General features: G+C 70.6%; 44 protein-coding genes and 4 pseudogenes (2 of these 48 running past the window's edge). 19 read left to right on the plus strand and 29 right to left on the minus strand.

The window, feature by feature from the left end; translation table 11 throughout:
* Positions 1-427, plus strand: partial view of an alginate lyase family protein gene (locus AQI70_RS15880; protein WP_062149560.1) — the 3' portion only. 830 nt of this gene lie to the left of the window's left edge; only the last 427 of its 1,257 coding nucleotides appear in the window; the start codon falls outside the window, past its left edge; it ends in the stop codon at positions 425-427.
* Positions 428-539: 112 nt separating this feature from the next.
* On the plus strand, positions 540-2,120 hold the full coding sequence (locus AQI70_RS15885; protein WP_208607370.1) for a carboxylesterase/lipase family protein: 1,581 nt from the start codon (positions 540-542) through the stop codon (positions 2,118-2,120).
* Here AQI70_RS15885 and AQI70_RS39165 read toward each other — a convergent pair.
* From AQI70_RS39165 to AQI70_RS15895, 4 genes and pseudogenes are all read right to left on the minus strand, one after another.
* Positions 2,002-2,265 (minus strand): hypothetical protein, encoded by a 264-nt coding sequence (locus tag AQI70_RS39165; RefSeq protein WP_341845955.1) that lies wholly within the window; start codon positions 2,263-2,265, stop codon positions 2,002-2,004. The two genes, AQI70_RS15885 and AQI70_RS39165, sit on opposite strands and share 119 nt — an antisense overlap.
* Entirely contained in the window at positions 2,163-2,453 is a 291-nt protein-coding gene (locus AQI70_RS40780; RefSeq protein ID WP_062149563.1) for a beta-L-arabinofuranosidase domain-containing protein, read from the minus strand. The genes AQI70_RS39165 and AQI70_RS40780 overlap by 103 nt, the downstream gene beginning before the upstream one ends.
* Positions 2,414-2,671, minus strand: a pseudogene (locus tag AQI70_RS40915) (beta-L-arabinofuranosidase domain-containing protein); the annotation flags it as partial. The gene AQI70_RS40780 and the pseudogene AQI70_RS40915, both read right to left, overlap by 40 nt.
* A 28-nt stretch (positions 2,672-2,699) precedes the next feature.
* A complete protein-coding gene (locus AQI70_RS15895; RefSeq protein WP_079051331.1) occupies positions 2,700-3,758 on the minus strand; it encodes a LacI family DNA-binding transcriptional regulator in 1,059 nt (352 codons plus the stop codon).
* Positions 3,759-4,072: 314 nt separating this feature from the next.
* Here AQI70_RS15895 and AQI70_RS15900 point away from each other — a divergent pair, with 314 nt between their 5' ends.
* The gene (locus AQI70_RS15900; protein WP_062149566.1) at positions 4,073-5,128 is read left to right on the plus strand and encodes a glycoside hydrolase family 5 protein; all 1,056 of its coding nucleotides are present in this window, start codon (positions 4,073-4,075) and stop codon (positions 5,126-5,128) included.
* Positions 5,129-5,261: 133 nt separating this feature from the next.
* Here the strand turns inward: AQI70_RS15900 and AQI70_RS15905 are convergent, their stop codons facing one another.
* Together AQI70_RS15905 and mmuM are read right to left on the minus strand one after the other, a co-directional pair.
* The gene (locus AQI70_RS15905; RefSeq protein WP_062149569.1) at positions 5,262-6,317 is read right to left on the minus strand and encodes a LacI family DNA-binding transcriptional regulator; all 1,056 of its coding nucleotides are present in this window, start codon (positions 6,315-6,317) and stop codon (positions 5,262-5,264) included.
* A 174-nt stretch (positions 6,318-6,491) separates the two neighbouring features.
* Positions 6,492-7,415, minus strand: coding sequence for a homocysteine S-methyltransferase (mmuM, locus tag AQI70_RS15910; protein WP_062150094.1), 924 nt, complete (start codon positions 7,413-7,415; stop codon positions 6,492-6,494).
* Between the two features lie 447 nt (positions 7,416-7,862).
* Between mmuM and AQI70_RS15915 the strand changes: the two genes are divergently transcribed.
* Positions 7,863-8,372: a poly-gamma-glutamate hydrolase family protein gene (locus tag AQI70_RS15915; protein ID WP_244181649.1), complete on the plus strand. Its 510-nt coding sequence runs from the start codon at positions 7,863-7,865 to the stop codon at positions 8,370-8,372.
* On the opposite strand, the gene AQI70_RS15920 is transcribed toward AQI70_RS15915, so the two are convergent.
* Positions 8,369-10,507 carry an autotransporter-associated beta strand repeat-containing protein gene (locus AQI70_RS15920; RefSeq protein ID WP_062149572.1) on the minus strand — a complete coding sequence of 713 codons (2,139 nt, stop codon included), beginning with the start codon at positions 10,505-10,507 and terminating at the stop codon, positions 8,369-8,371. The genes AQI70_RS15915 and AQI70_RS15920 overlap by 4 nt on opposite strands.
* 189 nt (positions 10,508-10,696) lie before the next feature.
* Here AQI70_RS15920 and AQI70_RS15925 point away from each other — a divergent pair, with 189 nt between their 5' ends.
* Positions 10,697-11,809 carry a glycoside hydrolase family 43 protein gene (locus AQI70_RS15925; RefSeq protein ID WP_062149575.1) on the plus strand — a complete coding sequence of 371 codons (1,113 nt, stop codon included), beginning with the start codon at positions 10,697-10,699 and terminating at the stop codon, positions 11,807-11,809.
* A 1-nt stretch (position 11,810) separates the two neighbouring features.
* A complete protein-coding gene (locus AQI70_RS15930; protein WP_062149579.1) occupies positions 11,811-13,223 on the plus strand; it encodes an RICIN domain-containing protein in 1,413 nt (470 codons plus the stop codon).
* 6 nt (positions 13,224-13,229) lie between these two features.
* Here the strand turns inward: AQI70_RS15930 and AQI70_RS15935 are convergent, their stop codons facing one another.
* Positions 13,230-14,894, minus strand: coding sequence for a rhamnogalacturonan lyase B N-terminal domain-containing protein (locus AQI70_RS15935; protein WP_062149582.1), 1,665 nt, complete (start codon positions 14,892-14,894; stop codon positions 13,230-13,232).
* A gap of 188 nt (positions 14,895-15,082) precedes the next feature.
* Here AQI70_RS15935 and AQI70_RS15940 point away from each other — a divergent pair, with 188 nt between their 5' ends.
* The 5 genes from AQI70_RS15940 (at position 15,083) to AQI70_RS15960 (ending at position 20,435) form a co-directional block, all read left to right on the plus strand.
* A complete protein-coding gene (locus tag AQI70_RS15940; protein WP_062149585.1) occupies positions 15,083-16,135 on the plus strand; it encodes a rhamnogalacturonan acetylesterase in 1,053 nt (350 codons plus the stop codon).
* 80 nt (positions 16,136-16,215) lie between these two features.
* Positions 16,216-17,907: a DUF2264 domain-containing protein gene (locus AQI70_RS15945; RefSeq protein ID WP_062149588.1), complete on the plus strand. Its 1,692-nt coding sequence runs from the start codon at positions 16,216-16,218 to the stop codon at positions 17,905-17,907.
* A gap of 211 nt (positions 17,908-18,118) precedes the next feature.
* Positions 18,119-18,910 (plus strand): isocitrate lyase/PEP mutase family protein, encoded by a 792-nt coding sequence (locus AQI70_RS15950; RefSeq protein ID WP_062149591.1) that lies wholly within the window; start codon positions 18,119-18,121, stop codon positions 18,908-18,910.
* A 79-nt stretch (positions 18,911-18,989) separates the two neighbouring features.
* On the plus strand, positions 18,990-19,409 hold the full coding sequence (locus AQI70_RS15955; protein ID WP_208607371.1) for an NUDIX hydrolase: 420 nt from the start codon (positions 18,990-18,992) through the stop codon (positions 19,407-19,409).
* A gap of 153 nt (positions 19,410-19,562) precedes the next feature.
* Positions 19,563-20,435 carry a trypsin-like serine protease gene (locus AQI70_RS15960; RefSeq protein WP_208607372.1) on the plus strand — a complete coding sequence of 291 codons (873 nt, stop codon included), beginning with the start codon at positions 19,563-19,565 and terminating at the stop codon, positions 20,433-20,435.
* Positions 20,436-20,497: 62 nt separating this feature from the next.
* On the opposite strand, the gene AQI70_RS15965 is transcribed toward AQI70_RS15960, so the two are convergent.
* The 9 genes from AQI70_RS15965 to AQI70_RS16005 form a co-directional block, all read right to left on the minus strand.
* A complete protein-coding gene (locus tag AQI70_RS15965; RefSeq protein WP_062149599.1) occupies positions 20,498-21,220 on the minus strand; it encodes a hypothetical protein in 723 nt (240 codons plus the stop codon).
* 38 nt (positions 21,221-21,258) lie between these two features.
* Positions 21,259-22,671, minus strand: a complete 1,413-nt coding sequence (locus AQI70_RS15970) for a prenyltransferase/squalene oxidase repeat-containing protein (protein WP_244181650.1) — start codon at positions 22,669-22,671, stop codon at positions 21,259-21,261.
* Positions 22,672-22,729: 58 nt separating this feature from the next.
* Positions 22,730-23,332: a TetR-like C-terminal domain-containing protein gene (locus AQI70_RS15975; RefSeq protein ID WP_062149605.1), complete on the minus strand. Its 603-nt coding sequence runs from the start codon at positions 23,330-23,332 to the stop codon at positions 22,730-22,732.
* Positions 23,333-23,417: 85 nt separating this feature from the next.
* Complete coding sequence (locus AQI70_RS15980) at positions 23,418-24,737, minus strand: jacalin-like lectin (protein ID WP_062149608.1); 1,320 nt, start codon at positions 24,735-24,737, stop codon at positions 23,418-23,420.
* 135 nt (positions 24,738-24,872) lie between these two features.
* Positions 24,873-26,357: a glycoside hydrolase family 32 protein gene (locus AQI70_RS15985; RefSeq protein WP_062149611.1), complete on the minus strand. Its 1,485-nt coding sequence runs from the start codon at positions 26,355-26,357 to the stop codon at positions 24,873-24,875.
* 44 nt (positions 26,358-26,401) lie between these two features.
* On the minus strand, positions 26,402-27,274 hold the full coding sequence (locus AQI70_RS15990) for a carbohydrate ABC transporter permease (RefSeq protein WP_062149612.1): 873 nt from the start codon (positions 27,272-27,274) through the stop codon (positions 26,402-26,404).
* 1 nt (position 27,275) lies between these two features.
* Positions 27,276-28,202 (minus strand): carbohydrate ABC transporter permease, encoded by a 927-nt coding sequence (locus tag AQI70_RS15995; protein ID WP_244181676.1) that lies wholly within the window; start codon positions 28,200-28,202, stop codon positions 27,276-27,278.
* 88 nt (positions 28,203-28,290) lie between these two features.
* On the minus strand, positions 28,291-29,595 hold the full coding sequence (locus AQI70_RS16000; RefSeq protein WP_062149618.1) for an ABC transporter substrate-binding protein: 1,305 nt from the start codon (positions 29,593-29,595) through the stop codon (positions 28,291-28,293).
* Between the two features lie 143 nt (positions 29,596-29,738).
* Entirely contained in the window at positions 29,739-30,773 is a 1,035-nt protein-coding gene (locus tag AQI70_RS16005; RefSeq protein ID WP_062149621.1) for a LacI family DNA-binding transcriptional regulator, read from the minus strand.
* A gap of 268 nt (positions 30,774-31,041) precedes the next feature.
* On the opposite strand from AQI70_RS16005, the gene AQI70_RS16010 reads away from it, so the two are divergent.
* Positions 31,042-33,975, plus strand: coding sequence for a glycoside hydrolase family 32 protein (locus AQI70_RS16010; RefSeq protein WP_062149624.1), 2,934 nt, complete (start codon positions 31,042-31,044; stop codon positions 33,973-33,975).
* Positions 33,976-34,317: 342 nt separating this feature from the next.
* Here the strand turns inward: AQI70_RS16010 and AQI70_RS16015 are convergent, their stop codons facing one another.
* The 3 genes from AQI70_RS16015 to AQI70_RS16025 form a co-directional block, all read right to left on the minus strand.
* A complete protein-coding gene (locus AQI70_RS16015; protein WP_062149627.1) occupies positions 34,318-34,557 on the minus strand; it encodes a hypothetical protein in 240 nt (79 codons plus the stop codon).
* Between the two features lie 260 nt (positions 34,558-34,817).
* Positions 34,818-35,915, minus strand: coding sequence for a sensor histidine kinase (locus tag AQI70_RS16020; RefSeq protein WP_244181652.1), 1,098 nt, complete (start codon positions 35,913-35,915; stop codon positions 34,818-34,820).
* 37 nt (positions 35,916-35,952) lie between these two features.
* Positions 35,953-36,588, minus strand: coding sequence for a response regulator (locus AQI70_RS16025; protein WP_062149632.1), 636 nt, complete (start codon positions 36,586-36,588; stop codon positions 35,953-35,955).
* Positions 36,589-36,892: 304 nt separating this feature from the next.
* Here AQI70_RS16025 and lanKC point away from each other — a divergent pair, with 304 nt between their 5' ends.
* The 6 genes from lanKC (at position 36,893) to AQI70_RS16045 (ending at position 45,954) form a co-directional block, all read left to right on the plus strand.
* Positions 36,893-39,439, plus strand: coding sequence for a class III lanthionine synthetase LanKC (gene lanKC / locus AQI70_RS16030; protein WP_062149635.1), 2,547 nt, complete (start codon positions 36,893-36,895; stop codon positions 39,437-39,439).
* Positions 39,440-39,474: 35 nt separating this feature from the next.
* Positions 39,475-39,588, plus strand: coding sequence for a SapB/AmfS family lanthipeptide (locus AQI70_RS38545; protein WP_107116996.1), 114 nt, complete (start codon positions 39,475-39,477; stop codon positions 39,586-39,588).
* A gap of 88 nt (positions 39,589-39,676) precedes the next feature.
* Positions 39,677-39,787, plus strand: coding sequence for a SapB/AmfS family lanthipeptide (locus tag AQI70_RS38550; protein WP_107116997.1), 111 nt, complete (start codon positions 39,677-39,679; stop codon positions 39,785-39,787).
* A gap of 413 nt (positions 39,788-40,200) precedes the next feature.
* Positions 40,201-41,997, plus strand: a complete 1,797-nt coding sequence (locus tag AQI70_RS16035; RefSeq protein WP_062149638.1) for an ATP-binding cassette domain-containing protein — start codon at positions 40,201-40,203, stop codon at positions 41,995-41,997.
* A 115-nt stretch (positions 41,998-42,112) separates the two neighbouring features.
* Positions 42,113-43,741 carry an ABC transporter ATP-binding protein gene (locus tag AQI70_RS16040; RefSeq protein ID WP_159042666.1) on the plus strand — a complete coding sequence of 543 codons (1,629 nt, stop codon included), beginning with the start codon at positions 42,113-42,115 and terminating at the stop codon, positions 43,739-43,741.
* Between the two features lie 20 nt (positions 43,742-43,761).
* The gene (locus AQI70_RS16045; RefSeq protein WP_062149644.1) at positions 43,762-45,954 is read left to right on the plus strand and encodes a prolyl oligopeptidase family serine peptidase; all 2,193 of its coding nucleotides are present in this window, start codon (positions 43,762-43,764) and stop codon (positions 45,952-45,954) included.
* 159 nt (positions 45,955-46,113) lie between these two features.
* On the opposite strand, the pseudogene AQI70_RS40920 reads toward AQI70_RS16045, so the two are convergent.
* Positions 46,114-46,263: pseudogene (locus tag AQI70_RS40920) on the minus strand (ISAzo13 family transposase); the annotation flags it as partial.
* A gap of 83 nt (positions 46,264-46,346) precedes the next feature.
* Between AQI70_RS40920 and AQI70_RS16050 the strand changes: the two are divergent.
* Positions 46,347-46,814: pseudogene (locus AQI70_RS16050) on the plus strand (MFS transporter); the annotation flags it as partial.
* A 37-nt stretch (positions 46,815-46,851) separates the two neighbouring features.
* Here the strand turns inward: AQI70_RS16050 and AQI70_RS16055 are convergent.
* The 8 genes and pseudogenes from AQI70_RS16055 to AQI70_RS16090 all read right to left on the minus strand — a co-directional run.
* Positions 46,852-47,652 (minus strand): ABC transporter permease, encoded by an 801-nt coding sequence (locus AQI70_RS16055; protein ID WP_062149647.1) that lies wholly within the window; start codon positions 47,650-47,652, stop codon positions 46,852-46,854.
* 1 nt (position 47,653) lies between these two features.
* Entirely contained in the window at positions 47,654-48,457 is an 804-nt protein-coding gene (locus AQI70_RS16060) for an ABC-2 family transporter protein (protein ID WP_062149650.1), read from the minus strand.
* Between the two features lies 1 nt (position 48,458).
* A pseudogene (locus AQI70_RS16065) lies at positions 48,459-49,467 on the minus strand (ABC transporter ATP-binding protein).
* Between the two features lie 124 nt (positions 49,468-49,591).
* Entirely contained in the window at positions 49,592-52,468 is a 2,877-nt protein-coding gene (locus tag AQI70_RS16070) for a glycoside hydrolase family 2 TIM barrel-domain containing protein (RefSeq protein WP_062149653.1), read from the minus strand.
* A gap of 40 nt (positions 52,469-52,508) precedes the next feature.
* On the minus strand, positions 52,509-53,399 hold the full coding sequence (locus AQI70_RS16075; protein WP_062149656.1) for a carbohydrate ABC transporter permease: 891 nt from the start codon (positions 53,397-53,399) through the stop codon (positions 52,509-52,511).
* Positions 53,396-54,361 (minus strand): carbohydrate ABC transporter permease, encoded by a 966-nt coding sequence (locus tag AQI70_RS16080; protein ID WP_062149659.1) that lies wholly within the window; start codon positions 54,359-54,361, stop codon positions 53,396-53,398. The genes AQI70_RS16075 and AQI70_RS16080 overlap by 4 nt, the downstream gene beginning before the upstream one ends.
* Positions 54,362-54,381: 20 nt before the next feature.
* Positions 54,382-55,641, minus strand: a complete 1,260-nt coding sequence (locus tag AQI70_RS16085) for an ABC transporter substrate-binding protein (protein WP_062149662.1) — start codon at positions 55,639-55,641, stop codon at positions 54,382-54,384.
* Between the two features lie 232 nt (positions 55,642-55,873).
* Positions 55,874-57,671, minus strand: the 3' portion of a protein-coding gene (locus AQI70_RS16090; protein WP_062149665.1) for a glycoside hydrolase. It continues 50 nt past the right edge of the window; only the last 1,798 of its 1,848 coding nucleotides appear in the window; its start codon lies off the right edge, out of view — the gene reads right to left on this strand; the stop codon is at positions 55,874-55,876.

Below are 57,671 nucleotides of genomic sequence, written 5' to 3' on the forward strand. Positions count from 1 at the left end.
GCAGGAGTCAGGCCGCGACCAGGCCCACACCATCATGGGCATGGGCCAGATGGGCGCCCTGTGCGAGATGGCCTGGAATCAGGGCGAGGACCTGTACTCCTACGACGGCCGCCGCTTCATGAAGGCCGCCCAGTACGCCGCCAAGTACAACCTGGGCATGAACGTGCCCTTCACCACCTACACCTGGGGCAGCGGCCAGAACTGCGCCCAGCAGTCACAGACGGTGATCTCCTCCGCCTCCCGCGGCCAGATCCGCCCCGTCTGGGCCATGCTCCACTACCACTACAACCGGCGCCTGTACCTCGACGACAGGTACATCTCCCAGATCTGCTTCTCGGTCGCCCCCGAGGGCGGCGGCGGTGACTACGGCTCCACCAGCGGCGGCTTCGACCAGCTGGGCTTCGGCACGCTGATGTACGCCAAGTAGCCGCCGGTCAGCCGAATGGCCGCCACACCCGCTCGTGCACCGGAATATCGGGCCACAATGAGGTGCTCTGATCTTCACGGTGCACGAGCGCGGTGAGGAGGCTGGTGGACGTATGACGGCAGTCCAGGCAGACCCCGTGGTGAGCACCCCGTACGGGTCCGTACGGGGCCGGTACGAGCACGGCGTCGCGGTGTTCCGGGGCATCCCCTACGCGGCGCCCCCCTTCGGCCCCCACCGGTTCCGGCCGCCCGTGCCGCCGGAACCCTGGGACGGCGTGCGCGACGCCGTGGCCTTCGGGCCGACCGCGCCCAAACCGCCGTACTCCGAGGCCTTCGCGCAGTACCTGTCCGACCCCGTCGTGCCCGGCGACGACTGTCTCAACCTCAACGTCTGGACCCCCGAGCCCGGCCCCGGCGCCCGGCTCCCGGTCATGGTGTTCCTGCACGGCGGCGCCCTGACCCGCGGCTCCTCGGGCGTGCCCGTGTACGACGGCCGCCCCTTCGCCCGCGACGGGGTCGTCCTCGTCTCCGTCAACTACCGGCTCGGCGTCGAGGGCTACGGCCTCTTCCCGGACGCCCCCGCCAACGCGGGCCTGCGCGACCAGCTGGCCGCCCTTGAGTGGGTCCACGAGTCCATCGCGGCCTTCGGCGGCGACCCCGGCCGCATCACCCTGTTCGGCCAGTCCGCCGGCGCGATCAGCGTCGGCGCGCTGCTCGCCGCCCCGCAGGCGCGGGGCCTGGTCCGGCGGGCCATCCTGCAGAGCGGGCCGCCCGAGGCCGCCGAGTGGGACAAGGTGCGGCGCATGGTGCGCCGGATGGCCACCCGGCTGAGGATCCCCGCCACCGCCGCCGCCTTCGCCGATGTCGACCGTGAGCTGCTGCTGCGCACCCAGGCCGACGTGGGCCGGCTCAGCAGCCCCGTGGTGGGCGGGCCCGCCTTCGGGATCGTCGTCGACGGCGACATCGTCCCCCGCGACCCCCTGGAGGCCCTGACCGAGGGCGACGCCTCGTCCGGCGTCGACCTGATGATGGGCTGGACCCGCGACGAGTACCGGCTGTGGCTGGTCCCCGGCGGCCTCCTGGAGCGCGTCGACCGGCTCGGCGCGGTCGCCCTGGCCGGCGCCATGGCCCGCTGCCACGTCGGCGCCGACGTGCCCCGCGGCTACCGCGCCCTGCACCCGGAGGCGGGCACCGCCGAGCTCGTCGGCCAGATGGTCACCGACCACCTGCTGCGCGTCCCCCTGCACCGCCTGGCCGACGCCCGGCCCGGGGCGTCGTACGTGTACGAGTTCGCCTGGCCCTCCAACCTGCCCTACCTCGGCGCCTGCCACGCCCTGGAGCTCGGCTTCGTCTTCGACACCGGGGAGGTGCCGGAGTCCCGCAAGCTGGCCGGCGAGGGCGCCCCGCAGGAGCTGGCGGACGAGATGCACCGGGCCTGGTTGCGGTTCGCGGTGGAGGGCGACCCGGGGTGGCAGGCGTGGGACGACACGCATCCGGTGCGGGTCTTCGGCGACGGCGCGACCCACACGGCGTACGGCCCGCGGGACGCCGAGCTGGCCCTGTGGGCCGCGGCCGTCAGAGTTGCGGAATCCACACCCGCATCGGTCCTTGCCGACGGTTCGCCCACGCGTGGTACGGAACCGCGGTCAGCCGTGCGGCGGCTGCGTCTCCCCGGCGCAGTCCGTCGGCACTGACGACGGTCACCCCGCCCAGCAGGTCCGGTTCGCGCCGGACGGTCAGACGGGCGCCGTCGGGAAGGGTGAGCTCGCCGAAGGGGACGCCGGGTGGTCCACGCCCTCCAGGCAGTGCACCAGCGGCCCGCGCTCGATCGCCACGCAGCCTCGTACGGCGTCCACCCGCGGGTCGGGGCGGGTCAGCCGGGCGGCCAGGTCGAGGGCGACGGTGAGGGTGTCGCCGGGGGCCCAGCGGCGGCGCAGCCGTAGCCAGCCCGGGTCCGTCGTGGCGGGGGCGGTACCGTCCGGGGCGGTGGGCGGTCGGCGAGCTGCCAGGACGCCGCCTCCAGCCACTTGTGCACATCGGAGTCCTGGAAGGGGAAGTCCCCGGCGAAGGGCCCCGAACCGGCCGCGGCGGCCCGCAGGTTGGCGAGGTTCCCGGCCTCCTCCAGCTTCGCCGGGCCCTGCGGGATGCTGACCTCGGCGTTGGTTGCGCGGCGGGCGGCCCAGAATCCGCCGGTGATGCGGGCACCGGCCGCAAAACGGGCGGGCTCCGGACAAGATCCGGACACCCCGCGAGGACCGGGAGGCCCGCTGCCGTCAGCTCCGCGGCGCCGCGGTGCTGCCTCTGACCACCAGGCGGGTGGGGACGAGATCCGTCCCGGGCCGGGCGCCGCCCCGGGTGCGGACCTGCCGCAGGACGTTCTGGACGCAGCGGCGGCCCACCTCGGCGAAGTCCTGGTGGACGGTGGTCAGAGGCGGGACGAAGAAGGCGGCCTCCGGGAGGTCGTCGAAGCCGACGACACTGATGTCCCCGGGGACCGAGCGACCACGTTCGTGCAGGGCGCGCAGCAGGCCGAGGGCCATCTGGTCGTTGGCGACGAACACGGCCGTGCAGTCGGGCTCCCCGGCGAGCGAGAGACCGGCCGCATAGCCGGACTCGGCCGACCAGTCACCCCGCAGCGGCGGCGGCACCGGGCGCCCCGCCTCCTCCAGGACGGCCCGCCACGCCTGGGTCCGGCGCTGGCCGGCGTACGACGTCCCGGGGCCCGTCACATGCCATACGGTGCGATGGCCCAGGTCGAGCAGATGCCGCACGGCCTTGCGCGCCCCGTCGGCCTGGTCGGTGTCGACCACGCTGTAGCGGTCCCCGGCGTCGGAGTCCACGACCACGACATGCACACCGGGGGGCAGCTGGACCGTCCCGGCGTCGAGCAGATGGATCTCCATGATCACGATCACGGCGTCGACGGCCAGCTCTCCCATCCGCGTGAAGGCCCCGAGGACGTTGTCCTGGGTCGGGACGTCGATCGGGATCAGGGTGATCGCGTACCCCTGCGCCGCGGCGTGCGTGGCGATGGCCTCCACGGTGCGGCTGTTGCCCGTCGACGACAGGCTGAACAGGATCACGCCGATGGTGTTGAACTGGCCGTAGCGCAGGGCGCGCGCGGCACTGTTGGGCCGGTAGCCCAGCTCCCGCATCGCGGCGAGCACCTGCTCCCGGGTCGCCTCGATCACGCCGGGATGGCCGTTGGCGACCCGCGAGACCGTCTGGGACGACACGCCCGCGAGCCGGGCGACATCGGCCATCGAGACCCGCTGCTTGCGCCGCTCGCCCGGTACGCCCGAGCCGCCCCGCCGGGCCCCGCCCGCGGGCATGGAGACCGACTGCTCGTGGTCGCTCAGGTCCACCGCTCCACCACCCGCCCCGCCCTCTCGTCCCGGCGCACGTTCCGTGCGGGGCCCGCCTTCGAGCCGCCGTGCACCGCCGTGTACCGCCCGTGTCCCGTCACGGATGGTACGCGGGGGAAGCCTTGACGGTCGTGGGGGCGGATGCCACGATTCCGACGCCCTGAAGTTTACGTAAACATCCCCCGGCGAGCCCGCCCGGCACAAGGCGCGTGCGCGGCCTCGTGTCCACCATGTTCACGTAAACATCACGCCGGGTGCCGTCATCTCCGAAAGGCCAGCTGATGCGCAGGACCCCCGCACGAAACCGCTTCACCCCCCGGCTGCGTACCGCCCTGGCGGCGGTCGCGATCGCCGCGATCGGCGGCACCACCCTCGCAGGCAGTCCCGCCTCCGCCGCGCCGAGCGGCGACACCACCCAGTTCAAGGGCGTGAACTGGGCCGACCCCCGGGACAACTTCGCCGACGACACCCTGCGGCTGTCCGGCCTGTCGACCTCCGACACCTACGCCCAGACCTACGCCAAGTCGAGCCGGATCATCTCGGCCTTCCGCGCCAACCTCGGCGCCAACACCGTCCGGCTGCCCATCAACCCGTACACCGTGAACGGCTCCTACTGGAAGTCGTACCGGGGCGTGATCGACGCGGCGACGGCCAAGGGCTTCAAGGTCATCGTCTCCTACTGGGAGGGCACCGGTGAGCGCCGGGACGGCTTCATCGACGACACCGCCACCTACTGGCCCATGTGGGACACCGTGGTCAAGGCCTACCAGGGCAACTCCCGGGTCTACTTCGAGCCGATGAACGAGCCGCACGGCTACACCGACACCGAGTGGGCCGACATGGCCGCGAAGTGGCTGGACACCTACCCGTCCGTCCCCCGTAACCGGGTCTTCGTCAGCGGCGCCGGCTACAACGACCACGTCACCTCCGTCTGCGCCGACCCGCGCCTGAAGGGCACCTACCTGTCGCTGCACCACTACGGGTTCTGGAAGGAGTACGCCACCTACGACCAGTGGGTGGCCGACCTCAAGGAGCGCATCGGCGACTGCGCGAGCCGCACCGTCGCCGACGAGTTCGGCGCCCCGATGACGACCGGCCTCGACTACAACCACCCGGCGCCGTCCAACAACTACATCAACTTCATCCAGGCCGTCACCGACACCTTCCGCGAGCTGAAGATGGGCTCCGTCTACTGGCCCGGCCTGCGCACCGACGACACCTACTCGTTGCAGACCCTGACCGGCGACCCCGCCCGGCCGTGGCTGGCCACCATCAACCAGTCCGGCGCCGACCGGCTCGCCTGGGCCTGGGGACGCGGCAAGCCCGTCCAGCCCTGACGGCGACGCCCCCTGAGGCGATCGGACCCAGGCGGTCCGGTCCGGCGGCCGGTCGCGGTGCCACGAGCTCCGCGACCGGCCGCGCCGTTCACGCGCCGGGTGGGCGGCCCCGCGGCAGCTCTGCGGCGGCCCCTCAGCTCTTCGCCGGCCCGACCGAGTTGCGCACGACCACATGCGTGCCCAGCAGCAGATGCTCGTCCGGGTTCTCCGGGGTGCGGCCGAGCGCGGTGCGTACGGCGAGGCGGCCGAGCTCCTCGTAGGGGACGTGCACCGTCGTCAGAGCCGGGTGCAGGTCGCGGGCGAAGGGGATGTCGTCGTATCCGGCCAGCGAGACATCGCCGGGCACGTCCAGGCCGGCCTCGTGCAGGGCGGTGAGCGCACCCGCCGCGACCATGTCGGTGGCGGCGACCACGGCCGTGAACTCCAGTCGCTGCTTGAGGGCATCGCGGATCAGCCGGTGCCCGGAGTCGCGGGTGAAGTCGCCGTGCAGCACGAGCGCCGGGTCGGGCTCCACGCCGCGGGCACGGTGGGCGGCGAGGTAGCCGCGCTCGCGGCCCTGCGCCGTGGTGTGGTCCGGCTTGCCGCCGAGGAACAGCACCCGCCGGTGGCCCTGGGCGAGGACATGGGCCACGAGGGCGTAGGCGCCGCCTTCGTTGTCGTACTCGATGACCGTCACCGGCGCCCCGGGGCCGAGCGGCGGCCGGCCGCACAGCACCAGCCGGGAGCCCGCCGACGCCAGCGAGTCGGCCATACGGCGGGTGCGCTCGCGGTACTCGAGGGTGTCGGCGGAGCCGCCGACCAGGATCACGGCGGCGGCCCGCTGGGCGCGCATCATCTCGACGAAGTCGACCTCGTGCTGGACGTCGCCCTCGGTCGTGCACACCAGGCACAGATGACCGAGCCGCCGGGCCTCGCGCTCCACGCCGTGCGCCATGTGCGCGAACGACGGCCCGGTGATGTCCTCCAGGACGAACGCCAGCGTGGGCGTGCCGACCCCCGCGACCGCCTTGGCGCGCGCGTCGGCGACGTAGTCCAGGTCGCGGACCGCCCGCAGCACGCGCGTACGGGTCGACGCGCTCACCGGATACACCCCGCCGAGCACTCGCGACACGGTGGACGCGGACACCCCCGCACGGGCCGCCACATCGCGGATGGTGCTGCGGCCCGCGTCCTCGCTCTTCCTGGTCATCCCTGCTTCGTCCCTCTCCGGGCGTCCTCGCCCACCCCCTGGGGAACCTGCGGCAACGCCATGGCAACCGGTTCCCAAGGGGGAGGCTAGCAGCGGGTGAAGGGACGGGACGAGTACTTGGCGCAGGCCGCGGTCACCGGCCTGCCGTGCCGTGCGGCGGGACCGGCACCGGAGTCACCCGGCCCCGGCCAGCGTGCGCGCGATGGAGCCGATCGCCTCCGGCCCCACCCGGCAGCACCCCCCGATGAGCCGGGCCCCCGACGCCCGCCATCCGCGCACCTGCTCGGCGGCGAAGGTGGAGCGGCCGTCCCAGGCGCGGGCCTCGGCGTCCCAGGCCTCGCCGCTGTTGGGATAGACGACGACGGGCTTGCCCGTGACCCGGGCGGCGGTCTCGACGGCGGCGTCGACGTCCTGCGGCGCGCAGCAGTTCACCCCGACCGCGATGACCTCGTCGGCGTCGGCGGCCAGGGCGAAGGCCTCCTCCAGGGGCTGCCCGGCACGGGTGCGGTCACCGGCGACGGAGTACGACAGCCAGGCCGGCACGCCGAGTCCGCGCACCGCCCGCAGCAGCGCCTCGGCCTCGTCGGCGTCGGGGACCGTCTCCAGCGCCAGCACGTCGGGCCGGGCCCCGGCCAGCACCTCCAGGCGGGGCCGGTGGAAGCGCTCCAGCTCGTCGACGCTCAGCCCGTACCGTCCCCGGTACTCGGAGCCGTCCGCGAGCATCGCCCCGTACGGGCCGACCGACGCGGCGACCCACAGCGGCCGTGTGACGCCCTTGCCCCGCGCCCGCGCGACCGCATCCCGCGCCAACCCCACGCTCAGGGCGAGGAGTTCGGCGGCCCGCTCCCGCCCGATCCCGCGCCCCGCGAACCCCTCGAAGGTGGCCTGGTAACTGGAGGTGATCGCCACGTCCGCGCCCGCCTCGAAGTAGGCGAGATGCGCCTCGGTGATCGCCTCGGGCCGCTCGGCGAGCAGCCGCGCCGACCACAGCTCGTCGCTCAGGTCGTGCCCGGCGGACTCCAGCTGGTTGGACATGCCGCCGTCGAGCACGACAGTCCCGGCGGTGAGGGCTTCGGCGAGGGTGAGGGTGCTGGTCATGGTGACGACGGTAGTCGAGGCAGGAAGGGGGACCAGCATGTGAGACATACCGGTGCCGCACCGGCCGATCCGGCCTCGCGCCTGACACCGATCTCTCGGAAGCGGAGGTCCGTGCGGTCCTGGGAACCGGTCGCGCCACCCTGGACCCCCTGACGCACAACCCTTCAACGGCGTCACCGCGGGCGTCCGGCGCGTGAGCGCCGGTAAGCGCTCGGCCGTTCTGAAGGTGCTGACCCGCACCAAGGAGACCCACGCCCAGTGGGCCGCCTCGAACGATCCCCGGCACTCGAACTACTGGCGCCGCGAGGCGCGGGCCCATGAGTCCGGGCTCGTGCGGGTCTGGCAGCCGTACGGCATCCGCGCGCCCCGGCTGCTCGCCTGTGTCGAGCGCCCCGACGGCGACGTGGCTCTCTCGCTGGAGGACGTGCCGGGCGAGCTGGGCACGTCGTGGCCGCTGGACCGCCATGCGGAACACGCCCGCAGCCTGGGCGCCGTTCGCGTCGAGGACCGGCCCTCGCCGTCTGCGCCGGCAACCTGTACGCCGTCGCCCTGCACGGCTTCGACGACCCGGCCACGAAGAAGATCATCATCGGCGGCCGGGACGCGCGGCTGAGGCGCAACCTGCTGGCGGCCTTCACGAAGTACGGTCTGACCTCGTCCACGACCGACGCCGACCGGGCCGTGACCGTGGTCCTCGCGGGCCCTACCGACCCCCTCAACGGCGACGACCCGGCCAACATCGTCAACCGCACCCGCACGGGCGCCGGTGCCCAGCTGGAGCTGTCCACGGCGCTGCGCAGGGCGATGTTCGGCGACTTCTCCGGCGCGGCCAAGCGCAGGACGACGGCCGGTGTGCCGAGCGCCGACAGCCCCTACGCCGACCACTTCTGGAACGGTTTCGTGAGCGCCGTCCGCGAGGCGGTCAGGAACCACGAGCTGGGCCTCGACTCCCTCTAGGACACGCCCTGGCCCGGTGCCGCGTGCCGTCCTCCCCGGCGCCGTCCGCGCCCGCCGCGCCCGAGCCGCGTCGCCGGTACCACGAGCCCGACCAGCAGGCCCGCGGCCAGGACGTACGGCCACCAGCCGAGGCCGCTGCCCGCGGCGCTCGCGGTGCGGGTGCCGGGTGAGGCGAGCGTGTCGGCTGCCGCGCGGGGGCCGGGGGAGCCGGGGGAGGGGCTCGTGGCGGCCACGGCGGTCAGGACGACGTCGTTGCCGTCGCCGCCCCGGTAGCTGAGCCGGTAGGCGGTGTCGCCCAGTTGGAGCTTCTCGCCCTCCTTCAGGCCGGTGAAGGCGCCGGTGTTCCTGGCCCGCCCCCGGTGGTCGAGGACGGTGATCGTCCGGGCGGGGTCGGACGCGGTGGCGGCGGCAGCGAGGTCCAGGTCCCCGGCCAGGCGGACCGCGCCCGTCACCTTCAACGGCCCGTCGCGCAGGACGAGCTCGCCCTTCGCCGACTGCGTGTAGTCGCCGACGACGGTCACTCCGGTGGCGACCACGCCGTCGTTCGTCACCGCGCCCTTGACGGTGCCCTGGCCGGTCAGCGTCCTGCCCGCGCCCACGCGCAGTCCCGAAGTGCCCGCGTCCAGCCGGGACTTCGCCGAGGTGAGCCTGATGCCCTTGCTGCGGGCCAGCGTCGCGCCGCCGCGCAACGCCAGCGTGCCCTTCCTGACCGTGGTCGTGCCGGTGTACGTCACCGCGCCGCCCGTCAGGGTCGTCGTCGCGGCGCCCGCCTGGGTGAGCGACCCGCCGCCGCTGATCCGGGACAGCGACAGGGCCCTGCGCGTGTTGTTCAGCACGAGCGAGCCGTCGTTGACGACCTTGTAGAGGTCGCCCCGGGTGTAGAGCCCGCCGTCGCCGCCGGGCCTGCCGCTGCCGAGCCGCAGCACGGCGCCCTTCTCGACGGTCGTCGAGCCGTTGTAGTACTGGACCGCGGCGAAGGTGACGTCGTTGCCCTTCGTCCCCTTGATGACGACGTCCCCGGCGCCGGGCGCGGCCAGCGTGTCGTGGAACCTGCCGCCGCCGATGGGCGCGCCCAGCGTCACCGGGCCGTTGTAGGCGAAGGTGAGCAGCGAACGGGACCGGGCGGCCAGCAGGTTGATGTAGACCGTCTCGGCGGTGCCCGGCATGAAGATCTTGTTCGTCGTCCCGTCGCCCCACTGGACGTTCGCGCCCTTGATGTTGGTGCCGCGCTTGTTGACGTTCTTCCGCGCGGGCGTCCAGTTCAGGGCGGGGTCGCTGAGCGAGGGGTCGGTGTCGCCGCCCCGGTCCGACCAGCTGTACTGGCCGGTGAGGACGACCTTGCTGCCGGGCCGGGACTGGACGTTGATGTCGCTGCCGTACTCGCGCTGGTAGAAGTCCATGCCCATGGTGACGGTCTGACCGAGCGGCGTGTCCACGGTGAAGGTGCCCTGGTTGAGGATCTTGCGCACGTTCGGCAGCGACGTCGCGAACTCCGGCCGTCCGGCGTTGACCTGCGTGCCGTTGTCGATCACCCCGGAGAAGGAGTGGGCGCCGGACAGGTCCCAGGTCCCCCAGAGGAAGCGCGGCTGGGTGATGAGCCCGGAGCCGCTGATCGTGCCCAGGTTGTAGGCGCTCTTCAGCGACAGCCGCAGGGTGCCGTCGACCCGGATGTTGTCCTGGTTGAGCCGGAACGCCGGGGTGTTGTAGGGGAAGTGGCCGATCAGCCCGGTCGTCCCGCCGTTGCCGTACTGCAGGGTCGCCCCGCGCTCGACCGTGACCGCGGGCGGGTCCGGGTCGGCCGTGGTGACGTACGGGTGGTTGCCGCCCTGGATCCGCACGCGCTGCCGCTGCCTGGACTCGGGCAGCGTGAAGTCGCTGTCCCGGATCAGGACCAGGGTCCCGGTGCCGCGCACGGTGAGCGTGCCCTCGCCGCGGAAGACGCCGTCGTACGTCGTCGTCCCGGCCGGCATGGTGACGACCGTGTCGCCGCTGAGCGTCACGTCCCGGTCCGCGAGGACGTCGGCGGTGACGTCCCGGGGGCCGGCGGCCGCCGCCGGGGGCACCGCGACCGTGAGGGCGGCGACCGCCGCGAGGGCGCCGGCTGCCGCTGCTGTCTTGTGGGTATGGCTGCGCACGTCATCGGAGACGGATGGGGAGGGCGCCGATAACAGAAAACGGCGGCCCGTTGGTAAGCGCTCTCTCCGTCACGTCGAACCCGTTGACCTCCTGGTTCCACACCCTTACCTTTTCGGCGTTCGGAATGACAGATCATGTCCGTTATTTCGAACACTTCCCCCCTCTGAACATCCCGAGAGGCAGCCCGCATGAGCCGCGATCACGATCTGCCCGAAGTCCCCAGCCGCAGACTGCTGCTGAAGGGCGCCGCAGCCGCCGGCGCCCTGACCGCCGCCTCGGCCATCCCCGGCGTCGCCCACGCCGCTGCCGCCGCAGCCCCCGCCGCACCCCGCAAGGCAGCCCCCTACGTGAACCCCCTGGTCCAGCAGCGAGCCGACCCGCACATCCACCGCCACATCGACGGCCACTACTACTTCACGGCCACCGCCCCCGAGTACGACCGCATCATCCTGCGCCGCTCCCGCACCCTGAACGGCCTGTCCACGGCCGCCGAGTCGGTCATCTGGCGGGCCCACCCCACCGGCGACATGGGCGCGCACATCTGGGCACCGGAGCTGCACCGCATCGGCGGCAAGTGGTACATCTACTTCGCCGCCGCGCCCGCCGAGGACGTGTGGAGAATCCGCATCTGGGTCCTGGAGAACTCCCACCCCGACCCCTTCAAGGGCACCTGGGTGGAGAAGGGTCAGATCAAGACCGCCTGGGAGACCTTCTCCCTGGACGCCACCACCTTCACCCACCGCGGCACCCGCTACCTGTGCTGGGCGCAGCACGAACCCGGCATGGACAACAACACCGGGCTGTTCCTGTCCGAGATGGCCAACCCGTGGACGCTGAAGGGGCCTCAGGTGCGGCTGTCCACCCCGGAGTACGACTGGGAGTGCATCGGCTTCAAGGTCAATGAGGGCCCGTACGCCCTCAAGCGCAACGGCCGGATCTTCCTCACCTACTCGGCCTCCGCCACCGACCACCACTACTGCGTCGGCATGCTGACCGTCGACGCCGACGCCGACCTCATGGACCCGGCCAACTGGTCCAAGTCCCCGACCCCGGTGTTCACCAGCAACGACACCACCAAGCAGTACGGCCCCGGCCACAACTGCTTCACCGTCGCCGAGGACGGCCGCAGCGACGTCCTCGTCTATCACGCCCGCCAGTACAAGGAGATCGTCGGCGACCCGCTGAACGACCCGAACCGGCACACCCGCGTCCAGCGGCTCGGCTGGAAGCCGGACGGCACCCCGGACTTCGGCATACCCGTGGCGGACACGGCCGCCGAGACGGTGAAGGAGAGTGCGTGAGATGAGACGTGCGCACGCGGTGCTGCTCGCCCTCTGTCTGGCCCTGGCCGGCGCCCTGGCCACCGCCGGCCCCGCCCAGGCGGCACCCCAGACGATCACCAACGGCACGCAGTTCACCGACACCTCGGGCAACCCCGTGCACGCCCACGGCGGCGGTGTCATCAAGGTCGGCTCGTACTACTACTGGTTCGGCGAGCACCGCAACGCCGACAACACCTTCCGGTACGTCGACGCCTACCGCTCCACCGACCTGAAGAACTGGGAGTTCAGGAACCACGTCCTGACCGAGGCCGGCTCCCCCGAACTGGCCACCGCCAACATCGAGCGGCCCAAGGTCATGTACAACGCCTCCACCGGCAAGTTCGTCATGTGGATGCACAAGGAGAACGGCGTCGACTACAGCGAGGCCCGCGCGGCCGTCGCCGTGTCGGACACCGTGGACGGCGACTACACCTGGCAGGGCAGCTTCCGCCCGCTCGGCCGGCACATGTCCCGCGACATCACGGTCTTCGTGGACAGCGACGGCACCGGCTACATGGTCTCCGCCGCCCGCGAGAACTACGACCTGCACATCTACCGCCTGACCAGCGACTACACGGGCATCGCCGCCCTGGTCGCGGACCCCTGGCACGGCGGCCACCGCGAGGCCCCGGCGCTGTTCAAACGGGGCGGCGTCTACTTCATGCTGACGTCCGGCGCCACCGGCTGGAGCCCCAACCAGCAGCAGTACGCCACGGCCACCAGCATCGCGGGCCCCTGGACGGCCATGAAGAACGTCGGCGACTCCACGACCTACGGTTCCCAGACCGCGTACGTCCTTCCCGTGCAGGGCACTTCGACCACCTCGTACATCTACCTGGGCGACCGCTGGGGCAACTCCTTCGGCGGCACCGTCAACGACTCCCGCTACGTCTGGCTGCCGCTGACCTTCCCCTCCTCGACCTCGATGTCCATGTCCTGGTCCCCGGAGGTCACCATCGACACGGCGACCGGATCGGTCAGCGGCACGAGCGCCACGTACAACACGCTGATCGCACGCCACAGCGGCAGGTGCGCCGACGTCACCAGCCAGTCCCAGTGGGCGGGCGCCCAGATCAAGCAGTACGACTGCAACGGCGGCAGCAACCAGAAGTACTGGTTCAAGTCCGTGGGCAGCGGCTACTACCAGCTGATGACCCGGCACAGCTCCCTGTGCGTCCAGGAGAACGCGAACACGGTCACCCAGGAGAACTGCAACGCCTCCGCGACCGGCCAGCAGTGGTCGCTCACCACCACCGGCTCCTACGTGAACATCAAGTCCCGCGCCACCGGCGAGTGCCTGGACGTGAACGGCGCGTCCACCGCCAACTCCGCCGCGATCATCACCTACACCTGCAACGGAGGAACCAACCAGCAGTGGACCCGCGGGACATGAGAACACCTAGGCCAGCAGGTCGATCGCGTCGATCGCCGTGCCCGCGCTGAGATAGCCCGTCGCCCCCGAACCGCTCACCACGTCGATCCTCAGCACGTTGTACTGGCTGGTGTCCGTCCGCCAGGCGGACGCCGGCACGCTGTACGTGAACGTGTGGTTGTTGCCCCGGTACGAACCGTTGGTCAGCGACCGGGTGTTCGGCTGGGCGGGCGGGGAGGGGATGGCGGAGGTCCAGGCGTCGTTGACGGTGACCTGGGGGCGGCCGTTGGCGTACGCCGTCGTCACCCCGATCCGCAGGGTGTGCGCGGCCGCCGCCTGGGCCGCCGTCAGCCGGAAGTACACGAGGATGCCGCTGTTGACGTCCTTCCAGAGGTAGCAGGGGAAGGACGCCGTCTCGTTGTTGCCGATGACGACGTTGCCGGTCCAGGAGGCGGCCCGGACGTCGGACGGGTGCGCGTAGGTCATCAGGTCGGCGTTCTTGAAGCCGCTCGGCGTGCCGTTCCAGTCGCCGATCCGCCAGATCGCGGTGGCGTTGCCCGGGTCGTTCGAGGACGGGACGGCGATCGTGTTGAGGGTGGTCGTGCCACCGGCCGTGACCGTCACCGAGGTGGTGTGGACGGCGAGTTCGCCCTTGTGGACGGTCAGGGTGTACGTCCCCGGCAGCACACCCCCGATCGAGAACCAGCCGTCCGACGAGCGCGCCGAACCCCAGTACTGCGCCGCCGAGTTGGCGAGCCCGACGGTGTACGGGTACGCCGTGTTCCGCCCGGAGATCCCGACCCCGGCCACCCGCCCGCGCCCGCTCGCGCCGACGTACCCGGCGATGCCGAGCGAGTCCGCCCACGAGGTGGTCAGCGTGCCCGGGAACAACGCCGAGGAGGGCGCGCCGCCGTCCGTGAGGGCGATGACGTACGGGCCCTGGAGGCCGAAGCGCTGGGCCTCGGTCTGGTTCTGGCCGTAGTACAGGATCTCGTACAGGCCGCCGCCGTCCGCGCTCTGGTGGCGCAGGAGGGAGCGGTAGAAGGGGCCGCCGGAGGCCTTCTCGTGGTTGCTGCGCACCATCCACAGGCCGACGCTGCCGGTCGTCCAGCCGATGTAGTCGTAGTCCATCACCCGGAGCCTGGAGTAGTGCTTCGAGCGCGTCTGGCCGTCGGACTTGGCGAAGACGTCCGAGGCCTCGATGGTGGTGGGCGCGTAGGTGTAGGAGTCGGGCTCGTCGTTGAGGAACAGGCCCTTCTTCACGCGCAGGATGTAGCGGGTCGCCGAGACGGACGCGTCGGCCTTGTCGGTCCACAGGTAGATGTTGTTCTCGCCGCTGCGGGCGGCGTAGTAGTGCCGCAGGGTGCCGTACACGACCGAGATCAGGATCGTCGAACCCGACTGCCGGATCGACACGGTGGAGGTGCCGAGGCCGGACTCGATGTGCGAGTTCATGCCGCCGTAGCCCTGGTACTCCGTGCCGCGGTAGACCAGCGAGGTCAGGTCGCCGTTGGTCTTGCTGACCTTGAAGACCAGGTTGGCGCCGGTGTCGACGACGTAGTTCGAACCGTCGTCGCTCCAGCCGAAGGCCGCTGCCGAGGCGGTGCCGCTCAGGGCCGCCGTGCCCACCGCGGCCGCGGTACCGAGGACGAAGGCGCGGCGTCGGACCGGTCTGTTCGCGGATCCGGACATGGGGGTGCCTCCTTCGAGACATGTGGGGTGCGGGTGTGAGTGAGGGTGACAGTGGAATCGATTTCGCGAAAGGGCTTTCACTGCAGGGGAGTTGGCAATGTTGTGAAATCAACCAGAGGTCTAGAAAGCGCTTGCCAATAGCGGTACGGTCCAGCGCCAGGCCTTGTCATCCTCGGAGGAGCCGACGAATGAGACGTTTCAACCTCGCCGTCCTGGCGGCGGTGACGCTGAGCACCGGCCTGTCCGCCGTACCGGCCCAGGCGTACGGGTCGCACGGCGGTCAGCGCCCCCTCGGCATCCAGAACTGCACGGCCACCGCCTGCCACTTCGACGTCCCGCCCGGCACGTACGACGTGCAGGTCCTCCTCGGCGGCGAAGCCGCGTCCAGCACGAGCGTCACCGGCGAGACCCGGCGCGCCCTGCTCCCCGAGACGGCCGCCCCGGCCGGCGAGCGTGTCGCCCGCAGCTTCACCGTGAACGTCCGCACCCCCGAGGGCGAGCCCACCGGCCCCGACGGAACCCCCGGCCTGGACCTGCGGCTCGGCGGCTCGGCCCCCGCCCTCGCCGACATCAAGGTCACCCCGGCCCGGCACGCCCGCCAGATCTTCCTCGTCGGCGACTCCACGGTCTGCGACCAGCCCGGCGACCCGTACTCCGGCTGGGGCCAGCAACTGCCCCAGTACCTGCGCAAGGGCCTGTCCGTCGCCAACCACGCCGACTCCGGCGAGAGCACGGTCACCTATCTCGCCGACTCCCGCCTGTGGGCCACCGTCCAGCCGCGGATCCGCCCCGGCGACCTGGTCCTGATCCAGCTCGCCCACAACGACAAGACGACCGACGCGGCGACCTACCGCGCCAACCTCGAAACCCTGGTGGCAGGCGTGCGGGACAAGGGCGGCGAGCCGGTCCTCGTCACCCCGATCGTGCGCCGCTGGTTCAACTCCGACGGCACGCTCGACAACAACACGGCCCTGCTGGTGAACGGCCTCGGCGTGGACCACCCGGCGGTGATCCGCTCGGTCGCCGCCGCCCAGGACGTTCCCCTCATCGACCTGACGGCGAAGACCAAGGCGCTGGTGGAGTCCCTGGGCGTCGAGGCCTCCAAGGCGCTGTACCTCTACAACGAGAAGCGGGACAACACCCACACCTCCGTGCACGGCGCCACGGTGTACGCGGGCCTGGTCCGCGAGGAACTCGTCGCCCGGCATCTGGTGCCGGAGGGCCGGGTGCGGGTGGGATGAGTCCCGGATGAACCCCTGGGGCGTCCCGACCGGAACCGGGGCGCCCCAGGTCTGAACCGAGCCGGCAAGAGAGAGAACCGATGCACCTGCCCCCCGCCGACCGCACCCTCAGCCCGCACACCGGCTACAGCCGCGCCCACTGGGAGGCCGCCGCCGACGCCCTGCTCGCGGCGGCCGAGCCGTACGCCACCGAGGACCGCGCCCTCTACCACTTCCCCGGCGACCGCCAGAGCTGGTCGGGCCGTCTCTCCGACGGCCTGGAGGGCTACGCCCGTACGCTGCTCCTGGCGGCCTTCCGCCGGGACGAGACGGCGCTGGAGCGGTACGCCGACGGACTGGCGGCCGGGGTCGCGGGCGTCTGGCCCCGGATCGAGGACCGCAGCCAGCCCCTGGTCGAGGCGGCGTCGATCGCGCTCGCGCTGCGGCTGACGCGGCCCCTGCTGTGGGACCGGCTGGACGACCCGGTGCGGCAGCGGGCGGCGGCCTGGCTCGGGGACGCGCTGACCGCCGAGGCCTGGCCCTGCAACTGGGAGCTGTTCCCGGTGACGGTGGGCGGCTTCCTCCAGGAGATCGGACACGCGCCCGCGGAGTCCCGCAAGGCGATCGACCGGGGCCTGGAGCGCATCGAGGAGTGGTACGTCGGCGGCGGCTGGTACACCGACGGCGACGGCCGGAAGTTCGACTACTACAACGGCTGGGCGATGCACCTGTACCCGGTGCTGCACGCCTGGCTGGCGCGGGACGACAGACTGCTGGAGCTGTACGGGGGTCGGCTCTCGCGGCATCTGGAGGACTACGCCCGTCTGTTCGGCGGAGACGGCGCGCCCATGCACCAGGGCCGCTCCCTGACCTACCGCTTCGCCACCACGGCCCCCCTGTGGCTCGGCGCCCTCACCGGCCGTACGCCGCTCTCCTCGGGGGAGACGAGGCGGCTGGCCTCCGGCGCGCTGAGGTACTTCCTGGAGCGGGGCGCCGTGGACGCAGACGGCCTGCTGACCCTCGGCTGGCACGGCCCCGACGAGGCGGTGCTGCAGGGCTATTCGGGCCCGGCGTCCCCGTACTGGGCGAGCAAGGGCTTCCTCGGTCTGCTCCTGCCGGCGGAGCACGAGGTGTGGACGGCGGTGGAGGAACCCGCCCCCGTCGAACGCGGGGACGCCGTCACCCCGATCGCCGCCCCCAACTGGCTCCTTCAGTCGACGAGTTCGGACGGCCTGGTCCGCCTCCACAACCACGGCAGCGAGGACGTCCGCTACGACCCTTACTACACGCGCCTCGCCTACTCGACCGTGACGGAGCCTTCGACGTCGTACGACAACAGTGTGATCGTCGGCGACGATCCGAGCCGTACGGACATCGTGCCGCTGGGCGTGGGCGACGGCTGGGTGGCGTCGCGGCACACGGCGGGCGGGGGAGCGCGGGTGACCAGCGTGGTGCTGGCGCGCGGGGCCGTGGAAGTGCGCGCCCATCTGGTCACGGGAGCCGAGCCCGGGACCGAGGTGCGCCTGACCGGGTGGGCGACGCGTGCCGGTGTCCGGACCGAACTGCTGCCCGCTGTCGGCCTCGACGCCGCCCTGACCGGCGTCACCGGCGAAGGAGGGGCGCTCTTCGCCGCGGTGGCCCGTCTCACCAGTGAGGCGGATCCCGTACCTCTGGGAGAGACGGTGACTGTGCGGGCGGACGGGCCGGGGGAGTTGACGGTCCTCTGGAACGAGGGACCGCGGGTGCGGGTTCGGCCGGACGGCTCCGGGGTGGACATCGTGGTGGAGGGCTGAGCCGGCCGTGCGCGTCGCGCCGGACCGGCCCGCCCTCGTCGCCCAGGTCAACGCCCGGTGGCACCCGCTGTGCCTGTGCGGACGTCGTGCGTCTTGCGGAAGTCATGCCCCCCGGTCGGCGCCCGGGCCGGGAAAGTTGCTGAAGTCTCACCGAATGTGGGCCGGATCACTTCGGCCGGTACCGAAACGAGATGCGCCTAGCGTTCGGGGCATGACCGAACCCGTCAGGACCGCGTTCGCCGAACTCCACTACGGCGACGAGCCCCTGCTGCTCCCCAACGCCTGGGACCACGCCTCCGCGAGGGCGCTCGCCGGCCAGGGCTTCCGTGCGATCGGCACGACGAGCCTCGGTGTCGCCGCGGCGGCCGGACTGCCCGACGGGACACCGGCCGGCCGGGACGAGACGCTACGGCTCGCACTCGCTCTCGGCTCGGAGCCGTACCTTCTCTCGGTCGACGCGGAGGACGGGTACAGCGAAGACCCCGACGAAGTGGGCGAGTTCGCCCGGCAACTCGCGGCCGTCGGAGCCGTCGGCGTCAATCTGGAGGACCGCCTCGGCGCTCCGGCGCTGCACGCCGCGAAGATCGCCGCGGTCAAGTCGGCGGCACCTGGCCTCTTCGTCAATGCCCGGACGGACACCTACTGGCTGGGCGACGGCGAGGGCACCATGGCCCGCCTCGACGCCTATCGACAGGCGGGCGCCGACGGTGTGTTCGTCCCCGGACTCACCGACCGCGGCGCCATCGCCGCCCTGGTGAGACACCTCGATGTCCCCCTCAACATCCTCTACACCCCGGCCGGCCCCACCGTCCCCGACCTCGCCGGCCTCGGCGTCCGCCGCGTCAGCCTCGGCTCGCTGCTCTACCGGCGGGCGCTCGGGGCGGCGCTGGAAGCGGTCGTGGAGATCAGGCAGGGGCGGACACCACGGGGGGCCGTCCCGTCGTACGGCGCCGTGGACGCGCTCAGCCGCCGGGGCGACCTGACTCACGGCGAGGGGCCGTAGGACCTTGTTAGGCTTGACTCTTTGACGGGTATCAGACCCTTTGGACTCATCACCGGCGAGGGACCGAGGAACCATGGTCATGGACATCCCCGGCGACAGGCGACTGGCGGCCGCCGTCGTGATGGACGATCAGCAGCGGGTGCTACTGGTGCGCCGCAGCGAGAAGGAACGGTTCCTGCCCCGGGTGTGGGGCGTTCCCTGCGGAAAGCTGGAGCCGGACGAGAGTCCCGAGGACGGCGCCCTGCGCGAGCTGAAGGAAGAGACCGGGCTGCTCGGCGAGGTCGTCCGCAAGGTCGGCGAGTCGTCCTTCGTCAGTGTGTACCGGGGGCACGAGATCAAGAACTGGCAGGAGAACTTCCTGGTCAGGCCGTTGTCCGAGAGCGTCGTCCTGCCCGAGCCGGATCAGGACGCGCGCTGGCTCGGCCGGTCCGAGCTGACCCGCGTGGAGATCGACGCGTACAACCTCGACATCGTGCGCCAGGCCTTCACCGAGTCCTGACCCCCTGCGGGCCGTTTCCGCACGGCGGGCCGGTCGCACAGGGAAAACCCTGCGGGAACCGGCACGCTCTTGTCGCGGCCGTCACCAGGCGCTTCACTTGGCGCACCCCCCACAGGAGAACGCCCCAGCTCATCTGCAGAAGGGTCAGTTCTTTTGTCAGCGATACGCGCCACCGCCGTCACCGCGGCGGCCTGTGCGGCCGTGCTCGCCACGGCGCTGCCGTCCTCGGCCATCAACTCCTACAACGCCACGCCCGCCCCCGAACGCACCGAGGTCGGCGCGCTCGTGGCCACCTGGGACAACGACGGCGATCCCGCGACCCCGGACCGGGTCGACTGGGTCTGCTCCGGCACCATGATCGACGCGGACACCTTCCTGACCGCCGCGCACTGCACCACCGGCTGGCCCGACAACGTGAAGTTCTACGTGTCCCTGGACCAGGACGTGCAGGCCGGCCTGGACGCCGCCGCCAGGAAGTACCCCGGCGACCCGGCCGCCCAGGCGAGGGCCGTGGCCGTCCAGGGCACCGCCCACAGCCACCCCGGCTTCCCGGGCCCGGCGTCCGACACCCACGACATCTCCGTGGTCGAACTGCCCGCCGCCAAGGTCAAGGCCCGCTGGACCTTCACCCCGGCCACCCTGCCCACCGCGAACCAGCTCGGCGAACTCGGCCCCCAGGGGCTGAACGCCACCGACTGGTTCGTCGCCGGATACGGCACCCAGGAGGCGGTCAACGGCCCCGGCGGACAGACCCACCCCGGCGGCGGGGTCCGGATGAAGGCGCCCGTCACCTTCGACGCCCTCAACGACTCCTGGGCACGCCTGGCGATGACCGCGCCGCAGGGCAACGGCGGCGCCTGCTACGGCGACTCGGGCGGCCCCAACTTCGCGGTGATCGGCGGCAGGAACGTCCTGGCCGCCACCACGATCACCGGCGACACCCCGTGCTACGCGACGAACGTGACGTACCGTCTGGACACCCCGGGCGCCCGCGCCTTCCTGTCGCCGTTCGTGAAACTCCCGTAGTCCCCGCCGGCTTCCGCCGCCCGGTGCGCGAAGCTGCCGGGCGGCGGGGCACCGCGGGCCCATCACGCGGCCCTGATCCGCTCCGCCAGACCGCTCAACGCCTCCAGATAGTCCCGCACCTTGAGCGGCACCTTCGACACCGCGCCCGGATGCGGGCCCGCCGCGGTGAACACATCCGTGTGACGCCGCCGTCCGTCACCCGTCTCCAGGAACAGCGTCACCGTCGGTACGTCCGTGTCGCACCAGGCCCGGTGCAGGGTGTGCGCGGGCAGGGCGTACGAACTGCCCGCCGCGTACTGGCCCATATGCGTCAGCCGCAGCCGCGCCGCACCGGCCGGCTCCAGCACCCAGTCCGCCGAGCGCTCGGACAGGGACTCCTCATAGCGGGCCGCCTCGATGCCGTCGTCATGGACCTCGTACAACTCCATCGCGAGCCGGCCCCGTACGACATAAGAGGCCAGCGGCGAACGGTGGTTGTGGATGTCCTCCTCGCCGATCGCGCCCACGCCCGGATGCCACACGTGCGCGCGCAGCATGTGCCGCGGGCCCCCGTCGATCAGCAGCAGCTTGTCGAAACCGAGGACATGACGGTACGACAGCCGCGCGCAGCCCTCCGGATCACCCGCGCCGGAGGCGAGTTCGGCGATCAGCGCCGACAGCCGCTCCGGGGAACCGAGTTCGACGACGACGGAGCGGGCCGCGGCCACCAGCTCGTGCTCGGGCAGTGCGCCGTCCAGCGCCCCGGCCAGCAGTCGTCGCGCCGCCAGGACCTGCCGACCGCCCATGCACTCATCCTTTCGACGACCGCTCACCGAGCCAGGGTTCAGCCGACCGGCTGGTACATCCATACGGCATGCGCGCGCAGCGCCGAAAGACCTTGATAGGTCATCCACATCGGCCGCCGCAGCTCGGCGCTGTCGCCCCGCCCCCAGAGCCAGATGCCGTCCGTCTGCCCCGCCCACACCGCGGCGACGGCCCCGTCCAGCCGTACGCGCCACTCCTCCTCCAGCCCGTCGGCCCGGGCGACCGCCAGGGCGCCCGGAGCGAGCAGGGCGCGTGCCACCCAGGAGGCGGTGAAGTGCCGTACGTTCAGCACCTCGTGGCGCAACGGGTCGTCCGTGCGCGGCCGGCGCACCTCCTCCTGGAGGTTGCGCAGATCCGCGCAGGTGTCGTGGGACGTCTCCGGGCAGGTCAGCAGCCAGCGGACGCCGTCCTCGCGGGCGGCGCGCGCACCGGCGTTCTCACCGAGGACGCGGGCGGCCCGGTCGAGGGCGACGACCGCCTGGGCGGTGTGCAGCGCGGACGGCGGGCCGTAGGGCGCGTGGAGGCGGTAGCCCCAGCAGCGCCGATGGTCGCGGTGCGGGTCGCTGATCGCGCCGTCCGCGAGGGCCTCGCGCAGCACGGGCAGCACCTCGGAGCGGGGCGCGGCGCGCAGCAGTCCGCGCAGCACCGTCGTCACGACATGGGTCGACTCCCGCCCGGCGCGGTCCTGCCCCCGGGTGAACCCGCTGGTGCACCGCTCCACCTCCGCGGTCAGCCGCTCCGCGGACGTGCCCGCCCGGGCCAGCGCGCCCAGCACCAGCGCGGTGACCTCCGGACGCGCCTCGGAGCCCTGCGACCGCGCCGACCAGCCGCCGTCCGGGAGCCGCAGCCGCCACAGCGTGTCCACCAGGTCGCCGGTGCTCAGCCGGCCGTCGGGGACGCCCAGGTCGAGCATGATGTGCAGGCCGTACGCGGTGCCGACGGGGGTGGGCGGCGAGGGCATGTTCTCGCCGAGGGAGTGCGGCCAGCCGGTGAGCCGCCCGCGCTCCGGGTCGTCCACGACGGACACCTGGTCGACGAGGGTGTCGTAGGCGGAGGCGAAGACCTGGGGGAGCGGGCCGGGCGCTCCCGGTGCCAGGGCGGCGGGCCCCACGGGGGCGGTCCGCGCGGGATCGCCGGCCGCCGCCCGGGCGCGCAGCAGCGCCGCCGCCAGCCAGGCCGCGACCGAGGTGCCCAGGCCGCTGACCCCGGCGATCAGATACCGGGCGGCCGAACCGTCGAGGGAGCCGGGCAGGACACTGAACAGGAACTGGAACACGCCGTACCCGGCGGCCACACATCCGAGGCCGCCGAGCCAGCCGACGAAACGCGCCGGGGGCGAGCCGTCCGGGGGCTCCGCGTCGGGAACGGGGGGCGTGGGGCGGGGCTGACGAGCCCTCAAGGGGCCGCGTCCGAGCTGCTGTTGGGACAACACGCGCTCCCTCCCCCGTGGCGGCGGCGTGTGACCTCCGCGAAGCCTCCAGTCTAAGTGGTCAGGGTGACAACTGGGGCGGGCGCCGGGCCTGCTCGCTCCGCGGCCAGTTCACGAGCGCCACGTGCAGCGCCTCGACGGCGCGCTCCCACGACTGCCGTACGTCGCGGGCGGCGCCGAAGGCGCCGGTGGACTCCAGGGCGCAGTAGCCGTGGAAGGTGCTGCGCAGCAGGCGCACGGCGTCGGTGAGGTCGGGTTCCTCCAGGTCGTAGGCGCGGAGCACGCCGTAGGTGATCTCCGCGGTGCGGCGCATGGCGGGGGAGTCGGCGACGAGGGCCTGGTCGACCCGGATCTGGGTCGCCGCGTACCGGCCCGGGTGTTGCAGGGCGTACTCCCGGTAGGCGTCCGCGAAGGCGGCGAGCGCGTCCTTGCCGGCGCGTCCGGCCACGGCGGCGGCGATCCGGTCGATCATCTCGCCGCCGGCCAGCAGGGCGACCCGGGTCCGCAGGTCCCGCAGATTCCTGACGTGCGAGTACAGGCTCGCGTCCTTCACGCCGAAGTGCCGGGCCAGCGCGGACAGGCTGACGTTGTCGAACCCGACCTCGTCGGCGAGATCCGCCGCGGCCGCGGCGAGCCGGTCGGCACTGAGTCCTGCGCGGGCCATGGGGTGGGTGACCTCCGGATACGAAACCTGGCCTAGGGCCCCTAGGGGACATCCTAGTGACTGCCGAAGGCTCCCCCGCCGACCGTCAGCCGATCGGCGCGTACAGCACCCCCAGCTTGTCGACCTCGCCCCCCGCTCGCCCCGTGAACCCGACGATCTGCCGGCCCGACGGTGCCGTGAAGGTCTTCGCGTCCGATGTCGCCGTACCGGCGGACAGCGTGCGGCCCTTGTCGGTCGTGAAGGCCGCCGAGAAGAGCCGCGTACGCCCGTCCTTCTGGCCCTGCGTCAGCTTCACGGCGGTGAGGTGCTCACCGGAGGCCAGGGTCAGGGACGTCGCGGTGCCGCCCGTACCGCCGTGGGTGAGGGCGGTGCCGCCGTCGTGGGCCAGGGACACCGCGTCCAGGCGGGAACCGCCGCGCAGGGTCAGGGTGCGGGGCGAGGGCGTGGCGGGCAGGTCGTCGGCGTCGTTGAAGGCGGTGCCGTGCGGGCCGCCGAAGAAGTCGCTGGCCGTCAGCGAGGAGTTGAGGGTGTAGGAGAAGTCGACCGTGTGCGGGAAGTGGTCGGAGAGGTGCTTGCCGTCGTCGCGGAGGAACTTCGCCCAGTCGTTGTGGTAGCGGGTGGCGTTCAGGGTCAGCAGATCACTGCCGCGGTACAGGACCTTGTCCACGACCTCGCACTCGTCGGTCGGCGCGGTCGCGTCGCAGACCAGTGCCTCGCTGCCCGCCGCCGGGGGCGTGCCGCCCCTGACCAGCCGCACCCAGGCGTCCGTCAGGCCGTTCTCGGCGACCAGCGTGCGGATGTTGTCGCCCGTGCGCGTGTAGCGGGTGTTCGTGTCGCCCATGACGATCACCGCGTTGCCGGACGAATGGGTCTGGATGAAGTCCGACAGCTGCTCGATGTTGGCGCGGCGGGCGGCGAGCGCGGCGTCGTCGGAGTCGGCGTTGGTGTGGACGTTGTAGAGGTCCACGAACACGCCCTCGGCGAGGCGCACCCTGGCCAGGGTGAAGCCCTTCGGGGTCAGGCAGTTCGTGCCGGTGCAGTCCTTCCACTTCACCCGCTCGAAGTCCTCGAAGGCGTGGTCGGAGAGGGTGTTCAGGCCGTCGCCGAAGCCGGCTCCGCCGCTGGTCGCCGTCCGGTACGGGTGGGTGTCGTTGGCGTACAGCGAGGCGTGGTAGTTGAAGTCCTCCTGCACGTTGACGATGTCGTACGGGGCCAGGCGCTGCCCGATGAGCGGGGTGTTCGTCTCGGGATCGCTGTCGCCGAGGCCGAGCGGGAGCCCGGCGATGTTGTACGTCAGGACGTTGAAGCTGCCGGAGGCGGCGGCCGTCGCGGGCGTCGCCGCGGTGGTGGTGAGGCCGGTGAGGGCCAGCGCGGCCGCCGCGAGCGTGCCGATGAGTCGTCTCATGGTGGGGGCGTCTCCGATGGATGGCAAGGAAGATGAGCAGTGCTCAGGTTCGCTGTCAACCAGCGTGACGTACAAGGGCCGTTGGGGAAACAGTGAGGGACGCCTACCGTTCCCGTAGCGGCCCACTGTCCGCCGTCAGGGGCGGACGAGACCGACGTCCGTGAGCCGCGCGTCCGTACCGGAGTCCGCCGCGTACCGCATGGTGTACGGCCGCAGGTTCCAGGCCCCGACCGTGAAGCCGAGGCGGCCCTCGCCCCCGGCACGGGCCTCGATCCGCCAGGGGGCGCCGCCGGTGGGGTAGAACCGCAGGGTCAGCGTCCGGCCCGACGGCAGAAAGAGCTCCGCGACGGACCGGTCCACCACCAGACGCAGTTCGACCGGGCCGCCCGTCCTCGCTTCGGGGCAAGGGATGCGGTAGGTGCCGCCATGTGCGCGCGGATCGCGGGAGCCGTGGTCGCGGTCCACGACGAGCTCACCGGCGGCGGAGTCGATCCTGATGTCGAGGTGCTCGGTGCCGTCGGCGGACGTCACCAGCCGCAGCCCGCCTGCCGTCGCGGGGGTGCGTGGTGCCAGCCGGGCCGTCAGGTCGAAGCTCTGGCCCACCGTTCCCAGGACGGCCGTTCCGGCGGTGTCGCCGGCCGCGGTCAGGGCGCGTCCGTCGCGCAGTGCGAGGAGTTCCGCCGCCGGGCGCTGCCGTACGGAGCCGTCCTCGGCGAGTGTCACCTCGCGCGGCAGTGTCAGCAGCCCGGCCCAGCCGGCCTCACGGACCCACCCCGGGTCGCGGGCCTCCCAGGACCAGCCCCACAGCAGCCACCGGCCGTCGGGGGCGGGCAGCAGTGCCGGGGCGTAGAAGTCGGGGCCGTGGTCGAGCAGGGCGGGGGCGCCGGCGAGGAAGCGGCCGTCCCGCTCGCGTCCGGGGTAGACCACGGTCCGGCGCGGTCCCCGGTCCGGGTCCCAGGCGCTGAGGATCAGCGCACCGCGTCCGTCCGAGTGCAGGTACTGGGGGCACTCCCAGCCCAGCCCCGTGTCGGCGCCCGGCGCCACCGGCTGCGGGGCCCGCTCCAGGAACGGCCCCCGGTACTCCCACCGCTCCAGGTCCGCGGACTCGTACAGCAGCGCCGCCGCCCGGCCGTCCGCCCAGGCGGAGCCGACCAGCATCCGCCAGCGTCCGGCCTCGCGCCACACATACGGGTCGCGGTACATGGTCGCGCCCTCGGGCAGGCCGGGGATCAGCAGGCTGCCGCGCGGCGTCCAGGTGACACCGTGGTCCCGGGACTCGGCGGTGGTGACCGGCTGTGCCCAGCGGTCGGCGCGGAAGGCGGAGTAGAAGGCGACCATGCGGTCGCCGTCGGAGACGGCGTTGCCGGAGAAGCAGCCGTCGGCGTCCTCGCCGCCCGGCGTGGGCGCCAGCGCGAGGGGAAGTTCCTCCCAGGTCAGCAGGTCGGGGCTGCGGAAGTGGCCCCAGTGCATGTGCGCGTGCTCGGGCCCGTACGGGTTGTACTGGAAGCACACGTGGTAGTGGCCGTCGTGGAAGGCCAGCCCGTTGGGGTCGTTGATCCAGTTGCGGGGCGGGCGCAGATGCGCGACGGGCAGGTGGGGGTCTGCGGGCATGACGGACACGCAGGGGTCCTTTCCGGTGTGGGGGTCTGGTCGAAGGCGCGCGGTCAGCCCTTGACGCCGGTGGAGGCGATGCTGTTGACGAACGAGCGCTGGAAGGCCACGAACAGGGCGAGGATCGGGACGGTGATCAGGGAGGAGTACGCCATGATCTGGCCCCAGCCGACGTTGAGTTGGAAGAAGTAGGAGATGCCGACCATCACCGGCCGCAGCTCCTCGCTCTGCACGACCATCAGCGGCCACAGGTAGGAGTTCCAGGCGGGCAGGAAGGTGAGGATGGCGACGGTGGCCACGGCCGGTCCGGACAGCGGCATGACGATGCGGCGGTAGATGGTGAACCAGCCGGCGCCGTCCACGATCGCCGCCTCGTCGATCTCCTTGGGGATGCTCTGGAAGTACTGGTGGAAGAAGAAGACCGAGAAGGCGTTGGCGACGAACGGCAGGATCTGCACCTGGTAGGTGTCCATCCAGCCGGTCGTCCACTCCAGGTGGAAGCCGTTGACGCGCAGCAGCGGCAGCTGGTTGACCCACCACACCAGCGGCAGCGCGAAGGTCTCGAACGGCACGATCAGGGTGGCGATCACGGCGGTCAGCACGAGCTTCCTGCCGGGCCAGCGCATCCGTGACAGGGCGAAGGCCGCCATGCTGTTGACGAGGATGCCGAGCACCACGGTGATCGACGAGATCAGTACGGAGTTCAGCAGGAACCGCGCCGCCGGGACCCGCTCGAACACGCCCGTGTAGTTGTCCAGGGACAGGGCGCCGACCGGCAGGAAGGCCCGCCAGGAGCCCAGGTCGCCGAAGATCTGGTCGTCCGGCTTGAACGACGAGACCAGCATGAAGACGAGCGGCAGCGCGAAGACCAGGGCGAGGACGACACGGCCGGCGTGCCCGCCGAGGTGCTTGAGGAAGGAGGTCATGTCAGTCCTTCTCCCGGGTCAGGAAACGCTGGACGAGGGACACGGTCAGCACGAGCACGAAGAACACCAGGGAGATGGCTGCCGCGTACGCGGTCTGCTGCTGCTCGTAGCCGGTGCGCATCGCCTGGTGGACGACGGTGGTGGTGGAGTCGAGCGGACCGCCCTGGGTCATCACGTTGATCTGGGTGAAGAGACCGAACGCCTGGATGGTGATGGTGATCAGCACGAAGGTGCGGGTGGCGCGCAGTCCGGGCCAGGTGACATGGCGGAAGCGGTGCCGGCGGGTGGCGCCGTCGAGGTCGGCGGCCTCGTACAGCTCGGCGGGAATGGTCTGCAGACCGGCCAGCCAGATGATCATGTGGAAGCCGACGCCCTGCCACACCGACATCAGGATGACGGCCGGCATCGCGGTGGCCGGGTCGCCCAGCCAGTCCCGGCCCTCGACGTGTCCGAAGGTGAGTGCCGAGAGCACGTGGTTGATCAGGCCGTCCTGCCGGTAGAGGAAGGTCCACAGCAGGGACACGACCACCATCGAGGTGACGACCGGCAGGAAGTAGACGGTGCGGAAGAAGTTGACGCCGCGCACCTTCGCGTCGACCAGCAGCGCCAGCACCAGGGCGAGCCCGGCCTGGAGTGGGACGACGACGGCGGCGAAGTACGCCGTGTTGCGCAGGGACTTGAAGAAGACCGGGTCCTGGAAGAGCTGGGTGAAGTTCCGCAGGCCCACGAAGCGGGCCGGGGTGGGTGAGACGAGTCGTGCGTCGGTGAAGGACAGGGCGAAGGTCAAGGCGAGCGGTACGACGACGAAGACGATCAGCAGCACCACGGCCGGGGTGGCCATGCCGAGGGCGGTGAGGCTCTCACGGCGACGGGCGTTGGTCGTTCGGGTTCGCCGGACCGTGCGCAGCCGGCCGAGGGCTGCGGTCATGGTGGTCACGGGTAGCTCCAGGGGGAGCCGGTCCGGTTCAGGCGGTGCGGGGAGGCGCGGTCGGGGGCCCGAACCGGACCGGGGCGGGTCAGCCGGCGTAGTGGTTGTTCGTCTTCAGGTTGTTGTCGATGTCCTTGGCGGCCTGGCCGAGAGCGTCCTTGGGGTCGGCGCCGGCCAGGATGTCCTGCACGGCCTTCTGGAACTCGGTGGAGATGTACGGGTAGGCCGGGGTGACCGGGCGCACCACCGCGTACTCGCGCGCGAACCGGGTGAACACGCTGAACTCCCCGCCCGGCTGGTAGCCGTCGACCTGCTCGGCGGCGGCGTCGGTGGCCGGGATCGTGCCGGTGGCCCTGGCGTAGTCCACGAAGTACTTCGTCTGCCGGGAGAACTTCAACCACGCCTGCGCGCCGGCCTTGTTGGAGCAGGTCGAGCTCATCGCCCACTGCCAGGAGGCGCCGCCGATCCTGGGCCCGTGCAAGAAGTCGACCGGCGGGATGATCGCCAGGTCGTCACCGAGCTTCGCGGCGTTCTTGGCCGCGTTCCAGCTGCCGTCCCAGTGGATGGCGCTCTTGCCGGCCAGGAAGTCCTTGTTGGGGTCGACTCCCGACTTCTTCGCCAGATAGCCCTTGGTGACCAGCGAGCGCAGCCAGGTGGCCCACTCCACGGCGTCCTTGCCGTCGAGCGTGCCCGAGGCGCTCTTGTAGCCGTCGCGGTCGATCAGGTCCCCGCCGAAGCTCTGCAGCTGCGGTGAGTAGGCGTACGGGTACCACTCGCCGAGGCTGCCGGTGCCCATCTCCAGCGGGTACTCGAACTTCCCGCTCTTCTTCAGCTCGGCCAGCGCGGAGTCGAACTCGTCCTTCGTCCAGGGCTTGGCCATGGTCGGGATGCGGATGCCGTACTTCTTCAACACCGAGGTGCGGGCGAAGAAGGTGAGGGAGACGTCGGTGAAGCCGAACGCGTAGACCTTGTCCCGGTAGCGGCCGACGGTGCTGGGCAGCTGGTCGGACAGCGGAACCTCGCTGCCGGAGACGTCCATCGGGGAGAGATAGCCGCCCCATGCCCAGTTCGGCACGTTGGGGCCGTCCACGTCGAGCAGACAGGGCAGCTTGCGGGCGGAGGCGGCGGCCACGACGGAGTCGTTGTAGTTGCTCTGCGGGAACGCCTGGAGCTCGACCTTGTACTTGCTCTGCGAGGCGTTGAAGTCCTTGATGATCTTCTTGACGACGTCGAGTTCGGCCGAGTTGCCGGCGTTGTGCGTCCACAGCGTCAGCGTGTCGCCGCTGGCTCCGGACGTGCTGCCGCCGCTCCCGGTCGCGCATCCGGCGACCAGCGCGGTCGCCGCCGCGACGGCTACACTCGCGACTGCGAGGCGCCTGGTTCTGAACACCACGAGGTTCCTCCATCTCACTGAGACGGGTCTTGCCGGACCCGCCTTGGCGACCGGTTGCGACGGTCGCTGTTTCTTGGTGGTCGTCCCGCCGCCCGGGGGTCAGAGCTCCGGGCGGCGGGACAACCGTTTTCGGGTGCCCGGTTTCAGCCCTCGGCGGGGGCGCCGATGGAGGCACGTTCCCGCAGCGGCATGGGCACACGGTGGACGACTGCTTCGAGCGGCCCCTTGCGGAGGATCAACTCCACGGCGCGGCGGCCCAGTTGGTAGTGCGGCAGCTTCAGGGTGGTGAGCGCCGGGCGCAGTACGGCCGCGATGTCCTGGTCGTCGAAGGAGACCACCGACACATCGCCGGGCACCGACAGACCCGCCTCGCCGAGCGCCTGGTAGGCGCCCATGGACACCCGATCGGTCAGGCACACCAGCGCCCGTGGGCGGTGGCCCGCCGCGAGCAGCGCGGAGACCTCCCGGTGGCCGTCCGGCGTGTTCCAGTCGCACTCGACGACACCGTCCAGGCGCGCGCCGCCTGCCCGCAGGACCTCCTCCAGGCCGCGCATGCGTTCGTTGCCGGCGATGATCCCCTCGGGGGTGGCCGGCACGGCCTGGTGGCCGCCGATCGCCCAGATGCCCTCGCGGTGACCGGCCGCGAGCAGGGCACGGGCCGCGTCCCGCCCGGCCTCCAGCTCGTCGGGGACGACGGACGGGGCGTCGAAGCCGGGGGCGAGGCAGTTCAGCAGCACCACCCGGCGCCCGAACAGCTCCTTGGGCGGGGTGACGTACCGGGTGAACATGGACGCGTAGATCACCGCGTCCACCTGGCGGTCCAGCAGCGCGTGCACCAGCGAGGACTCGGCGGCGCGATCGCCGCCCGCCTCCGTGATGAACAGCAGGTGGTCCCGCTCCCGGGCGGCCTCCAGCGCGCCGCGGATCACCTCGCCCGCGAACGGCGTCGTGGTGATCCGGTCCGACACGAACCCGATGGTCTGCGTGGACTTCGTCCGCAGGCTGCGCGCGGTGACGTTCGGGCGGTAGCCCAGCTCCCGGGCGGCCTCCAGCACCCGCCGGCGGGAGGCGTCGGAGATACGCATGTCGGTGCGGCCGGACAGCGCGAACGACGCGGTCGTGGGCGAGACGCCCGCCTTGCGGGCGACATCGGCCATGGTCACACGACGCTCGGGCATCAGCCGCTCAGCTCCCCTTTGTTAAATCGGATTAGCAAGTTGCGACGAGAGTGATGCGCCCGTCGCCCGATGTCAACCCTGCGGATATGCCCCAGGGCGAACAGTGCTGATATGTGCGGGTTCATTGAGGTCTTGAGGTCACGCCGGGGTAACTCGACATGCATTAGCTCTTGCGTTAGCAGGAGCGGCGCGCCAACGATGCCGAGCCATCGACTAAACCGATTTGGCACGGCGTCAGGCCTGCCCGTGAGCCACCCAGGAGCCAGCCATGAGGAGAAGAACAGCCCTCACTGTCGTCTCCGCCGCCATCGGCGGCGCCGTCGTACCGCTCTCGTTCGCCTCCGCTCCCGCCGCAGCCCAGGGCGGGCGTGGGCCCCAGAGCCCCACCGCCCGCTGGGACTTCGACGAGCGCACCGGCACGGTCACCCGCGAGGCGGTCTCCGGCTCCGCCGACCCCATCGGCTACGTCTTCGACGACGCCCGCTACAAACCCGACAGCGACCCCGTGAGGCGCCGCGGAGTGAGCGGCCGGGCGCTGTACTTCGACGGCTACTCCACCGTCGTCACCGCCCAGAGCCCCGGCGCGCTCGACCCCGCCGACGGCATGACCATCGACGTGTGGATCGCCCCGTACGCCTGCGAGCACGGCATCGACGGCAAGCCTCAGGCCCTCGTCAACCAGCACGACCCGGACGCCAGGACCGGCTTCCTGCTCGGCCTGCGCCGCTTCGGGCAGATCGTGTTCCAACTCGGCTTCGGGACCGAACTGGTCGAGGTCAGGGGAGCCCCGGACCGGCCGGCCGCCAAGCACAGGTGGACCCATGTCACGGCCACCTACGACCCGGCCGCCCGGCAACTGCGCCTCTACCGCGACGGCCGTCCGATCGGCACCGCCGCCACCCCGGACAAGACGCCCGTACCGGCCCCGGACGAGCCCCTGCTCATCGGCCGCCACAACCGGGCCACGCTGCTGAACGGCGAGTTCCACGCCAACATGTACATGGGGCTGATGGACAGCCTCGTGATCCGCCCGGGCACCCTGGACGACCCGACGGCGCAGCGGGAGCACGCCGACACGATCGCGGCCCTCCCGGGCGGGCAGACCCCCCGGCCGGACCTGACCCACCACCGGACCCGTTTCGACGGCGACCGGCACCGCCCCCAGTTCCACATGCTGCCGCCCTGGCACTGGATGAACGAGCCGCACGCGCCCGTGTACTTCAAGGGCAAGTACCACATCTTCTACCAGCACGATCCGTTCGGCCCGTACTGGGGCCAGATCCACTGGGGACACGCGGTCAGCACCGACCTGGTGCACTGGCGCGACCTGCCCATGGCCCTCGCGCCCGCCGCGGACTCGGTCGGACCGGACGGGATCTGGTCCGGCTCGGCCCACGTCGACGGCGACCGAGGGCCGGTGCTGTTCTTCACCGGCGGCGACGACCGGCTGCCGTACCGCCAGCGCACCGGGCTCGCCGTGTCGTCCTACCAGGCCGACGGAGACACGGACCTGCCCACCTGGACGATGAGGTCCGAGCCGGTCACCGAGGCACCGGCGGGTCTGCCGGCCGGCCCCGGCACCGCGTGGGCGGAGAACTTCCGCGACCCGTTCGTCTGGGAGGAGGACGGCGTCTGGTACCAGCTGGTCGGCAGCGGCATCGTCGACTACGACGGCACGCGGGTCACCAGGAAGTACGGCGGAACCGCCCTCGTGCACACCGCCCGCAGACCCGAGGGCCCCTGGACCCACCGCGGCCCCCTGTACTGGAACGACCTCGCCACGGTGCCCGAGCCCGGCGAGGCGTGGGAGCTGCCGGTACTCCTCCCGCTCCCCGGCCCCCGGGGCGGACGCACCGGCAAGCACATCCTGCTCGTCAGCCCGTGGTGGGAGTCGTTCCACCCGAGCGCCGTCAAGCACACGTACTACTGGATCGGCACCTTCGACAAGCGCGAGTGCCGCTTCGTGCCGGACCACGAGGAGCCCCGCGAGTTCGACTTCGGCGAGCACTTCACCGGACCGTCCGGCTTCGTCACCCCCGACGGCCGGTCCGTGCTCTTCAGCATCACCCAGGACCGCCGCAGCGAACAGCAGCACGCCCAGTCCGGCTGGGCGCACAACGCCGGGATGCCCGTCAGCGTCTTCCTGCGGCAGGACGGCACCCTCGGCGTCGAACCGATCGCCGAGGCGGCCGGCCTCCGGGGCGAGAGGCTGGCCCGGGTCCGGCGGGCCTCCGTCGAGGAAGCGAACCGGAGTCTCACCGAGATCTCGGGTGACCTGCTGGACATCAGCGCCGTCATCGAGCCGCGCGGCGCCGAGCGGATCACGCTGGCGGTCCGCGCCTGCGCCGACGGCACGGAGGAGACCCTGCTCTGCTACGACACCGCCGAGCGCCGCTTCTGGATCGACCGCGGCCGCTCCAGCCTCGACCCCGACGTACGCAAGGGGGTGCACGGGGGAACCGTCGAACTGGACGGCGGGCGGCTGCGACTGCGCGTCCTGCTGGACCGCTCGATGCTGGAGGCGTACGTCAACGGGACCAACAGCCTCACCAGCCGCGTCTACCCCACCCGGGCAGACGCCACCGGCCTGCGTCTGACCGCGCGGGGAGGCGCAGCCCACGTCCTGGAGCTGGACGTCTGGCGCATGAACGGCGCCTACGACACGCCCGTCGCTCCCGCCGCCTACGACCCGCCGCGCCCGACGGACGTCGACGCCCTCCCCAACCACGACTTCGCCACCGGCGACCTCACCGGATGGACCGTCGTCTCCGGCACGACCTTCAGCGACGCCAACGTGACCACCCGCACCGACTGGGACTGGGGCGGCCCCTTCTACCAGGCCGAGACGGCGGACGACGTGTCCGGCCACCACCTGTGGGGCTTCAACCCGGACGCGGGCGGCGACGACGCCACCGGAGTGCTCCGCTCCGCCACCGTGGTCCTCGGCGGAGACGGCATGGTCGACCTGCTCGTCTCCGGCGGCAACGACCCCGACCGCTGCTACGCGGCCGTCGTCCGCGCCGACGACGGCAAGGTCCTGGCCAAGGCGACCGGCCGCGGCGTCGAACAGTACCGCCGCGTCGTCCTCGACCTGTCCGCCCATATCGGCGAGCGGGTCTACGTCGAGGTCGTCGACCGGGCCACCGGCGGGTGGGGCCACATCAACGTGGACGACGTCAATGTTCCCGTGCGCCGTGACTGACGCGGAGGGTGAGCCGCGCTTCTGGTGAACGTCCCACGGCGAAGCAGGCGAAGCCGCCCACGACGAAGGCCATGCGAGGCGGTGCGATCGGGTGTGCGCCGCCGACTCGTCACACGTCGCCCTGGCTGTCGCTGGTGCAGCCGCCATCGGTCACCGTCCACGGTGGCGCGGGTGCGATACGGGGAGGCAGGGCGTGAACCGGGGGGGGCAGCAACCACTGTTCCGTGACGCCTGCCGCTGGCGGCAAGTCCGCACCCGGCATCGGTCTGAGCAGACGTTCCACAGCCCCCACGCCCCAGATCGTCCAGCCCTACGCGACCCACGGCCAGAGTTCACACCTACTTACAGGATGTTGTGCGCAAACCATGTCCGCGCGCGTCGGGCGACATTCATGCCTGTGATGTCCAGGGTGGCTCCGCGGCGGCGGCGTACGGCCTTCTCGGTGGCCGCAGCGGTCAGGGCGAGCTCACGAGCGTGCCACGGCAGGTGGGCCCGGATCATCCAGCTCTGGCTACCGCACGTCGGCTCGGTGTTCGGGGTGCTGGCGCTGACGGTGGGGATGGTGACAATCCACTCGTTCATGAGGCACCTTGCGACTGTGACGCCGGCCGCCGGGCGGAGCTTGCGCGGCTCAGGTCACCAGGTGGGGGTCGAGGCTTGGAATGTCTTCGATTCTTCTCGGTCCCGCACCGGTGGGGATCCGTCGGCTGTCCGTGATGGCCCCCCGCCGGTCGGCGGGACCGCGGTCCGGCCACGGCTGTCCAGGGACCGGGAGACAGGCAGCGCCCGGCGCTCTCGGTGGTCTTTGGAGGCGCATGGGGCGGGCAGTGGGCCAGGCGGGATCACCCGCGGGTCGAGGGCTGGGTGATCAACGGCATGTCAGTGGGCAGGGTGGCGGTTACCACAAATCCGCCGTCGGCTCGGGGCCCGGCGGTGAAGAAGCCGCCCAGGAGGTGAACTCGTTCGCTGAGGCCGACCAGGCCGTGGCCGCCGCTGGGCAGCTGTAGTGGAACGGCTGCGGGGTCGGCGGGGCCGTTGTGGATTTCGACTTGCAGTTCGTCGTTCTCCTGCCGTACGCGGACCTGGACCTTCGCGCCGGGTGCGTGCTTGCGTACGTTGGTGAGCGCTTCCTGGACGATACGGAAGGCAGCTCGCTCGACCGTCTCGTGGCAGCGGGTGCATGCCTGCTCGTCGATTTCGGCGTCGATGTCGAGTTCGCTTTCGCTGATGAGGCGGGGCAGGTCCGTCAGCCGCGGCTGGGGTGTGAGCTCCCCGCTTGTGCCGCCCGCGGCGCGAAGTACGCCCACCATGTGGCGCAGCTCGTCCAGGGTGCGGACGGCCAGGGTACGGATGGTGTTCGCGGTGTCCTTGGTGGCGGGGTCGGTGGTGTTCGTTCGCAGTGCGCCGGCCTGGAGGCTGATGAGGCTGACCTGGTGGGCGACGACGTCGTGCATTTCTCGCGCCAGCTGCGCCCGCTCGGCGGCGAGTACTTGCTCGGACAGAAGGCGGTGTTCGCGGGCTCGTCCCTCGGTCAGCTCGTGCAGGCGTGCGGCGAGTTCGCTGCGCAGTGCGATGGCGCGTCCTAGTGCTGCCGCAGCCATGGGGGTACCCACGGCATTTTCGATCGAAGAAAAGTCTGTGGCTCGATAAGCAAGCTCGCCCATGCTCAAGGGGTAGGGCAGGAAGTTCCCGGTGGCGACGAGAAGCGTGCACAGGACCAGCAGGCGACGGTCTGACCGCAGCCGAGCCACGGTGTAAAGAGCGATCAGCCCGGCGAGCCACGAACTGCCCATGAACACGCCAGGCCAGGTGATGAGCAGGACACTCAAGGGCGTCCGGAGGCGACCGAGCAGAGCGGCTACCGCAACGTAGGAGGCGGCCCATGGCGCGGGGGACATCGGTGCCGTGGCCACCGCGGCGTCGGCGGCTGCGGCGACCACGGGGCCGAAGGTGATCCACAGCGGTCTGGATCTTGTTTCACCCTTCACGCCGCGCCCCTGGGCGGTTGGGGCCGTCCGTGACCAGACCTGCCCGCTCGGCAAGCACGGCAGCCTGCACGCGGTTGAGTCCGCCGAGTTTGCTGAGGATCGCGCTGACGTGATCTTTGACGGTGCCGTGCGCGAGATGCATACGCGCAGCGATGGTGGCGTTCGACAGGCCCTGACCGAGCAGGCTCAGCACTTCCCGCTCGCGGTTGGTGAGCCCGCTGACGGCACGTCTGGCCTGCTGTGAGTCGTCGGCTCCCTCGACGTAGCCGCCGATCACGGTCCGGGTGACTGTCGGGTCCAGAGCGCCGCCGCCGGCTGCCAGGATCCGGACCGCCTGGGCCAGCTGCTCGGGATCGGTGTCCTTGAGCAGGAAGCCGGCCGCGCCGTCGCGCAGGGCGGTTGCCAGGTATTCGTCCGTGTCGAAGGTGGTGAGCATGGTGACCGCCGGCATCTGCGCGCCGGGCAGCGCGGTCTTCAGACGGTTCAGCACGGTCAGCCCGTCGACGTCGGGCATGCGAATGTCCAGCATCACGACGTCTGGACGGTGTGCGAGGACTGTTTCCACGGCCTGCGCGCCGCCGCAGTCGGCGACGACCTCGATGTCGGCAGCAGCGCCCAAGATCATCCGCAGTCCGGAACGGACCAGCTGCTCGTCATCGACGACGACTACGCGGATTGCCTTTTCTTCGTTGTCAGGAGCCACATCATCACTGTATGTCGCAAACGGCGCGATCACCTGCGAGAGGGCGGGGAGCGCCCCCGCCGTCTGGCGGGGGCGATTACAGACGGCAGTCGGGTCCGCCGGGAAGGGAATTCGGGGAAAGTTTTGGATGTCGGCAAGGCGCCGCACCCCGAGAACACTGTTAGCGGGGTTTGCAGCGTGGCGCGACCTTCCGGCCGCGTCACCCGAAAACCCCGAGAGGAAAACCGTGGAAGCTGCTCGTTATGCAGAGTACGCCCAGCAGGGCAACCCTTTCTACGACAAGCCCGCCAAGCGCCGCGCAATCCGTTCCTACGAAGAGCTGGTGGCCATTCCCGAAGACTGGGAGAGGAATACACTGAGCCAGTGGACGGTCGTCCAGCCTTCCGATGCCGCCCTCCCCGTACAGGGCTGGAAGGTCCACGTATCGGCAACCCATGAGAACGCCGAGCGAATCCTCAAGGCAACCGCGGAATACTGCATCAGTACGAACACCGCGTTCAAGTTCCTTTCCGGCCCGGTAGCCCTTCACCAGCAGAACCATAAATACGCCCACCGCGGCTCCAGCGGAAAATTCATCGCAATATACCCCCTCGACGAGGAGGGGCTGCGCACGACCCTGAACGAGCTGGGAGACATTCTCGACGGAGAAAAGGGGCCGCATATCCTCAGCGACCTGCGCTGGCGCAACGGTCCGCTGTATGTGCGGTACGGCGGGTTCGCGCAGCGCTTCGCACACGACTCCGCAGGGAAGCCGGTTCTGGCTATCGAGAATCCCGACGGTGAGTTGGTCCCGGACGAGCGTGAGCCCGTCTTCGCGCCGCCGTCGTGGGTGGACGTGCCGGACTTCCTTCGCCGACAGCAGGCGGACATGGCGCGGCCGGCGGAGTTTCCCTTCCGGCCGGAGGCCGCACTGCACTTTTCCAACGGGGGTGGTGTCTACCGTGCCACCGAGGCCAGCACTGGCCGCACGGTCGCGTTGAAGGAAGCCCGCCCGTATGCGGGGCTGGACATGCTCGGCGTTGAGGCGGTCACCCGCCTCAAGCATGAGGCCGCCGTATTGCGACGCCTGTCCGGACTGTCCTGCACGCCTGAGTACTACGACTACCTGACGTGCTGGGAACACCACTTCGTCGCCAGCGAGTTCATCGAAGGCACGACCCTGTGGAAGGAGATGATCACCCGCACCCCGCTGCTGGGTCTGGACGGCGCCGACCAGCGCGACCCGGAATACACCGCCTGGGCGCTGAATGTGTACGACCAGCTCGAACGCGGTCTTCAAGACATCCACGCGCGTGGTGTCGTCCTCGGCGACATCCATCCGCACAACATCATGGTGAGCCCCGACGGCAGCGTGGTCTTCATCGACTTCGAGTTCGCGGGTATCGACGATCCGCACCACCGCCCGGCCCAGGGTGCGCCGGGCTTCTACCCGCCGCCGCACCTGTCCGGCGTCGCGGTCGACGACTGGCTGCTGGCCTGCCTGGGCCTGCACATGTTCTACCCCCTGACCTCTCTGCTGGACCTCTCGCGCGCCAAGGCACTGCAGCTTGCACGGGCGATCCAGGACCGCTTTCCGGTCCCGGACGACTACATCAGGCGACTCACACAGAAGCTCAGCCATGGGATCACCGAGGGCGGCACAGGTGTGTACGCCACGTGGGGCCGGGACTTTTCCGAGGCCACGCCGTCTATCGCTGCCGGCATACTCGCCAGCGCCACCCCGGAGCGCGACGACCGGCTCTTCCCCGGCGACATCGAGCAGTTCACCACGGGAGGGCTCAACGTTGCGCACGGCGTGGCCGGAGTGCTGTACGCGCTCGCCCAAACCGGTCACGGTCGACACGAGGAACACGAGCAGTGGCTGATCAGCCAGGTACGAGAAGTGGCGGAGTCACAGCTCGGTTTCTACGACGGGCTGCACGGCATCGCCTACGTGCTGGACCACCTCGGCCACGAAGGCGAGGCCCTGTCCCTGCTGGACAGGGCGCTGAACAGGCCGATCCGCCATCCCGGCATCGACTTGCGCGGCGGCCTGTCCGGTATCGGCCTGAACCTGCTGCACTTCGCGCAGCGCAACGGCGACGCCGATCTGCACAAGCGCGCGGTCAACGTGGGCGAGCACCTGGCATCAGTGCTGCCCAGCACACCCCCGAGCGCCTCACAGCTCGTCGGCCAGGCGGGGTTGATGCGTGGCTGGAGCGGACCTGCGCTGCTGTTCCTGCGCCTCCATGAGGCAACGGGCGATCACGACTATCTCGGCCTCGCGGCACGCGCCCTGCGCATGGACCTGGCCGGGTGCGCCCTTACTCCGTACGCAACCCTCGAAGTGGACGAGGGCTTCAGGGTGCTGCCTTACCTGGCCACCGGCAGTGCCGGCCTCGGCATGGTTCTTCAGGATTACCTGTCCCACCACGACGATGAAGAATTCCGGGTCGCGTTGGAGCAGATCGTCAAAGCCGCCCACTACGAGTTCTACATCCAGCCGAACCTTTTCAACGGAGCCGCCGGAATCCTCTTCCTCCTGACGCGTGAACGCGTCAGAGAGGCGACCAGCGCACACGATGGGGCCATCGACCGCCTCATGCGCCTGCTGGTCCTTCAGGCCATCCCGCACGAGAGCCACATCGCCTTCCCGGGCGAGCAATTGCTGCGGCTCTCCACAGATCTTGCTACCGGAGCCGCCGGCGTACTGCTGGGCATCGACGCCGTCCGTACGGGCAGCCCCGCCCTGCCGTTCCTGCCGCCCCCGGTCAGCACACAGACCTCCGGCTGACCAGCCGGAGCGACACCCAACAAGGAGAAACAACCATGACCGTTCTCGACCTGCAGACCCTGCCGTCCCCGGAGACCGACGCCCTGCCTGGCGGCGGCAGCACGCAGAGCTGGGTCTGCGGCAGCTTCGTGAGCACCGGCTGCTTCTGACCTGCCGCGTACTCGCTTCGGTGGGCGGCCACCTGCGCCGCCCACCGGCACCCCACCCCACCCCACACTCCATGAAAGGAACTCCACCATGACAGTTCTCGACCTGCAGACCCTGCCGTCCCCCGAGACCGACGCCCTTCCCGGCGGCGGCAGCACGCAGAGCTGGGTCTGTGCCAGCTCGTGGAGCATCAACTGCTGACCCGCCAAGCTCACGCCACCCACTTCTGACGGAGACAAACGAAATGTCCGTGCTTGATTTGCAGACCCTGACCGTTTCACAGCGGGAGCAGGTGCCCGCGACCAGCAGCAACAGCTACGTCTGCTTCACCAGCTACTGGAGCAACGGCTGCTGATCGCCCCTCGGCCCGGGGCGGTGCGCTCGCACTGCCCCGGCCCTGCTGAATGCCCGACTGACACCGAAGAGCGCAGGAGACCTACCCGATGCCTGCTTCCAGGACGCACTGCCGCAGCGCGAGTGGATGCCACGAAGAAACTGAGGGCCCGGCTGAAGGCGCGCGCCCCCGCCCTGGCTGCTTCCCGCCGTCGCCTCGCCCTGTAAAAGCCCGCGTGCCCCGCGCTGACTGGCCGCGCACACACCGAAGGTAATCCCTCATGGCCCGCAATCCCCTCCCGACGTCGTCTGAGCGCCGCACCAGGCGTACCGGCGACCGGCTGCTGTGGCAGTCGGTCAGCCGTCGCCGGACCGCCTTGGCTGCCCTGGTGGCAGCCCTGCTGCTGGAGCTCGTGTCGGACCTGGTGCTGCCGCTGGCGCTGGCTCACGCGCTGGACAGCGTGATCCATGGCCGCCAGACGGCCACCTCCTTGATCCTGCTGGCGGGCACGCTGGTCCTGGCCGCCTCATCCGAGGTCGCCATCCAGTTCGCCGACCCCTACACCTCCGCGGCAGGCGTTGCCGAACTGCGGCGACGTGCCGTGCGCCACTGGCTGTGTGCGGGAGCGGGTCTCACTCGCCGGCATCGCCCAGGGGATGTCGTGACACGCATGGTGGCCGGCGCCGGGGACACCGCAGGGAGCGCCGTGGCGTTTGCTCGCACGGTGACGTCCCTACTGGGGGCCGTCGGCGGCCTTGTCGCGCTTGGGCTGATCGATCTGTGGCTGCCGTTGACGGTTCTGGTCGCCTTGCCGGTGGCCGTCGTGATGATGCGTACCTTTGTCCGCGGCACTGCGGAGCTCGCTGGTGACTACCAGCTGCTGCAGGGCGACATCATGAGCCGACTCCTCGACGCCCTGCGTGGCGCCCGTACCATCCGGGCCTGCGACACCGCGGAGCAGGAAGTGGAGCGCACGCTGGTGCCGCTTGCGGATCTGCATCGCGCGGGTGCCTCGATGTGGGCCATGCTGGCCAGGGTTTCCTGGCAGGCGACGCTGCTGGGCCCCTTCGTGTCCCTCTCGGTCCTGGCGGTCGCTGGTTTCGGTGTCAGCGCCGGCCGGGTCACCCCCGGTCAGCTGGCCGCCGTCGTCTCCTACGCCGGGCTGGTCCTCGGCGCGCTGGACCACTCGCGGCTGCTGGCCCGGCTGGCCCGGGCGCGGGCCGCCACCGGCCGCATCGCCGACCTCCTCAGCCTGCCGGGACACTCCTACGGCCACCAGGACCTCCGCCCCGGGCACGGCAGCCTCCGGCTACGCGAGGTCACCGTGGACGTCGACGGGCGACGCGTACTGCGCGACGTCGACCTGGACGTGCCGGCAGGCTCCTCCGTGGCACTGGTGGGGCGTACCGGATCGGGGAAGTCGGCTCTGGCCGCTGTCGCCGGACGTCTTCTGGAACCCAGCCACGGCACCGTGCTGATGGACGGCGTACCCATGCAGTTGCTGTCCCGGCAGGCACTGCGCTCAGCGGTCAGCTACGCCTTCGCGCGCCCGGTGTTGCTGGGCGGCACCGTCGCCGGCGCGATCGGCCTGGGCTCCGAGCCGGCCTCAGCCCGGCACGTGAGGGCCGGGGCGCGGGCCGCTCGCGCCGACGGTTTCATCAAGCGGCTGCCTGCCGGGTACGACAACGTCATCCGCCACACACCGCTGTCCGGCGGAGAGACCCAGCGCCTGGGGTTGGCCCGCGCCTTCGCCCGCAACGCCAGGCTGCTCATCCTGGACGACGCCACCTCCAGTCTGGACACCGCCACCGAGCACGAGGTGCACCAGGCACTTGATGATCCTGCGCTGCGGCGCACCCGGCTGCTGATCGCCCGGCGACCGGCCACGGCCGCCCGTGCCGACCTGGTGGCCTGGCTCGAAGAGGGCCGCATCCGTGCCGTGGCACCCCACCAGGACCTGTGGGCCGAACCCGCGTACCGAGCCGTCTTCCAGCCCACTCAGGAACCCGGCCCCGCCGCACCGCCGCCTGCCGGACAGCACCATGCGCCCCGCAAGGAGTACACCCATGTCGCCTGAACTCGCCGCCACCCACGGCCCCGTGTGGAAGGAAGTCACCACCGACCGTGGGGCCCTGTGCCGCCTGGCCGGCTGGTCAGCGCTGTCCGTGCTGCCCGTCCTGGTGCAGGGACATATGATCCGCCTCGCCAGCGACCGGGGGTTTCTCGCCGGCACCCCACGGGACGGCGTCGCCTATCTGGTCCTGGCCATGGCCGCCTTCGTCCTCGGCGCCCTTGCCACCCGCCATACGCTTCGTTCCCTGACACAGATCGTCGAGCCCCTGCGGGACCGGCTGATGCGCAGGGTGATCACTGCCGAGATTCACGGCGCTGTCGACAGCCCCCACCGGACCGGCTCCTCGGCGGTGGCACGGCTTGCCGGGCAGATCGAGGTGGTACGCGACCTGGTGGGCGGGCTGCTGGCCTCGGCGCTGTCCCTCGTTTTCACCACCGTCGCAGCCACGCTCGGGCTGTTGGCCCTCCACCCGCTGCTGGCCGCCCTGATCATCGTTCCGGTCCTTGCCGCACTGGCCCTGGTCACCGCGCTTGTCCCGGTGCTCTACTCCCGTCAGCGCAAGGTGCTGTATGCCGAGGAAGAGGTTGCGGCGATCACGACCTGGGCGGTGGAAGGCACCCGTGACGCCATCGCGTGCGGCGCCGAGGACCGCGTTGCCGCCGACGTGCTCGACGCTGTGGAGCGGCAGGCCGACTGTGAGCGGGCGCTGGCCAGGGCACAGGCTCTGCGCACGGCCGCTGTGGCAATCGGGCTGCACCTGCCGCCGCTGCTGCTCATCGCCGCCGCCGGCAGCCTCACAGGCCACGGCATCACCGCCGGAGCTCTGCTTGGCGCCGGAGCCTACATCCTCAGCGGCATCGCTCCGGCCTTGCGCCAGTTCGTGTCTGCCGTCGGCTCCTCCGGCCTGAAGCTGGCCGTTGTCATGCAGAAGGTGGCCGCCGCCGGCTCCCGGCCGGCTTCCCGTGCACACGGCACCAAGCCGCCCCAGGCTCCACGGGGGAGCGATCTGGAGCTGCGGGATGTCTCCTTCGGCTACGGGCCGCACGCTCGTGTGATCGACGCCTTGAGCCTGCGTCTGGAGCCCGGCAGCCGCCTCGCGGTCGTGGGCCCCAGCGGTGTCGGCAAGTCCACCCTCGCTGATCTCATCACCGGTGCCCTCACCCCTGACACCGGCCATGTGCTCCTGGGCGGCGTGCCAGTGAACACGCTGAGCGGACAAGCCCGGCGCGATCACATCGCGGTGGTACCGCAGGACGCTTACGTATTCGCCGGAACGCTGCGCGACAACCTCACCTACCTCGCCCCCCACACCACCGACCACGACCTCGACACCGCGCTCTCCCGCTTCCGGTTGGGCCCCCTGGCGGAACGGCTCGGCGGAAACGACACGCCATTCGACCCGAACAGCCTGTCCGCCGGAGAGCGCCAGCTGATCGCGCTGGCCCGTGCCGACCTGCAAGCCGCACCGGTCATCGTCCTCGACGAGGCGACCAGCGCCCTCGACGCTGATGCCGAAGCCCGCGCCGAGCAGGCCGTGTACGCGCGCGGCGGAACGGTCGTGGTGATCGCCCACCGCATCAGCTCCGCCATGCGCGCCGACGCCATCCTCGTCCTGGACGCAGAGCGCGCCGACATCGGGACCCACGACGAGTTGCTCAAGCGCTCACCGCTCTACGCCGACCTCGTCGGCCACTGGCACGGCACCACCACGCCGCCCGACCACAAGCCCACCCCCGTCACCCTGTAACCCTCGCACCCAAGGACACCATGCCCGCGCCGTCCCCTCACGGCCACCTGCCGGCCTACCCGAACGCCCCCCGTCTCGACCTGGTCGAAAACCTCCACCAGCATCAGATCGCCGACCCCTACCGCTGGCTGGAAGACCCCGTCTCCCCCGCCACCCGGCAGTGGCTCGCCGCACAGGACGACCTGTTCACCGCCACACGCGCCACCTGGACTGAGCGCCACCGCTTCGCGCAGCGGCTGTCCGGCCTGTCCGCCACCACCATGTCCGGCCCGCCCGTCTGGCGTGGCGGACGGCGCTTCACCAAGCGTTACGCCCCCGGCCGGCAGCACCCGGCCATCTACGTCACCAAGCCGTTCTGCGACGACGAGCGCGCCCTGCTCGACCCCCTCGCCCTGGACCCCTCAGGTCGCACCACGCTCGCACGCTGGTACCCGTCACCCGACGGCGACCTCGTCGCCTATCAGACCGAACAAAACGGCACCGAACACTGTCTGCTGCACGTCATCGAAACGGACACCGGCCGGCTCATCGACGGCCCGATCGACCGCTGCCGCTACTCGCCCATAGCCTGGCTGCCCGACAGTAAGTCCTTCTACTTCGTACGCACGGATGCCGACGTGCCCACGGGCGAGGAGTCCTATCACCGCCGCGTCTGGCTGCACCACCTGGGCCAGGACCCTGACGACGACGCTCTCGTCTTCGGCACCGGCCACGACCCGCGCAGTTACTTCGCCCTTTCCCTGAGCGCCGACGGCCGCTGGCTGATCATCGCCTCCACTGTCGGAACAGCGCCCGGCAACCGGGCATGGATCGCCGACCTGCACGCCTCACCCATGGACGATCCGGAATTCCAGCCGATCCAGACCTCCCCCCATGCGCAGACCATGCCCCAGACCGGGCCCGATGGCCGGCTCTACCTGCTGACCGATCTCGACGCGCCCCGCGGCAAACTCTGCGTGGCCGACCCCGCCGACCCCCAGGAGTGGACCGAGCTGCTGCCCGAGGACCCCGAGGCCGTACTCGGCGGCATCATGCTCCTCGACTCACCCGACATGGCTGCCCCGCAGCTCATAGCCGTCCGCCAGCGCCACGCCACGGCCGAGCTGGCCATCCACGACCCGCACACCGGTGAGCGGACCGGCACCGTGCCCCTGCCCGGACCAGGCGCACTGGCCGGCGTCTCCCAGCGCGGGGAAGGCGGACATGAGATGTGGATCGGCTACACCGACTACACCACCCCGCCCCGCATCCTGCACTACGACGCCCGCACCGGACACACCCGGCCCTGGACCGACCCTCATCACCAGGCGCTCTCCCGCAACGTGCAGACCCACCAGGTCAGCTACGCCTCCAAAGACGGCACCGAAGTGCGCATGCTGATCATCGCCCCGTCACGCAGCACCTCGCCGGGTGGTACGGCGTCCGACACGGAGCCCGCGACGATCCCGGGCATGCCGCCAGACCGGCCCCGCCCGACGATCCTGTACGGCTACGGAGGCTTCGGCCTGCCCATGGCACCCCAGTATTCGCCCGACATCCTCGCCTGGGTCGAAGCAGGCGGCATCTACGCCGTCGCCGGCATCCGCGGCGGCAGCGAGCATGGCGAGCAGTGGCACCGCGCCGCCATGGGCGCCTCCAAGCAGAACAGCTTCGACGACTTCCACTCCGCGGCCGAATACTTGATCACCCATGGCTGGACCACCCCTGAGCGACTCGGGATTCACGGCACGTCCAACGGCGGACTGCTAGTCGGAGCCGCCCTCACACAGCGCCCCGACCTTTACCGCGCGGTCGTGTGCTCCGCCCCCCTCCTCGACATGGTGCGCTACGAGAAGTCCGGCCTAGGACCGACCTGGACCCCGGAATACGGCACAGCCGGCGATCCTGAACAGCTCAACTGGTTGCTGGCCTACTCCCCCTATCACCACGTACAAGAAGGAGCACAGTACCCGGCCGTACTCTTCACCACCTTCGATCAGGACACCCGAGTCGATCCACTCCACGCCCGCAAAATGTGCGCAGCACTCCAGCACGCCACCACCGCAACGCTCGACGACCGCCCCGTCCTGCTGCGGCGCGAAGCCGACACCGGGCACGGAGCACGTTCAGCCGGCCGGACCATCGACCACTCGGCCGACACCCTGGCCTTCTTCGCCGCCCAACTCGGCCTCAGCGCCCGCGCCAGGCAGACCCAGGGAGAACCGCCGCACTGACCTGCACGTCACCTGGCTGACCCCGACGAGGTGGTGGGCACCACCATCCGGTGGTGCCCACCACCCCCGGGGTCTCTCCTCCCGGGCCCGGCTGCTGGTCAGCTCGTGCAGTCGCTGGGCGTGTTCGCCGCGCAGGGCGATGGCGCGGCCGAGCGCGGGAGCCATGGCCTTCTTCCGCCCACCACCGGGTCTCCGCACCCGGCTCAAAAGCTCCTCGCCGGGCTCCAACTCGTCCACGCCCTTACGGACCGTCGTCTCGCTCACCTCGGCCGCCCGCGCGACCGCCCGGATACCGCCGTTCCCCAGGATGGGAACAACACCCCGAAAATTCACAGCGATCAGCAGTTATGGACCCCGAAGTCCTTGCTGCCCTCATCGGTGTCCCCGCCAGCCTCAAGCACGACCTCGGCCAGGACGACGGCACCGTCATGGCCGTCGGCGCGCTCGGCACGATCACCGGTGCCCTGCTGGTGGCCCTGGTCCGCCGCCGGCTCGGCTTCGGAGTGACCTGGACCGGCGCGGTCGCGGTGTGCGGCCTCTCTTTCGCCGGGCTCGGCTGGGCAGGGGACGTACCGGTCGTCGCGGCCCTGAGCGCGGCCTTCCTGGCCTGCGTCGCCATGGCCGGCACCTGCTCGATGTCGCTGCGCCAGGAGGTGACGCCCGAGCCGTTGCTGGGCCGGGTCACCTCCGCGTTCTGGACCCTGCACTACTCGGCGGCCCCGATCGGCGCGGCCGTCCTCACCTGGGCCGCGGAACGGCACGGCACGGCCCCCGTCGGCCTGGTCGCCGGCGGGTGCTGCGTACTGATCGCGGTCGTCGCCCTCTTCACCCCGGTACGGCGGTCGGACCGCCGCCCCTGACCGCACGGCCCCCGCGCCGGGAGTGCCCACCTGTCCGTCACCCGTTCACCCCCGTGTAGTGCCGCAGCGCCCACCGCCACAGCACGCGCGCCCCCAGATACGCCAGCACGCCCAGCAGCGGTGAGGACGCCGCCAGCCAGTGGGGGACGGCGGTGTCGTGCCCGGTGAGGACGGCGGCCGGGAAGTAGGCGACGAACGCGAGCGGCAGGGCGAAGGTCAGGAAGCCGCCCACCGCTTTCGGCAGCACGTTCAGCGGATAGCTGCCGAAGGTGCCGAGCAGCTCCTCCAGCCAGCGGCTCCAGTAGTCCGCGGCCGGGAAGCGCAGGGCGGCCGAGGCCAGCCCCGTGAACAGGGCCGCCTCCAGCAGCATCCCGCCGATGACCGCGGCGATCAGATACGAGACCCGGCCCGCCGTCCAGTGCAGGTCGCTGCGGCTGACCGCGCCCGCCATCAGGCCCGCCGCCACCATCAGATCGCCGATCGCGTTGGTCGGGAAGTAGGCCAGCTGGACCTGGCGGTGCACCGGCATCGGCCGCAGCAGATAGACGTCGATCCGGCCCTCCTGGATCTGCCGGCCGACGAGGTGCATACGCCCCAGCAGCAGCACGAACAACCCGTGGGCGAGCATCCGGATCGCCGGGATCAGCAGCACGTCCGAGCTGTCCCAGCCGCCCATCCCGGTGAACCGCGCCAGCAGCACCGTCGCGAACACGATGACCGACACCTGCCAGATCGCGCCGGCCGCGATGTTCAGCAGGAACTCGGTGCGGTACTCCATCGCGGCACGGATGTTGAGCAGCGAGATCCGCCACACGATGCGCAGAGCCCTCAGCGACATCTCAGCCTCCCTGCGAGATCACGCGCCGCGCGGCCCGCCGCCACACCCACCGGGTGAGCAGCGCCAGCACGACGACCCACGCGGCCTGGACGGCCAACTCGGCCCCCGCCTCGGACAGTTCGATCCGGCCGACATAGAGCGACAGCGGCACGCTCAGCGTCGCCTGGAACGGCAGGAAACCGCTCAGCGTGAGGAACCAGTCCGGGAAGTACCACAGCGGCGCGTACACCCCGGACAGCAGGTTCTGCGCGAAGATCAGGATCAGCAGCGCGGAGTTGTTGCGGATGGTGAAGAAGCACAGCTGGTCGAGGACGAGCAGGACGTAGTACAGGACCCACTGGCCGAGCAGCATGCTCACCGCGAACACCCCGGCCACGGCGGCCGACCTCGGGGGTTCCGCGACACCCGCGGCGAGGCAGACCGCGTATCCGCCCAGTGCCCACGCCAGCCCGTACAGCTGCTCGCCGAGGGCGCGCAGGGCGTAGTAGCGCTGGGGCGGGAGCGGGCGCAGGTACCAGTAGACGATCGTGCCGTAGTGCATGTGCTGGATCACGGTGTCCCGGCCCGTGAACTGGTCCAACTCCCTGAGCCGGGAGGCGAGTACGGCCATCACGGCGTAGCTGATCGCCTGCTCGCGGCTCAGCCCCGCGGTGGTGCCGGTCTGCGCGTACAGGCCGTGCCACAGGGACGCCACCAGGACCACCTGCACGGTCAGCCGGAGCAGGACGGCGGTCATCCGGGGCGGTGTGTGCAACTCGCCGAGCGGGGTGACGCGGGCGGCGCGCCAGGCGTGGAGCACGGCCACGTCAGGTCCCTTCCCGCTGCGGCTCGCTGTGGACGTAGGCGGCGCGCATCACGTCCTCCAGGTCCGCCTCGTCGATGCCGATGTCCGTCACCTCGAACCGCTCGACGAGCGCCTTGAGCGCCTGGTGCACGGTCGGCGCGCCCGGCCCGTCGGGACCGAGGACGACCCGCGGGCCGTCCTGCCGCAGCAGCGCGATGCCCGGCGGCGGGACGACCTCGGCGTGCGCGTCGGCGAGCGTCACCCGCACCTGCCAGGTCGAGCCGAACTTGCGGCGGATCTCGTCGAGGGTGCCGTCCAGGACGAGCCGCCCGTGGTTGATCAGGACGACCCGCTCGGCGAGCCGCTCGACCTCCGTCATGTCATGGGTGGTGAGCAGGACCGTACGGCCGCGCTCCTCCACCTGGTGCCGCAGGAACTCCCGCCACCTGCTCCTTCACCACCACGTCCATGCCGATGGTCGGCTCGTCGAGGAAGACCACCGGCGGGTCGTGCAGCAGGGCTGCCGCCAGGTCGGAGCGGACGCGCTGGCCGAGGGAGAGGTGACGGACCCGGGTGTCCCAGAAGGAGGAGAGGTCGAGGAGGTCGTCGAACTCCCTCAGCCGTGCCGCGTGTTCGGCCTTCGGCACCTCGTAGATGTCCCGCAGGATCGCGAACGACTCGCGCACCGGGAGGTCCCACCACAGCTGGGTGCGCTGCCCGAACACCGTGCCGATGTTGCGGGCGTTGCGTTCGCGTTCCTCGTACGGCACGACGCCCGCGACCCGGGCGTCGCCGGCGGTGGGGGTGAGGATGCCGGTGAGCATCTTGATGGTGGTGGACTTGCCGGCGCCGTTCGGGCCGAGCAGGGCGAGGAGTTCGCCGGAGGCGACGGAGAACGACACGTCGCAGACGGCGTGCTTGGCGACTCGCTCGGGGTTGACCAGGGAGCGCAGCGCCCCGGCGAAGCCGGGACGGCGGACGGTGGTGTGGAAGGTCCGGGAGAGGCCGCGGACCTCGATGCTGCCAACCAACCGGCATCAACTCCCCTGATTCGAAAGAAAACCGCGGCCGGTCGGCATGGGTGCCGACCGGCCGCTGGCGACGCTCCGACACTCTCGGAAAGTCGATCAATCGGTCAATCGATTAACGGTCTTCTTACCTGGCGGTCGAGAACACGAACGAGAACTCCGTCGGCTCCGCCCGCAGGAAGTACTGCGGCAGCGGGCCCGGACCGCAGGACTGGGAGCCGATGCCGTGCTGGCCGTGGTCGAGATTGACCCAGACCGTGTCGCCCGGCGTGAGATCGGTGAGGTGCCGTGCGGCGTCCAGCTGCTCGTTGGTCCAGCGGCGCGCGCTGAACCAGAACTCCGGGTCGCCCTCGATCCGCAGCCCGCCGAGCTCCACCCAGCGCACGTCGGCACGGGCGCCGTTCTCCTGCGGGCGGACGTACGGCGTCTGCAGCTCGTCGACGGTGGAGTGCCAGCGGCCGATCATCGACGCCGTCCCGGTGTCCGGGTACGCCTCGCCGGGACCGCCGCCGAACCACCGCACCGCGTCCGCCTGCGGCAGCCCGAACCGGATGCCGAGCCGGGGCAGCGGTACCTTCCAGTCGCCGTCCGGCGTCACGGACACGGTCAGCTTCAGCCGCTCGCCGTCGGAGGTCCAGCGGTACACCGTGGCGAGGCCGAACTCCCAGGCGGCGGGCGCCACCCGGGTCCGGACGGTCAGCGTGTCGTCGCTCACCTCGACGGCGTCCAGGCGGTGGCGCATGCGGTGCAGGCCGTACTTGCGCCAGAGCATCCCGTAGCGGGTGTCCGTCTGCCACTCCGCGCCGTCGTCGTTGTCCGTCGGCGCCCGCCACACGTCCAGGCGCGGAGCCGTCACCTCGACACCGCCGATGGTCTTCAGTGCCCCCGTGCGGGCGTCGAACGAGGCCGGGCCGAGGGTGATCAGCTTCTCGCTCGCGGCGGGCCGATCGCTCGCGGCCACGGACGGCGACTGCCTCCCGGACACCGGGAACTGACCCCACGCGACCACGTGGTCCTTCGGCGCCCACGCCGTGTCGGTCGCGAGCAGCGCCCGTACGGTCCACTGGGTCTCGCCACCGGTCCCGTGGGCGGGCGGCTCCGGCAGCTTCACGTCCGCCGACTCGCCGGGGGACAGGTCCGGCACCGACAGGGCGCCCGCCTCGACCGTCTCACCGTCGACCTGGTACGCCCACTCGAAGGCGAGGCCCGACAGATCGGCGAAGTCGTACTTGTTGGTCACGCGTACGGTGCCGTCGGCGCCGTCGCCGTCGATGCGGACCGGCTCGATGACCTTCTTGTACTCGACGAGCCCGGGGGAGGGCGTCCGGTCCGGGAAGATCAGGCCGTCGCAGACGAAGTTGCCGTCGTGCAGCTCCTCGCCGAAGTCACCGCCGTAGGCGTAGCCCAGCTCGGGGTGCTTGATGCCGTGGTCGATCCACTCCCAGATGAAGCCGCCCTGGAGCCGGTCGTAGGACTCGAACAGCTTCTGGTAGTCGGCGAGCCCGCCGGGTCCGTTGCCCATGGCGTGCCCGTACTCACACTGGATGAAGGGCAGTTCACGGCGCTTGTGGGTGCCGCCGTCGAGCTTCTGCCCGATCTTCTCGACCTCGTCGTGGAAGGCGTACATCCGCGAGTACACGTCGGTGTCCCGGCAGTCCCAGTCGCCCTCGTAGTGCACGAGCCGCGAGGAGTCCCGGCCGTGGATCCACTCGGCCATCGCGGTCAGCCCGCGCCCGGTGCCTGCCTCGTTGCCGAGGGACCAGAACACGATCGACGGGTGGTTCTTGTCGCGCTCGACCATGCGGGCGGCCCGGTCCAGCAGGGCCGGGGTCCAGCGGTCGTCGTCGACGGGGTTGTCCCGCCAGGCCTGCTCGGTGAAGCCGTGGGTCTCCAGGTCGCACTCGTCGATGACCCACAGGCCCAGCTCGTCGCACAGGTCGAGGAAGGCCGGGTGCGGCGGGTAGTGCGAGGTGCGCACGGCGTTGAGGTTGTGCCGCTTCATCAGCAGCACGTCCTCGCGCATGGTCTCCAGGTCGAGGGCGCGGCCCTTCTCGGGGTGCCACTCGTGCCGGTTGACGCCCTTGAACAGGATCGCCCTGCCGTTGACCTTGATCAGGCCGTCCTCCAGGACGACCGTACGGAAGCCGATGCGCAGCGGCACGCGCTCGCCCGCCGTGACCAGCTCGCCGTCGTACAGCTTGGGCGTCTCCGCGGACCACGGCTCGACCGGGACCGTCACCGACTCGCCGGTCGCGATATCGATGTCCAGGGCGGGCACGGACACCCGCCCATCGACGTCGGAGTCGACGCGCAGGGTGCCCTCGCCGGTGGTGTGGTCGTAGTCGGCGTGCACGAAGAAGTCGAGGACGCTGCCCGGCGGGCGGTGCAGCAGCGTGACGTCACGGAAGATGCCCGGCAGCCACCACTGGTCCTGGTCCTCCAGGTACGAGCCGGCCGACCACTGGTGGACGCGGACCGCGAGTACGTTGCCCGTCGGCTTCAGCAGGTGTCCGACCGCGAACTCGTGCGGCAGCCGGGAGCCCTTGAACTCGCCGATGTCCGTGCCGTTCAGCCAGACCCGGGCGCAGGACTCCACACCGTCGAAGCGCAGGACGGCACCGCCCTCGTCCAGGGCGGGCCAGTCCTCCGGCAGATCGAAGAACCGCAGGTGGTCACCGGTCGGGTTCTCGGTCGGGACGCGGGGCGGGTCCACCGGGAAGGGGTAGAGGTGGTTGGTGTAAACGGGCGAGCCGAACGCGCCGTCGCCCTGCAGGACCCAGTGGCCGGGGACCGTGACCTCGGCCCAGTCCCCGGCGTCGTAGCCCTCCTCGGCGAACGAGTCGTCCTCGGCGTCGGCGGTCGCCGACACACGCAGGCGCCAGCTGCCGTTCAGGGACAGGGACTTGGCGTCCGAGGACGCGTACCAGGCGCGGGGCGGCAGGGCCCCGCGGCCCGGGGAGACGTCCTCTACGTAGGTGACGTCCGTGGTGGTGCGGAAAGACATCGGTCTCCAGGTCTTGGAAGAGGTCGCGGGAAAGGGAGCGTCAGCCCTTGATGCCGGTCTGTGCGATCCCCTGCACCAGCCAGCGCTGGAGGAAGAGGAACACGAACAGCAGGGGCAGGATGGAGATGGCGGTGGCCATGAAGATCAGGTGGTAGTTGACGGTCTGGTTGGTCATGTACGACGAGAGCGCGACCTGGACCGTCCAGGCGCTGGGGTCCTGACCGATGACCAGCGGCCACAGGAAGGCGTTCCAGCCGTTGATGAAGGTGATCGTGGCGATCGCCGCGAAGAAGTTCAGCGAGTTCGGCACGACGACACGCCAGTACGCGCCCCAGTAGCCGAGCCCGTCCACGCGTGCCGCCTCCTCCAGCTCCTTGGGGAACCCCAGGAAGTACTGCCGGAACAGGAAGCAGGTGAAACCACTGAACAGGCCCGGGATGATGAGACCTCGGTAACTGTCCACCCAGCCGAGGGACGACACGAGGACGAAGCTCGGCACGAAGGTGACGGCGGCCGGGACCATCAGGGTGAACAGGACGGCGTAGAAGACCTTGTTGGCGTGCCGGTAGGGGATGCGGGCGAGGCCGTAGCCGGCGAGCGAGCAGATCAGCAGGATGCCGACCGTGTGCAGGACGCCCACGACCAGCGAGTTCCACATCGACTGGGCGAAGTCGACCGTCGTGTCGTCGAACGGCTCGGTGATGTTGCCCCACTGGATGTCCGTGGGGAAGAACTTCCAGTTCTCACCGGTGATCTCGGAGTCGGTCGACAGGGAGTTGCGGATCAGCAGGTAGAAGGGGACCAGGAAGAGCAGCGCGGCGATGCCGGTCGCGAGGTACAGACCGGTGTTGCCGATGACTCCGCCGCCGCGCCTGGCCTTGACCGGCTTGGGTGCGGACTGGTTGTTCACGTCGGGTGCGGTGGTGGTCACTTGGACTCCTCACCCCTTCCAAAGCCCATGATCTTGCCCTGGAACAGGGTCACGACGCAGATCAGCAGGGTGAGGATCACCGCACCGGCGCTGCCCCTGCCGTAGTCCTGCTCCTGGCCGAGGGCGATGTAGTACAGCTCGACGAGGGGCGGCCGGCCCCAGGTGGTGCGGGCGAGCAGGTTGAAGAACTCGTCGAAGGCCTGGTAGGCGGCGACGAGCAGCAGCAGGATCACGGCCGTCGAGGTGGCCCGCAGCTGCGGCAGCGTGATGTGGCGGAAGGTCTGCCAGCCCTGCTTGGCGCCGTCGATGGCGGCGGCCTCGTACAGCTCCTTCGGGATGTTCTGCAGCGCGGCCAGGAAGAGGATCATGTAGAAGCCCGACTGCAGCCACAGACGTGCGGTGACGATCACCAGCCAGTACCACGGGGGATCCGGGTTGGCGAGCCAGGCGATGTTCTCCACGCCGAACCAGCCCAGCACAGTGTTCGCCAGACCGAAGCGGACACCGTTGAAGATGGACATCTTCCAGATGAGGGAGGCGGCGACATAGGAGCACGCGGTCGGCAGGAAGAACACCGACCGGAAGAACGCCCGCATGAAGCGCAGCCGGTTCACCAGGAGTGCCAGGCCCAGCGACAGCGCCCAGGTGGTGGGCACGATGATCGCGGCGAACAGGGTGAAGGTGACGAGCGAGCCCATGAAGTCGTCGTTCTGCAGCATCTCCCGGTAGTGGGCGAAGCCGACGAACTCGCTCGGTGTGACGGTGAAGCGGGCCTCGAAGAAGCTGAGGTAGATGCTCCAGCCGATGGGGATGTAGACGAAGACGAGGAGACCGGCCAGGAACGGGCCGGTGAAGAGCCAGAAGTTGAAGGTGCGGCTGCCTCGCAGCCTCCGCCGCGGCCCGGCCTTGGGGGCCTTGGCCTTGGCGGGGCGTGCGAGGTCGCGCGTGGTGGTGGTCGACATGGCGCGATCCGTCCGGGGGCCTATCCGAAGAGCTTCTTGAGTTCGGCGTTGACCTTCTTGTCACACGCGTCGAGCGCGGCCTCCGGGTCGCCGTCCTTGCGGACGGAGTTGGCGAAGACGTCCTCCGTGGCGGTGATCATCGCCTGCGTCCAGCCGATCCGGTCGAAGTGGCCGAACTCGTTGAACAGCTTCACGCCCTCGGCCGGCAGGCCCGACTTCAGCTTCTCGGCGGACTGGGCGATCGAGGTGCGCGGCGGGATGTGGAAGCCGTAGGACAGGGCCCAGTCCTCCTGGTACTCCTTCTGATCGATCCACAGCCACTTGACGTACTCCTTGGCCGCGTCGACGTTCTTGCTCTTGGCGTTGACGAACATCGACCAGCCGCCGTTGTAGACCGCGGGCTTGCCGGCGTCGCCGACCTTCGGGAACGGCATGATGCCGAGGTCGTCGCCGAGGGCCTGCTGGAACTGCGGCATGGCCCACATGCCGCACCACTGGATCGCGCACAGACCCTGGTTGAGCGCGGAGGGGTCCCAGAAGTCGGCCGGGGCGTCGAGGAGCAGGTCGCCGCTGGTGAAGAGCTTCCGCATCTGCTTCAGGCCCTCGACGACGCCGTCCGTGTGGTAGGCGATCTCGTTCTTGTCGTTGAGGGTGTCGGCGCCGGCCGCGTAGATCATCGGCTGGATGACCGCGTGCAGGTCGTTGCCGAGGAACACGCCCTTGACCTTGCTGGTGGTGAGCTTGGCGGCGGCCTCGACCAGCTCTTCCAGCGTGGTCGGCGGCTGGACACCCGCCTTCTCCAGCATCGACTTGCGGTAGAAGAAGAACTGCGGGTCGTCGATCATGCGGACGCCGTATATCTTGCCGTCCACCGTGTGCGAGGCGATGTCCGCCTGGTTGAAGTCGTCCTTGACCGGCGCGACGATGTCGGTCAGGTCCGCCACCTGACCGCTCTCGATGAGCTGATACTGCGGGTGGAACTCGAACAGGTCGGGTGCCTGGTCGGTGAGCAGCGCCGCGAACAGCTTGCTCTCGAAGTTCGAGCCGGTGATCCACTGCGTGGTCACGTTGGCCTTCTTGTACGCCTTCGCGTACCGCTTGATGGCCTGCTCGGTGCCCGCCTCGCCGTACGCGTGGAAGTACTGGACGAGACCGTTGCCCGAACCGCCGCCACGGCCCGTGTTGCTGCCGCACGCGGCGAGCGTGCCGGCGGCGGTCAGGCCCAGGGCGGCCCGCAGAACGGTACGGCGGTCCCAGTTGTTGTTGCTCAATGCCGACATGCTGACGTCCTTGTCTCTTGTCCGGCTTGCGGCTGAAGCGGCATGGCTCTGCGGCTCAGCGCCAGTTGGCTCAAATGGGGTTGCGGTGCGGGACGTTAACCTTCGGCTAAGGCTTCGGCAAGGGGTTGGACGAAGTCTGCACGAAGCGTTGTGCAACGTTCGGAATACCGGACGTGAGGGGGTCGCGGGCCACCGCACCAGCGGCCCGCGACCCCCCTTCAGGAGACGCGGGTCACTGCCGGAACCAGGCCTGGTTGGTTCCGCCGTTGCAGGTGTACACGCTCACCTTGCTGCCGTCGGCCGTCGCCTGCCCGCCGACGTCGAGACACCTGCCGGAGGCCTCGCTGACGATCTGCCCGTTGGAGTTCAGCAGCCAGCGCTGGCCCGCGTCACCGGTGAACTCGGCGGACGCGACAAGACCCGAACTCCCCACCGTCAGATAGCCGTTCACGCCCTTCAGCGCGCCCCGCCGGTCGTACGACCACGACTGCTCGGCCCCGCCCGTGCAGGTGCTGATCGCCGCGCCCGAGGCGTTTGCGGTCAGGCACTTGCCGGACTGCTCGCCCTGCCAGGCGCCGGTCACCGCCGAGGTGGCGCCGAACGGCTTCTGGGCGAGGACGTACGTCGTGATGGAGCGGGCCGGCAGCGAAGCGGACACGGTGCCGCCCTTCACCGACGGCTTGGCCACGTTCGCCCAGTTCTCGTCGGCCGACGTACGCACCGCCTTGGTCGCCCACAGCGGCGACTTGCTGTTGAAGTGCAGGTCCAGCGCGGTGTCGGTGGTGTTGTGGTTGTTGACCACGACCACCCACTTGCCGTCCCGGTCGTACACCGAGGCCTCCACGCCCTCCGGCAGCCCCGTCACGTCGTGCATGACCGAGCCCGGCTTCACGAACTTGCTGTACTGGCCGAGCGCGTAGTACCGCTTGGTGAAGTACAGCGTCTGGTTGCCGTTGGCGGCGTAGTCGGGGTCGTAGTAGATCAGGCCGTCGTTCCAGCCCTGGTCGTTCTTCGCCAGCGGGTCGGTGCCGATCATCTCCGACAGGGCGACCCACCAGTGGAACGCCGAGTCGTGCGCGGTCGCGAAGTCCTTGTAGATGATCCGCGACAGGTTCAGACCGCCGTCGATCGTCGGGTCGTACTCCTGCGCCCAGCCCGTGCCGCCCTTGCCGAAGCAGCAGATCTCGGTGGACCAGGACGTCTTGCCGACCGACTTCGCCGTCTCGTACACCTTGGCGCGGTCGGCATCCGAGGGGTTGTCGTAGGTGTGGTGGGCCAGCTTGTCGACGTACTGGGCCGTGCCCGGCTCGTTGATCCAGCGGGGGACCTCGTCGTTGAACTTCACCGTGCTGGTGGACTCGTCGGCGATGATCCCGGTCCGCTGCTTGCGGGCCTGCTGCTCGGCGCCCAGCGCCCGCACGATGTCGTCGCGCTGCGGGACGTCGACGAGCATGCCCTCCTGGCCGCAGGAGTCGAAGCTGTTCGTCGGCTCGTTGAAGGGGCTGATGTAGTCGAGCCGGACGCCCTGCTTGGCGAAGCGGTCGGTGACGTCCGCGATGTACTTGGCGAAGTCCTGCTCGTTCTCCGTCTTCAGATGGCCGCCGCAGCTCTTGCCGTTGGTCTTCCACTGGGCGGGCGCGCTGTTGACGAAGCCGATCAGGTCCTCGACGCCGTACTTGGCGGCGGCGTACAGGAACGTACGGCCCGCCTTGTCCCGGCTCCAGTCGTACGTACCGTCGTCGCTGAGGAAGTCCTCGGGGGCGCGGGGCGCGTAGGTGACGCCCGTGCCGCCGCCGCCGATGTTGTAGCGGTAGGCGCTGAGGTCGAGGCCGTCCTTGGAGAACAGCAGCTTGGCGACCCGGGCCTGGACCTTCGGGTCGAAGTTCTTGAGGTCGTTGACCCACCACGCGCCGGAGGCACCGATGTTGTCGATGGCCTGGGCGGCGTGCGGGGAGACCTCGGCCGCCGGGGTGTCGGCGGCGCCTGCGGGCGGGGCGGATATGAGCGGGCCGGCGACGGCCAGCGCGGCG

Origin of the sequence: Streptomyces curacoi, from assembly GCF_001513975.1 — a bacterium.
GTDB classification, from domain to species: Bacteria; Actinomycetota; Actinomycetes; order Streptomycetales; family Streptomycetaceae; genus Streptomyces; species Streptomyces curacoi.

Excerpts from the sequence above, each read along its gene's own strand:
- AQI70_RS15885 (WP_208607370.1), top strand. The coding sequence starts at position 540 with ATGACGGCAGTCCAGGCAGACCCCGTGGTGAGCACCCCGTACGGGTCC.
- AQI70_RS15895 (WP_079051331.1), bottom strand. The coding sequence starts at position 3,758 with ATGCCCGCGGGCGGGGCCCGGCGGGGCGGCTCGGGCGTACCGGGCGAG.
- AQI70_RS15900 (WP_062149566.1), top strand. The coding sequence starts at position 4,073 with ATGCGCAGGACCCCCGCACGAAACCGCTTCACCCCCCGGCTGCGTACC.
- AQI70_RS15905 (WP_062149569.1), bottom strand. The coding sequence starts at position 6,317 with ATGACCAGGAAGAGCGAGGACGCGGGCCGCAGCACCATCCGCGATGTG.
- mmuM (WP_062150094.1), bottom strand. The coding sequence starts at position 7,415 with ATGACCAGCACCCTCACCCTCGCCGAAGCCCTCACCGCCGGGACTGTC.
- AQI70_RS15925 (WP_062149575.1), top strand. The coding sequence starts at position 10,697 with ATGAGCCGCGATCACGATCTGCCCGAAGTCCCCAGCCGCAGACTGCTG.
- AQI70_RS15930 (WP_062149579.1), top strand. The coding sequence starts at position 11,811 with ATGAGACGTGCGCACGCGGTGCTGCTCGCCCTCTGTCTGGCCCTGGCC.
- AQI70_RS15935 (WP_062149582.1), bottom strand. The coding sequence starts at position 14,894 with ATGTCCGGATCCGCGAACAGACCGGTCCGACGCCGCGCCTTCGTCCTC.
- AQI70_RS15940 (WP_062149585.1), top strand. The coding sequence starts at position 15,083 with ATGAGACGTTTCAACCTCGCCGTCCTGGCGGCGGTGACGCTGAGCACC.
- AQI70_RS15945 (WP_062149588.1), top strand. The coding sequence starts at position 16,216 with ATGCACCTGCCCCCCGCCGACCGCACCCTCAGCCCGCACACCGGCTAC.
- AQI70_RS15950 (WP_062149591.1), top strand. The coding sequence starts at position 18,119 with ATGACCGAACCCGTCAGGACCGCGTTCGCCGAACTCCACTACGGCGAC.
- AQI70_RS15955 (WP_208607371.1), top strand. The coding sequence starts at position 18,990 with ATGGACATCCCCGGCGACAGGCGACTGGCGGCCGCCGTCGTGATGGAC.
- AQI70_RS15965 (WP_062149599.1), bottom strand. The coding sequence starts at position 21,220 with ATGGGCGGTCGGCAGGTCCTGGCGGCGCGACGACTGCTGGCCGGGGCG.
- AQI70_RS15975 (WP_062149605.1), bottom strand. The coding sequence starts at position 23,332 with ATGGCCCGCGCAGGACTCAGTGCCGACCGGCTCGCCGCGGCCGCGGCG.
- AQI70_RS15980 (WP_062149608.1), bottom strand. The coding sequence starts at position 24,737 with ATGAGACGACTCATCGGCACGCTCGCGGCGGCCGCGCTGGCCCTCACC.
- AQI70_RS15990 (WP_062149612.1), bottom strand. The coding sequence starts at position 27,274 with ATGACCTCCTTCCTCAAGCACCTCGGCGGGCACGCCGGCCGTGTCGTC.
- AQI70_RS15995 (WP_244181676.1), bottom strand. The coding sequence starts at position 28,202 with ATGACCGCAGCCCTCGGCCGGCTGCGCACGGTCCGGCGAACCCGAACG.
- AQI70_RS16005 (WP_062149621.1), bottom strand. The coding sequence starts at position 30,773 with ATGCCCGAGCGTCGTGTGACCATGGCCGATGTCGCCCGCAAGGCGGGC.
- AQI70_RS16010 (WP_062149624.1), top strand. The coding sequence starts at position 31,042 with ATGAGGAGAAGAACAGCCCTCACTGTCGTCTCCGCCGCCATCGGCGGC.
- AQI70_RS16015 (WP_062149627.1), bottom strand. The coding sequence starts at position 34,557 with ATGAACGAGTGGATTGTCACCATCCCCACCGTCAGCGCCAGCACCCCG.
- AQI70_RS16025 (WP_062149632.1), bottom strand. The coding sequence starts at position 36,588 with ATGATCTTGGGCGCTGCTGCCGACATCGAGGTCGTCGCCGACTGCGGC.
- AQI70_RS38545 (WP_107116996.1), top strand. The coding sequence starts at position 39,475 with ATGACCGTTCTCGACCTGCAGACCCTGCCGTCCCCGGAGACCGACGCC.
- AQI70_RS38550 (WP_107116997.1), top strand. The coding sequence starts at position 39,677 with ATGACAGTTCTCGACCTGCAGACCCTGCCGTCCCCCGAGACCGACGCC.
- AQI70_RS16035 (WP_062149638.1), top strand. The coding sequence starts at position 40,201 with ATGGCCCGCAATCCCCTCCCGACGTCGTCTGAGCGCCGCACCAGGCGT.
- AQI70_RS16040 (WP_159042666.1), top strand. The coding sequence starts at position 42,113 with ATGATCCGCCTCGCCAGCGACCGGGGGTTTCTCGCCGGCACCCCACGG.
- AQI70_RS16045 (WP_062149644.1), top strand. The coding sequence starts at position 43,762 with ATGCCCGCGCCGTCCCCTCACGGCCACCTGCCGGCCTACCCGAACGCC.
- AQI70_RS16055 (WP_062149647.1), bottom strand. The coding sequence starts at position 47,652 with ATGTCGCTGAGGGCTCTGCGCATCGTGTGGCGGATCTCGCTGCTCAAC.
- AQI70_RS16070 (WP_062149653.1), bottom strand. The coding sequence starts at position 52,468 with ATGTCTTTCCGCACCACCACGGACGTCACCTACGTAGAGGACGTCTCC.
- AQI70_RS16080 (WP_062149659.1), bottom strand. The coding sequence starts at position 54,361 with ATGTCGACCACCACCACGCGCGACCTCGCACGCCCCGCCAAGGCCAAG.
- AQI70_RS16085 (WP_062149662.1), bottom strand. The coding sequence starts at position 55,641 with ATGTCGGCATTGAGCAACAACAACTGGGACCGCCGTACCGTTCTGCGG.